42 protein-coding genes, 1 tRNA gene and 1 pseudogene are annotated in these 50,836 nt (G+C 70.8%); 29 read left to right on the plus strand and 15 right to left on the minus strand.

Annotated elements, in window-relative coordinates; genetic code table 11:
* The first annotated feature begins 59 nt into the window (after positions 1-59).
* From ACWC9T_RS11755 to ACWC9T_RS11820, 14 genes are all read left to right on the plus strand, one after another.
* Positions 60-1,025 carry a Rossmann-like and DUF2520 domain-containing protein gene (locus ACWC9T_RS11755; protein ID WP_449820875.1) on the plus strand — a complete coding sequence of 322 codons (966 nt, stop codon included), beginning with the start codon at positions 60-62 and terminating at the stop codon, positions 1,023-1,025.
* Between the two features lie 131 nt (positions 1,026-1,156).
* Positions 1,157-2,062 carry a pantoate--beta-alanine ligase gene (gene panC / locus ACWC9T_RS11760; protein ID WP_449820876.1) on the plus strand — a complete coding sequence of 302 codons (906 nt, stop codon included), beginning with the start codon at positions 1,157-1,159 and terminating at the stop codon, positions 2,060-2,062.
* Positions 2,063-2,147: 85 nt separating this feature from the next.
* Positions 2,148-2,594 (plus strand): aspartate 1-decarboxylase, encoded by a 447-nt coding sequence (panD, locus tag ACWC9T_RS11765; RefSeq protein ID WP_355672093.1) that lies wholly within the window; start codon positions 2,148-2,150, stop codon positions 2,592-2,594.
* Between the two features lie 15 nt (positions 2,595-2,609).
* A complete protein-coding gene (locus ACWC9T_RS11770) occupies positions 2,610-4,283 on the plus strand; it encodes an L-aspartate oxidase (RefSeq protein ID WP_449820877.1) in 1,674 nt (557 codons plus the stop codon).
* A 4-nt stretch (positions 4,284-4,287) separates the two neighbouring features.
* Entirely contained in the window at positions 4,288-5,259 is a 972-nt protein-coding gene (gene nadC / locus ACWC9T_RS11775) for a carboxylating nicotinate-nucleotide diphosphorylase (RefSeq protein WP_449820878.1), read from the plus strand.
* A 46-nt stretch (positions 5,260-5,305) separates the two neighbouring features.
* Complete coding sequence (locus ACWC9T_RS11780) at positions 5,306-6,091, plus strand: type III pantothenate kinase (protein ID WP_355672096.1); 786 nt, start codon at positions 5,306-5,308, stop codon at positions 6,089-6,091.
* 80 nt (positions 6,092-6,171) lie between these two features.
* On the plus strand, positions 6,172-6,921 hold the full coding sequence (locus ACWC9T_RS11785; RefSeq protein WP_449820879.1) for a hypothetical protein: 750 nt from the start codon (positions 6,172-6,174) through the stop codon (positions 6,919-6,921).
* Between the two features lie 131 nt (positions 6,922-7,052).
* A complete protein-coding gene (gene lysX, locus ACWC9T_RS11790; RefSeq protein WP_449820880.1) occupies positions 7,053-8,609 on the plus strand; it encodes a bifunctional lysylphosphatidylglycerol synthetase/lysine--tRNA ligase LysX in 1,557 nt (518 codons plus the stop codon).
* A 322-nt stretch (positions 8,610-8,931) separates the two neighbouring features.
* On the plus strand, positions 8,932-9,384 hold the full coding sequence (locus tag ACWC9T_RS11795; protein WP_449820881.1) for a BlaI/MecI/CopY family transcriptional regulator: 453 nt from the start codon (positions 8,932-8,934) through the stop codon (positions 9,382-9,384).
* Between the two features lie 9 nt (positions 9,385-9,393).
* Positions 9,394-9,930 (plus strand): amino-acid N-acetyltransferase, encoded by a 537-nt coding sequence (locus ACWC9T_RS11800; protein WP_387618514.1) that lies wholly within the window; start codon positions 9,394-9,396, stop codon positions 9,928-9,930.
* 91 nt (positions 9,931-10,021) lie between these two features.
* Entirely contained in the window at positions 10,022-10,372 is a 351-nt protein-coding gene (locus ACWC9T_RS11805) for an Lsr2 family protein (protein WP_396248355.1), read from the plus strand.
* Positions 10,373-11,025: 653 nt separating this feature from the next.
* The gene (locus tag ACWC9T_RS11810; RefSeq protein ID WP_449820882.1) at positions 11,026-13,545 is read left to right on the plus strand and encodes an ATP-dependent Clp protease ATP-binding subunit; all 2,520 of its coding nucleotides are present in this window, start codon (positions 11,026-11,028) and stop codon (positions 13,543-13,545) included.
* Between the two features lie 342 nt (positions 13,546-13,887).
* Positions 13,888-16,242: an immune inhibitor A domain-containing protein gene (locus tag ACWC9T_RS11815; RefSeq protein WP_449820883.1), complete on the plus strand. Its 2,355-nt coding sequence runs from the start codon at positions 13,888-13,890 to the stop codon at positions 16,240-16,242.
* 410 nt (positions 16,243-16,652) lie between these two features.
* Positions 16,653-17,588: a M23 family metallopeptidase gene (locus tag ACWC9T_RS11820; RefSeq protein ID WP_449820884.1), complete on the plus strand. Its 936-nt coding sequence runs from the start codon at positions 16,653-16,655 to the stop codon at positions 17,586-17,588.
* Positions 17,589-17,595: 7 nt separating this feature from the next.
* Here ACWC9T_RS11820 and ACWC9T_RS11825 read toward each other — a convergent pair whose 3' ends face one another.
* Positions 17,596-18,228, minus strand: coding sequence for a TetR/AcrR family transcriptional regulator (locus ACWC9T_RS11825; protein ID WP_449820885.1), 633 nt, complete (start codon positions 18,226-18,228; stop codon positions 17,596-17,598).
* Positions 18,229-18,450: 222 nt separating this feature from the next.
* Here ACWC9T_RS11825 and ACWC9T_RS11830 point away from each other — a divergent pair, with 222 nt between their 5' ends.
* On the plus strand, positions 18,451-20,046 hold the full coding sequence (locus ACWC9T_RS11830; protein WP_449820886.1) for an MDR family MFS transporter: 1,596 nt from the start codon (positions 18,451-18,453) through the stop codon (positions 20,044-20,046).
* 99 nt (positions 20,047-20,145) lie between these two features.
* Here ACWC9T_RS11830 and ACWC9T_RS11835 read toward each other — a convergent pair whose 3' ends face one another.
* Positions 20,146-21,021: an HhH-GPD family protein gene (locus tag ACWC9T_RS11835; RefSeq protein ID WP_355672223.1), complete on the minus strand. Its 876-nt coding sequence runs from the start codon at positions 21,019-21,021 to the stop codon at positions 20,146-20,148.
* Positions 21,022-21,272: 251 nt separating this feature from the next.
* Here ACWC9T_RS11835 and ACWC9T_RS11840 point away from each other — a divergent pair, with 251 nt between their 5' ends.
* Positions 21,273-22,157: a hypothetical protein gene (locus ACWC9T_RS11840; protein ID WP_449820887.1), complete on the plus strand. Its 885-nt coding sequence runs from the start codon at positions 21,273-21,275 to the stop codon at positions 22,155-22,157.
* 127 nt (positions 22,158-22,284) lie between these two features.
* Here the strand turns inward: ACWC9T_RS11840 and disA are convergent, their stop codons facing one another.
* Together disA and radA are read right to left on the minus strand one after the other, a co-directional pair.
* Entirely contained in the window at positions 22,285-23,343 is a 1,059-nt protein-coding gene (gene disA / locus ACWC9T_RS11845) for a DNA integrity scanning diadenylate cyclase DisA (RefSeq protein WP_270151163.1), read from the minus strand.
* Positions 23,344-23,545: 202 nt separating this feature from the next.
* A complete protein-coding gene (gene radA / locus ACWC9T_RS11850; protein WP_449820888.1) occupies positions 23,546-25,057 on the minus strand; it encodes a DNA repair protein RadA in 1,512 nt (503 codons plus the stop codon).
* Between the two features lie 141 nt (positions 25,058-25,198).
* Between radA and ACWC9T_RS11855 the strand changes: the two genes are divergently transcribed.
* On the plus strand, positions 25,199-27,061 hold the full coding sequence (locus ACWC9T_RS11855; RefSeq protein ID WP_449820889.1) for a BACON domain-containing protein: 1,863 nt from the start codon (positions 25,199-25,201) through the stop codon (positions 27,059-27,061).
* A gap of 85 nt (positions 27,062-27,146) precedes the next feature.
* On the opposite strand, the gene ACWC9T_RS11860 is transcribed toward ACWC9T_RS11855, so the two are convergent.
* Both ACWC9T_RS11860 and ACWC9T_RS11865 read right to left on the minus strand, forming a co-directional pair.
* Positions 27,147-28,481, minus strand: coding sequence for a DUF1254 domain-containing protein (locus ACWC9T_RS11860; RefSeq protein WP_449820890.1), 1,335 nt, complete (start codon positions 28,479-28,481; stop codon positions 27,147-27,149).
* A 75-nt stretch (positions 28,482-28,556) separates the two neighbouring features.
* Positions 28,557-29,894 (minus strand): DUF1254 domain-containing protein, encoded by a 1,338-nt coding sequence (locus ACWC9T_RS11865; protein ID WP_449820891.1) that lies wholly within the window; start codon positions 29,892-29,894, stop codon positions 28,557-28,559.
* Between the two features lie 223 nt (positions 29,895-30,117).
* On the opposite strand from ACWC9T_RS11865, the gene ACWC9T_RS11870 reads away from it, so the two are divergent.
* Positions 30,118-31,158, plus strand: coding sequence for an NAD-dependent epimerase/dehydratase family protein (locus ACWC9T_RS11870; RefSeq protein WP_449820892.1), 1,041 nt, complete (start codon positions 30,118-30,120; stop codon positions 31,156-31,158).
* A 49-nt stretch (positions 31,159-31,207) separates the two neighbouring features.
* Here the strand turns inward: ACWC9T_RS11870 and ACWC9T_RS11875 are convergent, their stop codons facing one another.
* The 5 genes from ACWC9T_RS11875 to ACWC9T_RS11895 form a co-directional block, all read right to left on the minus strand.
* Positions 31,208-32,257 carry a family 2 encapsulin nanocompartment cargo protein polyprenyl transferase gene (locus ACWC9T_RS11875; RefSeq protein WP_449820893.1) on the minus strand — a complete coding sequence of 350 codons (1,050 nt, stop codon included), beginning with the start codon at positions 32,255-32,257 and terminating at the stop codon, positions 31,208-31,210.
* Between the two features lie 185 nt (positions 32,258-32,442).
* Positions 32,443-33,864, minus strand: coding sequence for a family 2B encapsulin nanocompartment shell protein (locus tag ACWC9T_RS11880; RefSeq protein ID WP_449820894.1), 1,422 nt, complete (start codon positions 33,862-33,864; stop codon positions 32,443-32,445).
* 360 nt (positions 33,865-34,224) lie between these two features.
* Positions 34,225-34,770, minus strand: coding sequence for a methylated-DNA--[protein]-cysteine S-methyltransferase (locus ACWC9T_RS11885; RefSeq protein ID WP_449820895.1), 546 nt, complete (start codon positions 34,768-34,770; stop codon positions 34,225-34,227).
* Between the two features lie 128 nt (positions 34,771-34,898).
* A complete protein-coding gene (locus tag ACWC9T_RS11890) occupies positions 34,899-35,132 on the minus strand; it encodes a hypothetical protein (protein WP_449820896.1) in 234 nt (77 codons plus the stop codon).
* Between the two features lie 181 nt (positions 35,133-35,313).
* Positions 35,314-36,603, minus strand: coding sequence for an MFS transporter (locus ACWC9T_RS11895; protein ID WP_449820897.1), 1,290 nt, complete (start codon positions 36,601-36,603; stop codon positions 35,314-35,316).
* A gap of 202 nt (positions 36,604-36,805) precedes the next feature.
* Between ACWC9T_RS11895 and ACWC9T_RS11900 the strand changes: the two genes are divergently transcribed.
* Positions 36,806-37,630, plus strand: coding sequence for a hypothetical protein (locus tag ACWC9T_RS11900; protein WP_449820898.1), 825 nt, complete (start codon positions 36,806-36,808; stop codon positions 37,628-37,630).
* 56 nt (positions 37,631-37,686) lie between these two features.
* Here the strand turns inward: ACWC9T_RS11900 and ACWC9T_RS11905 are convergent, their stop codons facing one another.
* Positions 37,687-38,373, minus strand: coding sequence for a ScbR family autoregulator-binding transcription factor (locus ACWC9T_RS11905; RefSeq protein WP_449820899.1), 687 nt, complete (start codon positions 38,371-38,373; stop codon positions 37,687-37,689).
* A gap of 414 nt (positions 38,374-38,787) precedes the next feature.
* Between ACWC9T_RS11905 and ACWC9T_RS11910 the strand changes: the two genes are divergently transcribed.
* The 3 genes and pseudogenes from ACWC9T_RS11910 to ACWC9T_RS11920 all read left to right on the plus strand — a co-directional run.
* The gene (locus ACWC9T_RS11910; protein WP_449820900.1) at positions 38,788-39,132 is read left to right on the plus strand and encodes a hypothetical protein; all 345 of its coding nucleotides are present in this window, start codon (positions 38,788-38,790) and stop codon (positions 39,130-39,132) included.
* A 100-nt stretch (positions 39,133-39,232) separates the two neighbouring features.
* Positions 39,233-40,225, plus strand: a complete 993-nt coding sequence (locus tag ACWC9T_RS11915) for an aldo/keto reductase (RefSeq protein ID WP_449820901.1) — start codon at positions 39,233-39,235, stop codon at positions 40,223-40,225.
* 174 nt (positions 40,226-40,399) lie between these two features.
* Positions 40,400-40,654 (plus strand): annotated as a pseudogene (locus ACWC9T_RS11920) (biotin carboxylase N-terminal domain-containing protein); the annotation flags it as partial.
* Positions 40,655-40,741: 87 nt separating this feature from the next.
* Here ACWC9T_RS11920 and ACWC9T_RS11925 read toward each other — a convergent pair.
* Positions 40,742-40,828, minus strand: a tRNA-Thr gene (locus ACWC9T_RS11925).
* A gap of 242 nt (positions 40,829-41,070) precedes the next feature.
* Between ACWC9T_RS11925 and ACWC9T_RS11930 the strand changes: the two genes are divergently transcribed.
* Positions 41,071-43,392 (plus strand): RNA-binding domain-containing protein, encoded by a 2,322-nt coding sequence (locus ACWC9T_RS11930; protein WP_449820902.1) that lies wholly within the window; start codon positions 41,071-41,073, stop codon positions 43,390-43,392.
* Positions 43,393-43,547: 155 nt separating this feature from the next.
* Here ACWC9T_RS11930 and ACWC9T_RS11935 read toward each other — a convergent pair whose 3' ends face one another.
* Together ACWC9T_RS11935 and ACWC9T_RS11940 are read right to left on the minus strand one after the other, a co-directional pair.
* Complete coding sequence (locus tag ACWC9T_RS11935; protein WP_449820903.1) at positions 43,548-44,366, minus strand: class I SAM-dependent methyltransferase; 819 nt, start codon at positions 44,364-44,366, stop codon at positions 43,548-43,550.
* The gene (locus ACWC9T_RS11940; RefSeq protein ID WP_449820904.1) at positions 44,363-45,676 is read right to left on the minus strand and encodes a helix-turn-helix transcriptional regulator; all 1,314 of its coding nucleotides are present in this window, start codon (positions 45,674-45,676) and stop codon (positions 44,363-44,365) included. The genes ACWC9T_RS11935 and ACWC9T_RS11940 overlap by 4 nt, the downstream gene beginning before the upstream one ends.
* 203 nt (positions 45,677-45,879) lie before the next feature.
* On the opposite strand from ACWC9T_RS11940, the gene ACWC9T_RS11945 reads away from it, so the two are divergent.
* The 6 genes from ACWC9T_RS11945 to ACWC9T_RS11970 all read left to right on the plus strand — a co-directional run bounded on the left by ACWC9T_RS11945 (position 45,880) and on the right by ACWC9T_RS11970 (position 50,376).
* A complete protein-coding gene (locus ACWC9T_RS11945) occupies positions 45,880-46,374 on the plus strand; it encodes an ATP-binding protein (RefSeq protein WP_449820905.1) in 495 nt (164 codons plus the stop codon).
* 181 nt (positions 46,375-46,555) lie between these two features.
* Positions 46,556-46,696 carry a hypothetical protein gene (locus ACWC9T_RS11950; protein WP_280696480.1) on the plus strand — a complete coding sequence of 47 codons (141 nt, stop codon included), beginning with the start codon at positions 46,556-46,558 and terminating at the stop codon, positions 46,694-46,696.
* 13 nt (positions 46,697-46,709) lie between these two features.
* Positions 46,710-47,897, plus strand: a complete 1,188-nt coding sequence (locus tag ACWC9T_RS11955; RefSeq protein WP_449820906.1) for a cupin domain-containing protein — start codon at positions 46,710-46,712, stop codon at positions 47,895-47,897.
* Positions 47,894-48,790: an aldo/keto reductase gene (locus tag ACWC9T_RS11960; protein ID WP_449820907.1), complete on the plus strand. Its 897-nt coding sequence runs from the start codon at positions 47,894-47,896 to the stop codon at positions 48,788-48,790. The genes ACWC9T_RS11955 and ACWC9T_RS11960 overlap by 4 nt, the downstream gene beginning before the upstream one ends.
* Positions 48,774-49,640: a hypothetical protein gene (locus tag ACWC9T_RS11965; protein ID WP_449820908.1), complete on the plus strand. Its 867-nt coding sequence runs from the start codon at positions 48,774-48,776 to the stop codon at positions 49,638-49,640. The genes ACWC9T_RS11960 and ACWC9T_RS11965 overlap by 17 nt, the downstream gene beginning before the upstream one ends.
* Positions 49,641-49,800: 160 nt before the next feature.
* Positions 49,801-50,376, plus strand: coding sequence for a hypothetical protein (locus tag ACWC9T_RS11970; protein WP_449820909.1), 576 nt, complete (start codon positions 49,801-49,803; stop codon positions 50,374-50,376).
* The last annotated feature ends 460 nt before the right edge of the window (positions 50,377-50,836 follow it).

Consider the following 50,836-nt stretch of genomic DNA (forward strand, 5'->3'; position numbering starts at 1 on the left):
CGAACGATCAAAAGGGGCGTCCGGGCGAATGCCCCTGCCGAGCGCGGCGAGGCGGGCGCATGAGTCCTTCTGACTTCGGCGAGTTCGCCCCGCTCGCAGACGGATTCGGCGACCCGAGCGACCCGGGCAACCGGCCGGCCAGGCTGGCCGTCGGCGTGGTCGGCACCGGCCGGGTCGGCCCCGCGCTGGGCGCCGCGCTGCAGCTCGCCGGGCACACCGTGATCGCCGCCTCCGGGGTCTCCGCCGCCTCCCGCCGCCGCGCCGAGTCGCTGCTGCCGGGCGTGCGGATCGTCACCCCGCCGCAGGTCATGGCCGCCGCCGACCTGGTCCTGCTGACCGTGCCGGACGACGCGCTGGCCGACCTGGTGACCGGCCTCGCCGCCACCGGCGCCGTCCGCCCCGGGCAACTGCTGGTGCACACCTCCGGCGCGCACGGCGTCGGCATCCTGGAGCCCGCCACCCGGGCCGGGGCGCTGCCGCTGGCCCTGCACCCGGCGATGACCTTCACCGGCACCTCCGTCGACCTGGCCCGGCTGGCCGGCTGCCCGTTCGGCGTGACCGCCCCCGAGGAGCTGCGGCCGGTCGCCGAGGCGCTGGTGGTGGAGATGGGCGGCGAGCCCGAATGGGTGCCCGAGGAGGTCCGCCCGCTCTACCACACCGCCCTCGCGCACGGCGCGAACCACCTGGTCACCCTCGTCGCCCAGGCGATGGACCTGCTGCGCACGGCCGGCGTCGCCGAGCCCGGCCGGATGCTCGGCCCACTGCTCGGCGCGGCCCTGGACAACAGCCTGCGCTCCGGCGACGCGGCCCTCACCGGCCCGGTCGCCCGGGGCGACGCGGGCACCGTACAGCGCCACCTGGTGCAGCTCAGTACGGTGTCCCCGGACATCCCGGCGGCGTATCGTGCAATGGCCCGCGCCACCGCCCAGAGGGCGGTGGCCAACGGGACTCTCTCGACCGACACTGCGGCCGCGCTTCTCGACATTCTGAACGAGGAGAAGCCTGGTGACTCCTCCCCGGCCTGAGCCGGGGCTTCTCACTCGGCCGCCGAAGCGGCCTCATGACGGACAAGCCCTGCCCGATGCGTTACCGCACGGGACGGAGCGCAACAAGACGGCGGCAGAGCGCGCAGCCGAATGAACGAAGGAGCGCAGGAATGGCGGGCAAGGCCCAGCGAAGCAAGCCCCAGCGGACGCCGAAGGTCCACCGGGCCGTCGTCACCCGCACCGTGGACGACTTCGAGGCCGCGTTCTGGCCGGACGAGCGGCCGGTGGACAACGCCGTCGTGATGACCATGGGCGCGCTGCACGAGGGCCACGCCGCGCTGATCCGGGCCGCCCGCAAGCAGGTCGGCCGGGAGGGCCGGGTCGCGGTGACGGTCTTCGTCAACCCGCTGCAGTTCGGCCCGTCCGAGGACCTGGAACGCTACCCGCGCACCCTCGACGACGACGTGCGGCTGGCCGAGGAGAATGGCGCCGACGTGGTCTTCGCGCCCTCCGTCGAGGAGGTCTACCCGAACGGCGAGCCGCAGGTGCGCCTGGCGGCCGGCCCGATGGGCGAGCGCTTCGAGGGCGCCACCCGCCCCGGCCACTTCGACGGCGTGCTGACCGTGGTCGCCAAGCTGCTGCACATCACCGACCCGGACTTCGCCTTCTTCGGCGAGAAGGACGCCCAGCAGCTGGCGGTCATCCAGCGGATGGTCGCCGACCTGGACTTCGACGTCGAGATCGTCGGCGTGCCGACCGTCCGTGAGGAGGACGGCCTGGCGCTGTCCTCGCGCAACCGCTACCTCTCCGAGGAGGAGCGCACCCGCGCCCTCGTCCTGTCCAAGGCCCTGTTCGCCGGCCGGGACGTCGCCGCGCAGGGCCCGAAGGCCGTGCGCGAGGCAGCCTCGGCTGTCCTGGACGGCGCCGAGGGTGTCACCCTTGACTACCTCGCCCTGATCGACCCGCACGACTTCTCGGAGGCGGCGGACGACTTCCAGGGCGCGGCGGTGCTGGCCGTCGCCGCGAAGGTGGGCTCGACCCGCCTGATCGACAACGTCCACGTCATCTGCCGCTAGGCGGATGACCGTCAAGCACAGAACCGTTCGCTGAACCGGTAGCACGAACCCCTTCTAGGCATGCACTCACTGGAGGCGTGACCCCATGCTCCGCACCATGCTCAAGTCCAAGATCCACCGGGCCACCGTGACCCAGGCCGACCTGCACTACGTCGGCTCCGTCACGGTGGACGAGGACCTGCTCGACGCCGCCGACCTGCTCCCCGGTGAGCTGGTCCACATCGTCGACATCAACAACGGCGCCCGGCTGGAGACCTACACCATCGCCGGCCCGCGCGGCACCGGCGTGATCGGCATCAACGGCGCCGCCGCCCGTCTGGTCCACCCCGGCGACCTGGTCATACTCATCGCCTACGGGCAGATGGACACGGCCGAGGCCAAGGGCTACGAGCCGAAGATCGTCTTCGTGGACGAGCACAACCGGATCACCGGCCTGGGCGGCGACCCCGCCGAGGCCCAGGAGGGCACCGGACTGCTCCGCGGTGACCAGGCGTACGGTGGCGACGGCGCGGCCGCCGCGGCCACGCGCTGAAGGAGCCACTGAGCCATGTCCGTTACGCATCGCCTCACCGCCCCGGCCCCCGGCTGGACCGCCACCGCCGACGTGGTCGTGGTCGGCTCCGGGGTCGCCGGTCTCACCGTCGCCCTCAACGTCCGCAAGGCCGGCCTGCGGGCCATGGTGGTCACCAAGGCGGTGCTGGACGAGGGTTCGACCCGTTGGGCCCAGGGCGGCATCGCGGCCGCCCTGGGCGAGGGGGACACCCCCGAGCAGCACCTGGACGACACCCTGGTGGCCGGTGCCGGGCTCTGTGACGGGGACGCCGTACGCACCCTGGTCACCGAGGGCCCGGGCGCCGTCCGCCGGCTGATCGGGGTCGGCGCCCTGTTCGACCGCGACGAGGCCGGCGAGATCCTGCTGACCCGCGAGGGCGGCCACCACCGCCGCCGGATCGCGCACGCGGGTGGAGACGCGACCGGCGCCGAGATATCGCGCGCCCTGGTCGCCGCCGTCCGCACCGACCCGGGCATCGAGCTGATCGAGCACGCGCTCGTCCTCGACCTGCTGACCGACGCCGAGGGCCACGCCGCCGGACTCACCCTGCACGTGATGGGCGAGGGCCAGCGCGACGGCGTCGGCGCCGTCCGGGCCCGCGCGGTGGTGCTCGCCACCGGCGGCATGGGCCAGGTCTTCTCCGCCACCACCAACCCGGCGGTCTCCACCGGCGACGGCGTGGCGCTCGCGCTGCGGGCCGGCGCCGCGGTCACCGACCTGGAGTTCGTCCAGTTCCACCCGACCGTGCTGTGGCTCGGCCCGGACGCCGAGGGCCAGCAGCCGCTGGTCTCCGAGGCCGTCCGCGGCGAGGGCGCCCACCTGGTGGACGCGGACGGCGTCCGCTTCATGGTCGGGCAGCACGAGCTGGCCGAGCTGGCTCCGCGCGACATCGTCGCCAAGGCAATCACCCGGCGCATGCAGGAGCAGGGCGCCGAGCACATGTTCCTGGACGGGCGGCACTTCGGTGCCGAGATGTGGGAGCACCGCTTCCCGACCATCCTGGCCTCCTGCCGCGCGCACGGCATCGACCCGGTCACCGCGCCGGTCCCGGTCGCCCCGGCCGCGCACTACGCCTCCGGCGGCGTGCGGACCGACCGGCACGGCCGCACCAGCGTCCCGGGCCTGTACGCCTGCGGCGAGGTCGCCTGCACCGGGGTGCACGGCGCCAACCGGCTGGCCTCCAACTCGCTGCTGGAGGGCCTGGTCTTCGCCGAGCGGATCGCTGCCGACCTGACCGAGCGGCACCGCGCCGGCGACCTGCCCGAGCGCACGGTGGACGTCGCCGCCGCCAGGGCCGCGCAGCCGGTGCCGCTGCCGCCCTCCGAGGCACGGGCCGAGATCCAGCGGCTGATGTCGCGCGGCGCGGGCCTGCTGCGCTCGGCCGCCTCGATGGCCGACACCGCGACCGGGCTGGCCCTGATCGCCGAGCAGGCCTACGCGCACGTGGCCGAGGAGAAGCCGGCCGACCCCCGGGTGGAGACCTGGGAGGCCGCCAACCTGCTGCTGGTCGCCACCGCGCTGGTCGCGGCCGCCGCGCAGCGCGAGGAGACCCGCGGCTGCCACTGGCGCGAGGACTTCCCCGAGCGCGACGACGCCCACTGGCGGCGCCACCTGATCACCACCCTGACCGCCTCCGGCGATCCCGTCAGCACCCCTGAGGAGCAGTAGAACCATGACCCACTCCCACGAGGAACTCCCCCTGGCCGACCAGGCCGGCGGCTGCGGCGACGGCTGCGCCTGCGGGGACGGCGAGGGTTACGAGACCGGCCTGGACCCGCAGCTGGCCGAGCTGCTGGAGCAGGCCGGGCTGGACCCGGTCGAGGTCGAGGACGTCGCCACCCTGGCGCTGGCCGAGGACCTGGCCGGCGGCGAGGACGTCACCTCGGTGGCCACCGTGCCCGCCGACGCCGTCGCGACCGCCGACTTCACCGCCCGCGAGGCCGGTGTGGTGGCCGGTCTGCGGGTCGCCGAGGCGGTCGTCTCGCTGATCTGCGAGGAGGAGTTCGAGGTCGAGCGGCACGTCCAGGACGGCGACCGGGTCGAGGCCGGCCAGGTGCTGCTGTCGGTCCGCTCCCGCACCCGCGACCTGCTGACCGCCGAGCGCAGCGCGCTCAACCTGCTCTGCCACCTGTCCGGCATCGCCACCGCGACCCGGGCCTGGGCGGACGCCCTGGAGGGCACCGGCGCGGTGGTCCGGGACACCCGCAAGACCACCCCCGGCCTGCGCGCGCTGGAGAAGTTCGCGGTGCGCTGCGGCGGCGGCGCCAACCACCGGATGGCGCTCTCGGACGCCGCCCTGGTGAAGGACAACCACGTGGTGGCGGCCGGCGGCGTGGCCGAGGCCTTCCGGGCCGTCCGGGCCGCGTACCCGGAGCTGCCGGTCGAGGTCGAGGTGGACGACCTGGAGCAGATCCCGCCGGTGCTGGAGGCCGGTGCGGACCTGATCCTGCTGGACAACTTCACCGTCGAGCAGCTGAAGGAGGCCGTCGCGCTGGTGGCCGGCCGGGCGAAGCTGGAGGCCTCCGGCGGACTGACCCTGGTCAGCGCGCGCGAGGTCGCCCAGACTGGTGTCGACTACCTGGCCGTGGGCGCGCTGACCCACTCCTCGCCGATCCTGGACATCGGCCTGGACCTGCGCGCCTGACCGTCAGGTCGAGAGCAGACCTGTCCCGACTCGCAGAAAGCGCCCCATGCTCCTCACCATCGACGTCGGCAACACCCAGACCACGCTCGGCCTGTTCGACGGCGAGGACGTGGTGGAACACTGGCGGATCTCCACCGATCCGCGCCGCACCGCCGATGAACTGGCGGTGCTGCTGCAGGGGTTGATGGGCAACCACACCGCGGTCCGGGAGGCCTCGGTGGAGGGCCTGGCGATCTGCTCCTCCGTTCCCGCCGTGCTCCACGAGCTCCGCGAGGTGACCCGCCGTTACTACGGCGACGTCCCCGCGGTGATCGTGGAGCCCGGCGTGAAGACCGGGGTGCACGTCCTGATGGACAACCCCAAGGAGGTCGGCGCGGACCGGATCGTCAACGCGCTGGCCGCCAACCACCTGTACGGCGGCCCGTGCATCGTGGTCGACTTCGGCACCGCGACCACCTTCGACGCCGTCAACGCCCGCGGCGACTACGTCGGCGGGGCGATCGCCCCCGGCATCGAGATCTCGGTCGAGGCGCTCGGCGTCCGGGGCGCCCAGCTGCGCAAGATCGAGCTGGCCCGGCCGCGCAACGTGATCGGCAAGAACACCGTCGAGGGCATGCAGTCCGGCATCCTCTACGGATTCGCCGGGCAGGTCGACGGCCTGGTCGAGCGGATGGCCCGGGAGCTGGCCAAGGACCCGGACGACGTTCAGGTGATCGCCACCGGCGGCCTCGCGCCGCTGGTCCTCGGCGAGGCAACCACCATCGACGTGCACGAGCCCTGGCTGACGCTGGTCGGCCTGCGCCTGGTGTACGAGCGCAACCGGCCGAGCTGACCCTCCGCCGAGGCCCCAATGGAGGGGAATTCCGCGCGACGTTACCGACAAATCGGATATTCCTCACGTAGTGTCAACCCATGCCTACGCCACACGGATCGCGCGGCGGCATGGCCTTCAGCGCCGACGAAGTCCGCGTGCTGCGCCGAGCCCTCGCCCAAGCCCTGCACCCCGCCGTCCCCGTCCACTTCCAGGAGCCCGACCGGACGGCGTTCGCCGGGCCGGGCGCCGAGCTGTGGGCGGAGGACGTCCAGGACGCCCTGCGCCTGACCGAGGCGATCGACGAGGCCGTCCAGGAGGGCGGCCGACTGCGCGCCTTCCTACTCGCCGACCTCGGCCGCTACCGCTCCGCCCTGCCCGGCAGCGCCCCCGGCTACCTGGAGCGCCTGGAGGAGGCCGTGGCCGGCGGCTACCTGCCCGGCCCCGAGGACCTCACCGCACTGCGCGGGCTGACCCGTCAGCCCTGCGGCCACGGCGAGCGGGCCCGCCGCTCCCGGCTGGCCGGGCGCTGCCACGCGCTGGCCGAGGCCGCCGTCCGCGAACGGCTCGCCCTCACCACCGGGCAGCCGCGCCACCTGGTGGCCGTACCGAACCCCGCCGCACCACCGAGCAGTCACCCCACCCCTGTAGGAGGACGGACCACGATGAGCAGCACCGACTCCCGCGACTCCCGCCCGGAGCAGCCCGCCGCCGCGCAGACCCCGACCCGCCCGCACCGGATGCCCACCCCGGCCGAGATCTTCGGCCGGCGCCCCAAACCCCCGGCCCGCCCCACCACGCCGACCGACGAGACCCCGGAGGAGACCGAACTCCGCACCGGCACCGGCTGAGCCGACCGCGCCCCCGAGGGGAGACCGTCGCCACGGTCTCCCCCGTCCATGTGTCGACCGTCTCGTCGGCGGTCTCCCCTCGCCGGTAATCCGGTCGCGGAGCACGGTGTACGGCTGGCTACCCTTGTGGGGTGAGCGATCAGAGCCTTTTTCCCGCGACCGACGACCTTCCCGAGCAGATGCGCGTCCGGCGCGAGAAGCTGGACCGGCTCCGGGCGGCCGGTGTCGACCCGTACCCGGTCGGATTCCCCCGCACCACCACCATCGCGGACCTGCGTGCCAAGCACCCGGACCTCGAACCCGACACCGCGACCGGTGAGCGGGCCGGCATCACCGGCCGGGTGATCCTCTCCCGCACCGGCGGCAAGCTCTGCTTCGCCACCCTGCGCGACGGCACCGGCGACCTCCAGGTGATGTTCTCCCTGGACAAGCTGGGCGCCGAGCGGCTGGCCGCCTGGAAGTCCGACATCGACCTCGGCGACCAGGTCGGCGTCGAGGGCGAGGTGATCACCTCCAAGCGCGGCGAGCTGTCGGTGATGGTGGACCGCTGGGAGCTCACCGCCAAGTGCCTGCGCCCGCTGCCGGACAAGCACAAGGGGCTGACCGACCCGGAGGCCCGGGTCCGCCAGCGCTACGTCGACCTGATCGTGAACCCCGAGGCCCGGGAGATCCTGCACCTGCGCAGCAAGGTCGTCCGCTCGATCCGCCGCACCTACGAGGACCGCGGCTTCATCGAGGTCGAGACCCCGATGCTGCAGCCGGTGCACGGCGGCGCCAACGCCCGTCCGTTCAAGACGCACATCAACGCGTACGACATCGACCTCTACATGCGCATCGCCCCCGAGCTGTACCTCAAGCGGCTGGTGGTCGGCGGCGCCGAGAAGGTCTTCGAGATCAACCGCAACTTCCGCAACGAGGGCGCGGACGCCACCCACAACCCGGAGTTCACCTCGCTGGAGTCGTACGAGGCCTACGGCGACTACAACACCCAGGCCGAGCTGATCCGCGAGACGATCATCAACGCCGCCCGGGACGCCCTGGGCACCACGGTGATCAAGGGCGTGGACGCACACGGCGTGGAGCACGAGATCGACCTGGCCGAGCCGTGGGAGGAGGTCAGCGTCTACCCGGGCATCTCCGCCCACCTGGGCGTCGAGGTCACCCCGGAGACCGGCGTCGAGGAACTGCGCAAGCTCGCCACCGACCACGACATCCCGTTCGAGAAGAACTGGGGCCACGGCCAGATCGTGCTGGAGATGGTCGAGCGCCTGCTGGAGGAGAACGCCGTCCGGCCGACCTTCATCAAGGACTACCCGACCGAGGTCTCCCCGCTGACCCGCCAGCACCGCTCGGTCGCCGGCGTGGCCGAGAAGTGGGACCTGGTGATCTTCGGCACCGAGATCGGCACCGCCTACTCCGAGCTGATCGACCCGGTCGAGCAGCGCACCCGCTTCACCGCGCAGTCCCTGCTGGCGGCCGGCGGTGACGTCGAGGCGATGCAGTTGGACGAGGACTTCCTGCGCGCGCTGGAGTACGCGATGCCCCCGACCGGTGGCCTCGGCCTCGGCGTGGACCGCCTGATCATGCTGCTGACCGGCAAGAACATCCGGGAGACCGTGCTCTTCCCGCTGGTGAAGCCGGAGTCGAAGGCTTCCGCCGCGACGGCGGAGAAGACCGAGGAGGAGTGACCTGATGGACTACGTCAGCGCGATCGTGCCGCCGCTGGTCATGGCGATCGGCTTCGGATTCCTGGTGCGGGCCATCTTCCGCAGCCAGGGCGGGGCCCAGAGGGCCAAGGAAGACATCGACTGATCCCCCAGGGCGCCCGGGGCCTCCCCGGGCCTCGGGGGACCTTCCCGGGGCCTTCCCGCGAACGGACCCGCGACTGACGCCGTCAGCCGCCGCAGAACGACCCGCGCGCCGCCATTCCCGATTCCCCGGGGGTGGCGGCGCGCCGGTTTGGCGCACTTCACAAGATTTGCCCCATTCACTCCCTATCCTGGCCGCACTATGGTCCGGCAACTCGGCGAACTTGAGAACGCCATCATGACCCGGGTGTGGCGGTGGAACCGACCGGTGACGGTTCGCGAGGTTCTCCTGGATCTGCAGTCGGAACGCGAAATCGCGTACACCACGGTGATGACCGTCCTGGACAAGCTGCACAGAAAGGGCTGGCTGCGCCGTGAGCGGGTCGGCCGGGCCTATCGATATGAACCGGTCTCCTCGCGCGAGGCGTACACGGCAGCCCTGATGAACGACGCATGGGCCACCAGTGACAATCCGGCGGCGGCCCTGGTGCACTTCTTCGGCCTGATGTCGCCGGAGCAACGCGAGGCACTCCGGGACGCCTTGCGGGTGGCCGCTCTGTTCCCGTCCGATCCGCCCGCCGCGGATTCCGCGGACGGCCCTCCGGATAGTGCCGGACCGGATACCGGGGAGACCGGACCGGGGACGACGCGATAACGTCCCGCCATGGAGGTCACCATCCGCCGCGCGCGGACCACGGACGTGCGGGCCGTACGCGGGCTCATCGACGCCTACTCGCGCGACGGCATTCTGCTCGACAAGCCCACTGTCACACTGTTCGAATCCGTCCAGGAGTTCTGGGTCGCGGAACGCGACGACAACGGCGCGGTAGTGGCCTGCGGTGCCCTGCACGTGATGTGGGAGGACCTCGCCGAGGTCCGTACGCTCGCGGTCGATCCGTCCTGCCGGGGCTTCGGGATCGGGCATCTGCTGTTGGAGAAGCTGGTGCAGACGGCACGCTGGCTGGGCGTCCGTCGGATTTTCTGCCTGACGTTCGAGGTTCCGTTCTTCGCGAAACACGGTTTCGTCGAGATCGGCGAGCTTCAGGAAACCGATGATGGTACGACAGACCCGGCGGCGATCGCTACGGACGTCTATGAAGAACTCCTCCGCTCGTACGATGAAGGTGTCGCGGAGTTCCTTGACCTGGAGCGGGTGAAGCCCAACACACTGGGCAACTCGCGCATGCTGCTGCACCTCTGAGCGGCTCCGTGCCGGTCAAGGGTTTGTGTTTTCCGGAGAAAGGCGCTTTCCTTTCCTTAGGCAATGGGTCGTTTAGTGGAAAGGGAAGCCCGTGGCACAGAGGGTGCAGGTCATTCTTGAAGACGATCTCGAAGGCGGTTCGGCGGACGAGACGGTGACGTTCGCGCTGGACGGCGTTGCCTACGAGATCGACCTGAAGAGCGCCAACGCGGACAAGCTGCGCGGTCTGCTGGCGCCCTACGTGGAGAAGGGCCGCAAGCAGAGCGGCCGACTCGCCGGCTCCCGGCGTCCGGGCCGCGGCGCCGCGGCGCGCCCGTCCGGCAGCGCTCCCGACACCGCGAAGATCCGCGCGTGGGCCAAGGAGCAGGGCATGGAGGTCAACGACCGCGGCCGGGTGCCGAGCAACGTCCGCCAGGCCTACGAAGAGGCCAACGCGTCCTGACCCCCACGCCGCCGGCCCGCCGGAGCGGGGGCGGGGCCCCGGCGACCGCGTACGGCGCCGACGACACACGCGCGGGGCGCGGAGGAGGCTCCTCCGCGCCCCGCGGCGCGTTCCCGGACGGCCGCCGCGCCACCGGCACCGGGGTCGTCCGGGGCGGCGGGCTCGGGCGGCGGAACAATCGCGAGCTGTGCAACGCTGGTAGGAGCGAAGCGGTAACGCGGACACCACCGGGATGGCGTACCGGCTCTCCCGGCCACCGTTGAACCACCGTCACCGCGGCCCGACTTCTCGCCAGGCGAACACCGTCACCGCGGAAACTGCGCGAGAACCGCCTCGATACCGGGTATGAATGCAGGTGGACGGGTTCTTGGACCCGTCCAGGGGCAGTACGGCTGACCGGCCGGAGAGGGTCCGGCTCCGCCCCGGCGGCTCTTGTTCGCCGATGGCGTAGCGGTTTCCGGTGCATCCGGCCCACCAGTGGGAACACCGATTCCCAGCATCAGGTTGGGATTGGTGTCGGCTGGTCGCGCAGCATCTCGCTCCTCTACCGGGGAGTGAATCCGTGGGCCGCGCCGCTGAGCGGGACTAGCATGCGGAAGGACAGGGCGGGGACGGACCCCGAACTGCCCGACCGCTCTGAGGAGCGATAAACGATGTTCGAGAGGTTCACCGACCGCGCGCGGCGGGTTGTCGTCCTGGCTCAGGAAGAAGCCCGGATGCTCAACCACAACTACATCGGCACCGAGCACATCCTCCTGGGTCTGATCCACGAGGGCGAGGGCGTCGCCGCCAAGGCCCTGGAGAGCCTCGGGATTTCCCTTGAGGCCGTACGCCAGCAGGTCGAGGAGATCATCGGCCAGGGCCAGCAGGCCCCGTCCGGCCACATTCCCTTCACCCCCAGGGCGAAGAAGGTCCTGGAGCTGTCGCTCCGGGAGGCCCTGCAGCTCGGCCACAACTACATCGGCACCGAGCACATCCTGCTCGGCCTGATCCGCGAGGGCGAGGGCGTCGCCGCCCAGGTCCTGGTGAAGCTGGGCGCCGACCTCAACCGGGTGCGCCAGCAGGTCATCCAGCTGCTGTCCGGTTACCAGACCGGCGGCGGCAAGGAGTCGGCCACGGCCGGCGGGCCCGCCGAGGGCACCCCGTCGACCTCGCTGGTCCTGGACCAGTTCGGCCGCAACCTCACCCAGGCCGCCCGCGAGGCCAAGCTCGACCCGGTCATCGGGCGCGAGAAGGAGATCGAGCGGGTCATGCAGGTGCTGTCCCGCCGCACCAAGAACAACCCGGTCCTGATCGGTGAGCCCGGCGTCGGCAAGACCGCCGTGGTCGAGGGCCTGGCGCAGGCGATCGTCAAGGGCGAGGTCCCGGAGACGCTCAAGGACAAGCAGCTCTACACGCTGGACCTGGGCGCCCTGGTGGCCGGCTCGCGCTACCGCGGTGACTTCGAGGAGCGCCTGAAGAAGGTGCTCAAGGAGATCCGCACCCGCGGCGACATCATCCTGTTCATCGACGAGCTGCACACCCTGGTCGGCGCGGGCGCCGCCGAGGGCGCCATCGACGCCGCCAGCATCCTCAAGCCGATGCTGGCCCGCGGCGAGCTGCAGACCATCGGTGCCACCACCCTGGACGAGTACCGCAAGCACCTGGAGAAGGACGCCGCGCTGGAGCGCCGCTTCCAGCCGATCCAGGTCGCGGAGCCCTCGCTCCCGCACACCATCGAGATCCTCAAGGGTCTGCGCGACCGCTACGAGGCCCACCACCGGGTCTCCATCACGGACGCCGCCCTGGTCGCCGCCGCCACCCTGGCCGACCGGTACATCTCGGACCGCTTCCTGCCGGACAAGGCGATCGACCTGATCGACGAGGCCGGCTCCCGGATGCGCATCCGCCGGATGACCGCGCCGCCGGACCTGCGCGAGTTCGACGAGAAGATCGCCGACGTGCGCCGCGAGAAGGAGAGCGCGATCGACGCGCAGGACTTCGAGAAGGCCGCGTCCCTGCGCGACGACGAGAAGCAGCTCCTGCAGGCCAAGGCCAAGCGTGAGAAGGAGTGGAAGGCCGGCGACATGGACGTCGTCGCGGAGGTCAACGAGGAGCTCATCGCCGAGGTCCTGGCCACCGCCACCGGCATCCCGGTCTTCAAGCTGACCGAGGAGGAGACGTCCCGTCTGCTCCGCATGGAGGACGAGCTGCACAAGCGCGTCATCGGCCAGAAGGACGCCATCAAGGCGCTCTCCCAGGCCATCCGGCGCACCCGTGCGGGCCTCAAGGACCCGAAGCGCCCCGGCGGTTCGTTCATCTTCGCCGGCCCGTCCGGCGTCGGTAAGACCGAACTGTCCAAGACGCTGGCCGAGTTCCTCTTCGGCGACGAGGACGCGCTGATCGCGCTCGACATGTCCGAGTTCTCCGAGAAGCACACCGTCTCCCGGCTGTTCGGCTCCCCGCCCGGATACGTGGGCTACGAGGAGGGCGGCCAGCTGACCGAGAAGGTCCGCCGCAAGCCGTTCTCGGTCGTCCTCTTCGACGAGGTCGAGAAGGCCCACCCGGACATCTTCAACTCGCTGCTGCAGATCCTGGAGGACGGTCGCCTGACCGACTCCCAGGGCCGCGTGGTCGACTTCAAGAACACCGTCATCATCATGACGACCAACCTCGGCACCCGGGACATCTCCAAGGGCTTCAACCTGGGCTTCGCGGCCACGGGTGACACCCAGACCGGGTACGAGCGGATGAAGGCGAAGGTCGGCGAGGAGCTCAAGCAGCACTTCCGCCCCGAGTTCCTGAACCGTGTCGACGACATCGTGGTGTTCCACCAGCTGTCCGAGGACGACATCATCCAGATCGTCGACCTGATGATCGCCAAGGTGGACGAGCGGCTCAAGGACAAGGACATGGGCCTGGAGCTCAGCGTCGAGGCCAAGAAGCTGCTGGCCAAGCGCGGCTACGACCCGATCCTGGGCGCCCGTCCGCTGCGCCGCACCATCCAGCGCGAGATCGAGGACCACCTCTCCGAGAAGATCCTCTTCGGTGAGCTGCGGGCCGGCCACATCGTCGTCGTCGACGTCGATGGCGAGGGCAAGGACGCCAAGTTCACCTTCCGCGGCGAGGAGAAGTCGGCCGTCGCGGACACCCCGGCCGCGGTTGCCTCGTCCGGTCCGGACCTGACGAAGTAAGGCAACATTTAACAGACAACTTCACAGCCACCGAGCCCCCGGCGTTCACGCCGGGGGCTCGGTGCGTTCGGGGGCGGACGACCCCGCCGTCGACCGGGTCGGGGAGGAGCGGCCTCCCGACCGGCTGGTGCGGGTGCGTCCCGTTTCTCAGCAAGCTTTAATCGGCGCACGGTTGACACACCGTCGGCTGATGTGAAGTCGGGAGGATAGCGCCGTGACCATGTCATGGTCAAGGTCTATCTTTTGCAGCCGCACTTCGGTCAAATGACGTCCACCTGTCTTTCATATTGGTTTACCGGGCCTTGGCCAAGAGTCGGCTCGGTCGGGGAGGACGTCACACCGTTGAAGACCACCAGGAGAACCGCTGCGATCACCACCGCCGCAGCGGTCATAGTCACGCTCGGCGCGGGCCTGTTCCCGAGCAGCGCCGTCGCCGCCGGCTCCGCGCCGGTGCCGAAGGATCCCGCTGACGCCGTTCAGTCCGTCAACACCGAGCACAACATCCCGGGTCCGCTGACCGCCAAGGTGGAGGCCGAGCAGAAGGCCGCCACCGAGCAGCTGCTCAACGGCACCGCCCAGGTCGAGCAGCACAACGGCAGCACCAGCGTGAAGCTCGGCAAGGACAAGTACGTCGAGCTCGCCCGCGAGCGCACGGACAAGATCTTCACCATCCTCGTCGACTTCGGCGACCAGGTGGACAACACCACCAAGACGCCCGACGGCAAGATCAAGTTCGGCGGCGAGCCCGGCCCCAAGCACAACGAGATCGAGAAGCCGGACCGCGCCACCAACAACTCGACCGCCTGGCAGGCCGACTACAACCAGCAGCACTACCAGGACCTGTACTTCGCCAAGGACAAGCCCTCGCTGAAGACCTTCTACGAGAAGCAGTCCTCGGGCCGCTACTCGGTCGACGGCGTGGTCTCGGACTGGGTCCGGGTGCCGTGGAACGAGGCCCGGTACGGCTCGGACTACTGCGGCTCCAACGTCTGCAGCAGCGCCCAGGACCTGATCCGCGACGCCGTCGACATCTGGTACAAGGACCAGCTGGCGAAGGGTCAGTCCACGGAGCAGATCAAGGCGACGCTGGCCTCGTACGACAAGTGGGACCGCTACGGCTCGCACCACGACGGGAACTTCAACCAGCCCGACGGGTACATCGACCACTTCCAGATCGTGCACGCCGGTGAGGACAAGTCGGCCGGTGGCGGCAAGCAGGGCAACAAGGCCCTGTGGGCGCACCGTTCGTACGTCTACGGCAACCTGAACGGCCAGGCCGGCCCCGACGGCAACAAGCTCGGCGGCGTGCAGGTCGGTGACTCCGGCTTCTGGATCGGCGACTACACGATGCAGCCGGAGAACGGCGGCCTCGGCGTCTTCGCCCACGAGTACGGCCACGACCTCGGTCTGCCGGACCTCTACGACACCGCGGGCAAGGGCATCGACAACTCGGTCGGCTTCTGGTCGCTGATGTCCTCCGGCTCCTGGCTCGGCGAGGGCAAGGACAGCATCGGCGACATGCCGAACGACCTCGACGCCTGGAGCAAGTACAAGCTCGGCTGGCTGAAGGCGGACCGCGCCAAGGCCGGCACCGAGTCGACCCACCACATCGGTCCGGTCGAGTACAACAGCAAGCTCCCGCAGGCGCTGATCGTCGACCTGCCCAAGAAGAGCATCACCACCGACATCAACAAGCCGTTCAGCGGCAACACCGAGTGGTGGAGCGGCAGCGCCGACAACCTCAACGTCACGCTGACCCGGGACATCGACCTCACCGGCAAGACCAAGGCCAGCATCAACGCCAAGGCCTGGTACGAGCTGGAGCCGGACTTCGACTACGCCTTCGGCGAGGTCTCCGCCGACGGTGGCAAGACCTGGACCGTGGTAAACGGCACCTGGAACGGCGCCGCGCTGCCCAAGGAGAACGGCCGTCCGGCCCTCAGCGGCCTGACCGCCGCCTGGGGCGACCTGTCCTTCCCGCTGGACGCCTACGCCGGCAAGCAGATCAAGTTCCGGTACCACAACACCACCGACGGCGGCCTGCACTACCGCGGTCTGGCGGTGGACGACATCTCGGTGACCGCCGACGGCGCCACCGTGTTCAGCGACGACGTCGAGAAGGGTGACAACGGCTGGGCGGCCGACGGCTTCACCCGCTTCGGCGGCTCGTACACCAAGGACTACGCGCAGTACTACATCGCGGAGAACCGGCAGTACGTGTCGTTCGACGAGACCCTGAAGACCGGCCCGTACAACTTCGGCTTCGGCACCGCCAAGCCGAACTGGGTCGAGCACTACTCGTACCAGCCCGGTCTGCTGATCTGGTACTGGGACGAGTCGCAGACCGACAACAACGTCAGCGCCCACCCGGGCCAGGGTCTGATCCTCCCGGTCGACTCGCACCCGACCCCCCTGAAGTGGGCCGACGGCACCCTGATGCGTCCGCGCATGCAGGGCTTCGACTCCGCCTTCGGCTCGCGTCGCGTCCCGGCGCTGACGCTGCACAAGAACGGCGTCGAGACGGTCATCCCGAAGTCCAAGGGCGTCGACGAGTTCTCGGACCTGAAGGAGTACTGGTCCAAGGACAACCCGTACAGCAGCGTGATCGTTCCGAAGACCGGCACCAGCATCGAGGTCGAGAACGAGTCCGCGAACTACCTGGAGACCTGGATCCGGGTCCGCCCGGTGGACAACTGATCGTCCTGACGGTCAGGCCGTGATCGCACGGCTCTGAAGTCTCCACGTCCGGCCCGTCCCCGCGAACGCGCGGGGACGGGCCGGACGCTTTTGTGCGGCTTCGAGGACGCTTTGGATGCCGGTTCGAACCCCGCGGTCGGGTGGTGCTGGTCACAGCGGTTCGGCGCGGTACGACCGGGCCCAGTAGCCGGACGGGCCGTCCGGGCGGATCAAACCGGTCGTGGACGATCCGATCTCGTGATCGCTGCTCCGTCGGACTGAATCTCCGGCACCACGCTGACTACACGCCGTAGCACCTCGCCCCATTCGGGACTCCGCTCGGTGACGGTTACATCTGAGTGTTCCCCGCTCAGCACGTGCCCGACGGGCACTTCGTGCTGTCCCCACACGCCCGTGAGGTACGTCAGGCGATGTCCACCGTCCCGCCCGCGGGGCCGGCCCTGCACCGGCTCGCCGCCCGTACGGCGGCCCAGGCGGCCGCCTGGCGGCCCCGGATCGGCCATGCCGTCCGCGCCCATGCCGCGCCGCCGCTGCGCGCGCTCGTCACGCCCCGGCGCGCCACCCTGCCGGGCAGCCGGCAGCGCGCCGAGCGTGACCACGCGGTGGTCTCCGCCGGGGTGGCCGCGGTGCTGCTGGCGGGCGTGATGCTGGCGGCCGCGCCGGGCAGCGCCGTGGCGCAGACCGTGCTGCCGACCACGCCGGGCAGTTCGGCCTTCACCGCTCCGCAGGCGGCGGTGCCCGACCCCGGCCTGGTCCAGGTGGCCGGACCCAGCCCGTACAAGCTGCCCGACGACGGCGCCTCGGCGCAGGCGTTCGTGGCGGTGGCGCCCAACCTGCTGCCGGCCGAGCCGCCGGCCGCAGCCCCGGCCCCCGCGCCCGCCCCCGCCCCGGAGCGGGAGCCGGACCGGGAGCCGGAGCCCGCCCCGGCCCCCGCGCCCGACTGGTCGCCGCCGGTGGCGGACGCGCCGACCAGCAATCCGTACGGGGTGGCCAACTCCGAGTACGCCGCCGGGTACCACACCGGGGTGGACTTCGCCGTCGCCCCGGGCACCCCGGTGCTGGCGGTCGGCGATGCGACCGTGGTCTCGGCCGCCCGGGACGGCGCGTACGGCAAGGAGGTCGTGCTGCGGCTCGCCGACGGGCACTTCGCGCAGTACGCCCACCTGTCCGCGCTCTCGGTGTCGGCGGGCGACCACGTGTCGGCGGGCGAGCGGGTCGGTCTGTCCGGGAACACCGGCCACTCGACCGGGCCGCACCTGCACTTCGAGATCCGCACCAGCAACCGCTACGGCGCGGTGGTCAACCCGATCGCCTACCTCTCCGGCCACGGCGTCACGGCGTTCTGACCGGCGGTCAGCCGCCGGTCCGGGCGGGGTGGCTGATCCGGGAGCCGATCTCCAGCGAGACCTCCCGGGCCGCGCCGATCGCCTCGTCCAGGTCGGCCGCGGGCAGTTTCTCGCCCCAGACGTTCTCGGCGTGGCCGCAGTCCGAGGTGTCCTGCTTGAGCAGGAACAGCGCCGAGTGGACGGTGAACAGCGCCATCGCCGCCCGCAGTCGGTCGTGGAAGTCCGCGTCCGGCCCGTGCACCAGCTGCATCATGGTGATCATGCGGTCCCGGAAGGCGAGCCCGGCCGGGGACTCGCGCAGCGCGGGCTGGTTCTCGTGGAAGAAGCGCAGCAGCGGGGCCCGCTCGGCCATCCCGTCCGCGAAGCGGCGGATCAGCTCGTCGCGCGTCTCCGGGCTCCAGGTCTGCTTCCGGCCCCACTCGATGGTCTCGTCGATCGGCGCGGCCATCCGCTCGACGATGCCCAGGACGATGTCGTCCTTGGTCTTGAAGTGGTAGTAGAGCGCGGCCTTGGTGACGCCCAGCCGGTCGGCGATCTCGCGCAGCGAAGTCTGCTCGTAGCCCTGCTCGGAGAAGAGCTCCAACGACACCTCGATGATGCGAGCCCGGGTGTCGCTGCGGGGGCTGTGCGGAGTGCCCATGGCCTGCCTCATGACTGCGTCGGTGACTGCTGCGGACCCCAGGGTGGCGTCCGCCCCGGGCCCATTCTCCCTGCCCAGGCGGTCGGTCGGAAAACTGGCTTGACGACCGGCTAGGAAACAACTTACCGTGCCGACGATTGATAAACTAGCCGGGCGACAAGTAAGTGACCCGCCGCACGGCGTGACGCTCGTCCGAACCACCCCTCCGGGAGACCCCACCCCATGTCACAGTCCAAGACCGCCGGCCCGGTACCGGAGGACAAGACGGCCGAGGAGGAACAGTCGCGGTCACCCCGCGAGATCCGCCTCGTGATGGTCGGCTTGGTCGTCACGATGCTGCTGGCCATGCTCGACAACCTGATCGTCGGCACCGCGATGCCGACCATCGTCGGTGACCTCGGCGGTGCCGATCACCTGTCCTGGGTGGTCACCGCGTACACCCTGGCCACCGCCGCCTCCACCCCGATCTGGGGCAAGCTCGGCGACCTCTACGGCCGCAAGGGCTCCTTCCTCACCTCGATCGTGATCTTCCTGGTGGGCTCGGCGCTGTCCGGCCTGTCCCAGAACATGAACGAGCTGATCGGCTTCCGCGCCCTGCAGGGCCTGGGCGCCGGCGGCCTGATGGTCGGCGTCATGTCGATCATGGGCGCGCTCGTCCCGCCTCGCGACCGCGGCAAGTACCAGGGCATGTTCGCCGCGGTGATGGCCCTGGCCACCATCGGCGGCCCGCTGGTCGGCGGCTTCATCACCGACCACCTGAGCTGGCACTGGACCTTCTACATCAACCTGCCGCTCGGTGTGATCGCGCTCGCCGTGGTCGTCGTCACCCTGAAGCTGCCGAAGGTCCGCAACAACGCCCGGATCGACTACCTGGGCGCGATCCTGCTCACCGCCGGCATCACCTCGCTCGTGCTGATCACCACCTGGGGCGGCCAGCAGTACGCCTGGGGCTCCAAGGAGATCCTCGGCCTGGCCGCGCTCGCCGCCGCCTCGCTGATCGCCTTCTGCTACGTGGAGCAGCGGGTCGACGAGCCGATGCTGCCGCTGGCCCTGTTCAAGAACCTCAACTTCACCCTGGTCTCGGTCATCGGCTTCATCGTCGGCTTCGTGATGTTCGGCTCGACCGTCTTCCTGCCGCTCTACCAGCAGATCGTCCAGGGCGCCTCGGCGACCAACTCCGGCCTGCTGCTGATGCCGATGATGTTCGGCATGCTGGTCGTCTCGCTGGTGGTCGGCCAGGCCGTCACCAAGACCGGCAAGTACCGGATCTTCCCGATCATCGGCACCGTCGTGATGACCGGCGGCCTGATCCTGCTCTCCACCATGGGCGTCGGGACCAGCAGCTTCACCTCGGCCTGCTGGATGATCGTGCTCGGCGCCGGCATGGGCTTCCTGATGCAGATCACCATGCTGGTCGCGCAGAACAGCGTCGAGCTCAAGGACATGGGCGTGGCCAGCTCCACCGCCACCCTGTTCCGCACCATCGGCGGTTCCTTCGGTGTCGCGCTGTTCGGCGCGCTGTTCAACAACCGGGTGAAGGACACCATGGGCGAGCTGCTGGCCGGGAAGCCGACTCCCCCGGGCGGCATGAAGGACCCGGGTCAGACCAGCCCGGCCGAGCTGCGCAAGCTGCCCGACTACATCCAGGACGCCTACCACCACGCGGTGTCCAACGGCATGCACACCGTCTTCCTGTGGGGCGCCGGGGTGGCCGTGATCGCCATCGCCGCCTCGCTGTTCCTGCGCGAGGTGCCGCTGCGCGGCGCCGGCAAGGGCGAGAAGCCCGCCGAGTCCTCGCTGGAGGCGGCGGCCGTCTGACGGTCCTCGCAGCGTCCGCTCCGTACGGTCCCGCTTCGCACGGCGCCCCCGGGAGGTTCTCCTTCCGGGGGCGCCGTCTTCGTCCGTTGCGGGGTGCGCCTACCGGGGCAGTCGGTAGACGCCCTGCTCGACCGGCTCGACCAGGCCGTCGGCGACCAGGCCGTCCAGGGCGCGGGCCCGCTGCACGGCGTCCGGCCAGACGGCGTCCAGGCGGGCCTGCGGGACCGAGCCGTGCGCCTCGCGCAGCACCGCGAGCAGCTTGCCGCGCACCTGGCGGTCCGTCCCCTCGTAGGACTGACCGCGCCGGGCCGGCCCCTCGTACGCCGGGCGGCCGGCCCGCTGCCAGGCGCAGCCGGTGAACAGCGGGCAGTCCCCGCACTCCGGGCCGCGGGCGGTGCAGACCAGTGCGCCCAGCTCCATCACGCCGACCGCCCAGGTGGCGGCGGTCTCGGCGTCGTCGGGCAGCAGCGCGGTCGCGGTACGGCGCTCGGCGGCGGTGGTGGCCTGGGCCGGGTACTCGACGCCGGTCACCGCGCGGGCGAAGACCCGGCGGACGTTGGTGTCCAGCACCACGTGCCGCTGGCGGAAGGCGAAGGAGGCGACCGCCGCGGCGGTGTACTCCCCCACCCCGGGCAGCGAGAGCAGCGTGGCGTGGTCGTCCGGGACCTCGCCGCCGTGCTCCTCGGTGATCGCCACGGCGGCCGCGTGCAGCCTCAGCGCGCGGCGCGGGTAGCCCAGCCGACCCCACATCCGGACCGCCTCGCCGGACGCCTCGGCGGCGAGGTCGGCCGGGGTGGGCCAGCGGGTCATCCAGGCCTGCCAGGCGGGCAGCACCCGCTTCACCGGGGTCTGCTGGAGCATGAACTCGCTCACCATGACCGCCCAGGGCGTCGCGTCGGGGGTCCGCCAGGGCAGGTCGCGCTTGCTGGCCTCGTACCAGTCGAGGACGGTCGAGTGCAGCAGCGGCAGGGGCATCGGCAGTCGGGGCGCGGTGGCGGTTCCGGCGGTCGTTTCGGTGGCGGTGATGGCAGTCATGGCCCTTCGATCCTCCCATGGCTGGGGACGCCGCCGAAGTGGAGGCACTGATTCCAGATGTCCGGAAACCGCTTGGAAATCCCGGTTCGACCGCTCCCTCGAACGGATCAAATGACGGATCATGTGAAAGAAGGGGCGACTGTGCGGTGTTGGTGAGTCAATCGCCACACGCAGTCTCGTAGAGTTTGATCGTGCCCTCTCTGCGTCAACCCGTGGGACCGCTGCCGGCCTCGATCTACTGGCGTCGGCGCGTCATCGTGCTCGCCGCCGTCGCGGCGGTCATCGCCCTGATCGCCTGGCTGATGACCGATCAGGGCGGGGGCGGCGGCGACGGCTCACAGAGCAAGGCCGCGCAGGCCGTACCGCCCCAGTCCCAGTCCCAGACCCCCGCTCAGGCGATCACGCCCGGCGCCTCCCCGAGCGGCCCCGCGGCGCGCCCCGGCGGCGGCAGCGCCGGGGGCACCGGCGGCCCGGTGAGCGGCGGCGGCAGCGAGGTCGGTCTCAGCGGCGGCACCGGCGCCGGCGCCAACCCCGCGCCGGCGGGCGGGTCCGGCGGCTCGGGTGGTTCCGGCGGGACCGGCGGCGGCAACGGCGGTGGGGCGCCCGGCGGGTCCGGCGGCTCGGGCGGCGGCGCTCCGGCGGTGAACACCCCCGAGGTGATGGCACTCCCGGTCTGCGCCTCCTCGCAGGTGGCCCTGGAGCTGAACCCCAGCCAGAACCCGTACCAGCCGAAGGACAAGCCGAAGCTGGCCCTGACGGTCAAGAACTCCTCCGGCACCAACTGCCGGGTGGACCTGGGCCGCACCACCTCCGTGATCACGGTCAGCGGCAACAACAACGACCGGGTCTGGTCCTCCGGCGACTGCCCGCCCGACAAGGGCGACATCTGGGTGCAGATCCCGGCGAACGGCAGCCAGACCGAGACCTTCACCTGGGACCGCAGCCGCAGCAAGCCGCAGTGCGCGACCGCCGACCAGACGGCGCCGGCGAGCGGGACCTACGTGGTGCTCGCGGAACTCACCGGGCTCTCCGCAGACAAGGTGTCGGCCCGGACCTCGATCCGGCTGGACGGCTGAGGAACGGTCAACTTCATTCGGAGCCCCCGGCCGCGCGGTCGGGGGCTCCGGCGTTCCCGGGTCCGGAAACGCGGAACGGCCCCCGGGGAAGCGTTCCTCCGGGGGCCGTCCGTCGATTGCGCGTCGGTCAGACGTAGCGCTCCAGGATGGACGATTCGGCAAGGCGGGACAGGCCCTCGCGGACCGAGCGGGCCCGGGTCTCGCCGACGCCCTCGACCGTCTGCAGATCGTCGATGCTGGCGGCGAGCAGCTTCTGCAGGCCGCCGAAGTGCTCGACCAGCCGCTCTATCACCGTATTGGGCAGGCGCGGGATCTTCGCCAGCAGGCGGTAGCCGCGCGGGGAGACCGCGGCGTCCAGGGACTCCGGCGAGCCGGAGTAGCCGAGCGCCTTGGCGACCGTCTGCAGGTCCAGCAGCTCGGCATGGGTGAGCGCCTCCAGGTCGGCCAGCACTTCGGTGACCGTCCGGCCCTTCTTGGCGGCCCGCTCCGGGAAGTAGTCCCGGGCGACCAGTTCGCGCTCCGGCTCCACGCCCGCGATCAGCTCGTCCAGCTGGAGCGAGAGCAGGCGGCCGTCGATGCCGAGCTCCAGCACGTAGCCGGCGATCTCGGTGGCGATCAGCCGGACCATCTCCAGGCGCTGGGCCACGGCCGTGACGTCCCGGACCGTCACCAGGTCCTCGATCTCCAGCGCGGAGAGCGTACCGGCCACCTCGTCCAGGCGGAGCTTGTAGCGCTCCAGGGTGGCCAGCGCCTGGTTGGCGCGGGACAGGACGGTGGTGGAGTCCTCCAGCACCCGACGGGTGCCGTTGACGTACATGGCGATCAGCCGCATCGAGTGCGAGACCGCGACCACGGGGTAGCCGGTCTGCCGGTTGACCCGCTCCGCGGTGCGGTGGCGGGTGCCGGTCTCGTCGGTGGGGATGGTCGAGTCCGGCATCAGGTGGACGCCGGCCCGGACGATCTTGGTGATGTCCTTGTCGAGCACCACCGCGCCGTCGAGCTTGCACAGCTCGCGCAGGCGGGTCGCGCTGAACTCGACGTCCAGGACGAAGCCGCCGGTGCAAAGGGACTCGACGGTCTTGTCGAAACCCAGCACGATCAGGCCACCGGTGTTGGCCCGCAGGACCCGTTCCAGGCCGTCACGAAGCGCGGTACCGGGCGCGATGGCGGTGAGGGAGGCCCGCAGCAGGGCCTCCTCACGGGAGGCCTTGTCCGCCCCCCGGTCGCTGGCTGCCACGTGACTCCTCCGGTCGACCCCGTGCCGCGCGCCTCGCGCCGTGCGCCGGTCCGCGGTCTGTTGCTCTGTCGCTCAGTACCGCTTCGGTACTGCCTTCTAGCCAATGAGACTGGAGAAAGTCTAACTGCGTGCGGCTTCGGCAGGGCTTGGGTCAGCGCAGTTCGTCGGAGTCGAGCGGCTCCCAGCCGTCCATCAGCTCCTCCGGGAAGGCCGGGACCCGCGCCGCACGGGGGGCCGGCGGGGCCGACGGGGCTTCACCACGCCCCTCGCCGCGCGGCTTCGCCGAGGCCCGGCGGCGGCCCGGGACGGCCCGCAGCGCCTCGCCGATGTCGGCCACCTCGACCACCTTCATACCCGGCGGCACCTTGCCCGGGTCCGGCGGGACCAGGGCGTGGGTGAAGCCCAGCCGGTGCGCCTCGGCGAGCCGGCGCTGCACACCCGTCACCCGCCGCACCTCGCCCGCCAGGCCGACCTCGCCGATCGCCACCAGGTTGCTGGGCAGCGGGGTGTCGGTGGAGGAGCTGGCCACCGCGAGCGCGACCGCGAGGTCGGCCGACGGCTCGGTCAGCTTCACCCCGCCGACCGTCGCGGTGTAGATGTCCTGCTTGCCGAGCTTCACCCCGCCGTGCCGCTCCACCACCGCCAGGATCATCGCGATCCGGGGTGACTCCAGGCCCGAGGTGGTCCGGCGCGGGGAGGGGATCTGCGAATCCACCATCAGCGCCTGCACCTCGGCCACCAGCGGACGCTTGCCCTCCAGGGTGACGGTGAGGCAGGTGCCCGGGACGGGCTTGTCACGCCTGGTCAGGAAGAGGCCGGAGGGGTCGGCCAGGCCGACGATGCCCTCGTCGTGCAGCTCGAAGCAGCCCACCTCGTCGGTGGCGCCGTAGCGGTTCTTGATCCCCCGGATCAGCCGCAGCCGGGCGTGCCGGTCGCCCTCGAAGCTCAGCACCACGTCCACCAGGTGCTCCAGCAGGCGCGGACCGGCGATCTGGCCGTCCTTGGTGACGTGGCCGACCAGCAGGGTGGCCATGCCGCGCTCCTTGGACGCCCGGATCAGCGCGTTCGCCACCTCGCGGACCTGGGCCGGGCCGCCGGGGGCGCCGTCCAGCTCGGCGGAGGCGATGGTCTGCACCGAGTCCAGGATCAGCAGGCCCGGGTTGACCGCCTCGATGTGCCCGAGCACCGCGCCGAGGTCGGACTCGGCGGCGAGGTAGAGGTGCTCGGAGAGCGCGTTGATCCGGTCGGCGCGCAGCCGCACCTGGCCGGCCGACTCCTCGCCGGTGACGTAGAGCGTGCGGTGCTGGGCGGTGGCCGCCTTGGCGGCGACGTCCAGCAGCAGGGTCGACTTGCCGACGCCGGGCTCGCCGGCCAGCAGGACCACCGCTCCGGGCACCAGGCCGCCGCCGAGCACCCGGTCCAGCTCCGGAACGCCCGTCGAGCGGGCCGTCGCGACCTGGCCGTCCACCTGGGCGATCGGGCGGGCGGGCGCACTGACGGGCCCGGCGGCGGTGGTGCGGATCGGCACCGCGCCGTACTCCTCGACCGTGCCCCAGGCGTTGCACTCCGGGCAGCGGCCGACCCACTTGGGCAGCTGGTTGCCGCACTCGGTGCAGCGGTAGGCCGGGCGCGGCTTGGCGGTGGTCCTGGAACGCGGAGGCATGCGGCCCACCGTAGCGCCTGGGTACGACAGCTCCGGTCCCCGCTGCGGGACCCACACAGATGGGCGATGCCGTTACCCGAAAGAAGTACATGCACGGCGAATGGCGGGGCCGGGCGGCCCGGTGTCCCTACCGTCGGACGGGTGACAACGCGAACTGTTGGGGCCGGGCCCGGGTCGCCGGCCGCCGCCGTGCCGGCGGCGTACGACCGGCAGGTGGACGGCCTGTTCACCTACTGCCTCTCGGTGCTGTGCGAGCACGACGCGGCCGCCGACGCCCTGCGCGAGGTCGGCGAGCTGGCGCGGCGGCACGGCGCCCGACTGGCCGAGCCCGGGCTGGTGCGGGCCTGGCTGTTCTCGCTGGCCCGGTACTGCTGCCTGCGACGGCTGGCCGACGGGGCCGTCCGGGAGCCCCGGGCGGAGCCCGACGAGGCCGAGGCCGCCCGGCGGCGGCGCGAGCTGGCCTCGCTCGCCTGGCCGGAGGCGGCCGGTACCGACCCCGAGCAGCGCGAGGCGCTGGAACTGTCCGTGCGGCACCGGCTGACCCCGCTGGAGGTGGCGGCGGTGCTGGGCCTGCCCTTCGAGCGGACCCGGGAACTGCTCGCCGCCGCCGAGGCCGAGGTGGCCAGGACCAGGGCGGCGCTGCTGGTGCTCGGGGTGGGCAGCTGCCCGGAACTGGACCGGCTCGGCGGGGCCGGGGCGGAGTCCTGGCGGGACTGGGTGCTCGGGCCGGCGCTGCGGCGGGAACTGGTGCAGCACGTGGTGGACTGCCCGACCTGCCGGGGGACGGCGGAGCGGGTGGCCGCCGGGGAGGCGGCGGAGGGTGCGGCGGGACTGTCGGGGCTGCCGTTGCTGACCGCGCCTGCTCCGGTCTCCCCGCTGGACGGGGTGGCGTACCTGCCGTCGGCGGGAGCTGTCGCGGCCGGGCGGTGGGGCTCGGTGGCCGCCGAGCCGGGGCTGCGGTTCGACCACGGCGGCTTCCCCCGGCACCGGGCGCCGGACGCGGGCCGTGGCCTGGCGGTCCGGCGGCGGGTGGTGACCACCGGGGTGCTCGCGGCGGTGCTGGCGGCACCGGTGGTCGCGCTCTGGGCCGGACACCGGGGCGGCGGCGGGTCGGGGTCGGCGGCCTCGGTCTCGGCGGTGCGGGTGGACGAGTCCGGGCAGGAGGCCGGGCAGCGGCCGCCGCAGCCGTGGTCGGGTGCTCCGGCGGACGCGGCCGGGATGCCGGGGTTGGAACTGGCGGGCGCCGGGGTGGGTCCCGGAGGTCCGGCCGGTTCAGGTTCGGGCGGTGCAGAAACGTTGCTGCCGGGTTTTCCGCGGCTCACCTTCCAGGGCCCGCTGGTCCCGGTCCCGGGCCCGGGCGCGACCCCGCTCAACAGCCCGACCCTGGTCGCCGCGCCGGCCCCCGCGGTCGAACGGGTCTCCGTCCCGGGCCCGGCCGACCCGTCCCCAGCCGGACTGCTCACCGTCGAGGCCGCCGAGTACGGCAGCCGGACGGTGCTCACCCTCACCAACTCCGGCACCACGGAGATCCGTTGGCGCGCCGCGACGGACGTCGGCTGGCTCCGGCTCAGCCGCGACGCGGGGACACTGGCGCCGGGACAGCGGATCACCGTGATCGTCACCGTGGACGAGAACCTCGCGCCCACCACCCACTGGACCGCCCGCATCGCGCTGCCGCCCTCGCAGGCGGTGGTCGCCCTGGAGGGCGGACCGCAGAACCGGGGCGGGTCGGCGTCCTCGTCGGCGGAGCCTTCGGCGACGCCGGGCGGCAGCGCTCCGCCCACGACGGGGGCGACGGCCACCTCTACCGGGTCGCCGTCCTCGTCGCCGTCGCCGAGCCGGACGGGGGCGCCGTCGCCGTCCGGCTCCGGCTCCGGCTCGCCGACGCCGGAGCCCTCGCACTCCGGAACGCCGAGCGGCACGCCCACGCCCTCGGCGACCCCGACGGGCACCGCGTCCCCGCACCCGACCGGGACGGCGACGGCGTCGCCGTCGGGGCACTAGGGATCCGACTGCCCTCGGCTGCCGGAAGGGTGGAGTGGGCAGGCAGCCGAGCGGCTCGCGGGCAGGGGCGGGGCGGGCGCCCCCGTCAGGTGCGGTGGATCGGGGGGACCTGGTAGGTGCCGTCGAGGACCGTTGGCTTCGGTTGGTAGAGGCGGATGATCGGGCGGAACTCGCCGAGGGGGGTGGGGAGCCAGTTGGCGGCGGCCACCGGGTCCTCGGGTGGTTCGTGTTGGAGGGTGAGGGTGAGGGAGCCGTCCTCGCCGTAGGCCAGGCCGGGGGTGCGGTCGCCGATGGAGTAGCGGTCGATGGGGTTCTCGACCAGGTCGTAGTCGGGGACGGAGTACATCGTGACGGACCAGAACGCCTCGACGGGCGGGGGTTGGTCGAAGTGGAGGGTGTAGCTGTTGGCGCCGGTGAGCGGGCGGCCGTCGGAGTCGTCGTAGGTCATCGCGAAGGAGGCCTCGTAGGCGTGGTTGCCCCAGAGACCGGCGCGGGCGGCGGCGGCGCGGCTGAGGTAGGCGGCGCGGCGGTCGGGGATGCGCCATTCGGGGTCGTCGAGGGTGCCGGGGCCCAGGTGGTCGAGGTTGTAGTCGAAGAGGTGGAGTGTGGAGCGCCATTCGCCGGGCGGGTGGTCCTCGGGTGGGCGGATGGCGTCCTCGACCCGTTCGCGGCCGGCGGCCAGGCCCTTGGCGAGGGCGAGGGTCCACTCCGGGGCGGCCGCGCGGTACGGCGAGGCGCCGTCGTCCAGCAGGCCGAGCGGGGCGAAGCGGCGCTGGTACTCGATGTCGGGAGTGGCGGGTGGGAAGGCCTGCATCCACACCCGCAGGCGCTCGAAGAAGGCCAGCCGTTCGGGGACGTCCTGGTCGGGCTCGGGCAGTCCGGCGACCAGGCCGCCGGGCTCCAGCGGCTCCAGGACGAGTTCGGCCTGGAGGGCCTTGACCCGGGGCAGGTCGCCGGGGCCGGCGCAGGCGAAGCGGCCGACGACGGTGCCGACGGCGGTCGGTAGTTCGATCACCCGGTTGGGGTCCGGCGGGGTGCCGTGCCAGTCGGGCGGGACGATCAGCCAGGTCTGCGCGTCGGTGCCGGTGGCGCGGCTGCCGAGGTAGGCGACGTTGTCGGTCCAGGCGCCGATGAACTGCAGCACGTAGTAGGCGCCGGCGGTGTCCGGGACGTGCAGCACCTGCGGGCCCTCGGAGAGGTCGAGGTGGGCGATCGAGTAGGTCGTGTCGTTGTTGACCGAGACGAAGTGGTCGCCCGGCCCGGCCAGCCGGGTGGCGTGGCTGAAGTGGTTGAACGGCGCCGCCGGGAGGGTGCCCAGGCCGCCCATGGTGAAGCGCTCGACCATGGTGAGGCCGGCGACGAGCGGGTAGCCGTAGACGTAGGCGTCGGCGGCCAGGGCCTCCAGCTCGAGCTGGTTCATCGGGGGTCCTTCGTACGGTCGGTCGGGGTCGGTCGGTCGGGGTCGGTCCGTCGGGTGGGGCGGCGGGTGGGGCGGTCAGCGCGGGTCGAGCGGCGGGAGCTGCCAGCGGCCGTCCAGGACGGACGGGTCCGGCCCGTAGAGCCGGATGACCACGGTGAACGGGCCGTCGGGGGCGGGCAGCCAGTTGGCGGAGTGCTGGGCGTCGGCGGGCCGCTTGTGCTGGACGTAGAGGGTGAGTCCGCCGTCCGGGTCGCGGACCAGGTCCGGGGTGCGGTCGCCGATGGAGTAGCGTTCCAGGGTGTTCTCGACCAGTCGGCGCCCGGGCAGGGCGTACATGGTGGCGGACCAGAAGAAGCGGGCCGGCGGCAGGTCGTGCGGGCCGAAGCGGATGACGTGGTCGCGGTCGCTGGCGTTGGGCGGCTGGTGGCCGGCGCTGTCCGCGGTCCAGCCGCCGTACCAGGCCTCCTCGACGGGCAGCCCGTACAGGCCGAGTTTCGCCCCGAGCGCCTGGTGCGGGAAGTCGGCGCCGACCCGTTCGCGGGTGCCGAACAGGGCGGTGGCGTCGCGGAGTCCACCGGCGGCGCGCTCCAGCCGGGCCCGGCCGTCGGCGATGCCGCGCTCGATCTCGGCGCGGACGTCCAGCGGGAGGGCGGCGGGCTCGAACTCGCCGCGGCCGTCGATGCCGAGGTCGGCGAGGCGGCCGCGCAGCTCGGCCTCGGCGGACGGGAGTTCGTCGGTCAGCGGGAAGAAGCCGAGCAGGAAGTCGAGGAAGCAGAGGAACTCGACGGTGTCCATCACCTCGTCGCGCCAGACCGGCCAGACCAGCTCCGGGGCGGGGGCGGGCGCGGGGGTGCCGGCGTAGCGGTGCAGCGGGCGCAGCCGGTACTGCTGCTGGACGGCTTTGAGTTCGGCGATCTCGGCGGGGGCGGGGCCGGCGAGGTAGGTGCGGCCGACGATGCCGACCAGCCGGGTGGCGGTGCGGATGACGCCCTTGATGCCGGGCGGGGTCTCGCCCTGCCAGTCGGGGCCGGCCACCAGGTAGTCGCCGGCCTCCCGGCCGGTGGTCCGGGCGCCGACGAACCCGGCGTAGACGGTGTCGAGTTCGTGCACCGGGAGGACGTAGTAGCGCTCCTCGGCCGGGACGGAGACCACCCAGGGCTCGGCGCGCAGGTCGAGCCAGGCCCAGGAGCGCAGGGTGTCGTTGTCGGGGGTGACGACATCGGTGTTGGCGGGGGTGAAGGGCTGCGGGTAGTGGCGGAAGACGCCGAAGCCGCCGACGTACCTCGGGTCCGCCTCGTCCAGGGCCTGGGCGTAGAGGGTGCGGTAGTTCTGCAGGATCGGGTAGCCGCGGATCCAGGCCTCGGCGGCGGTGGCGCGGATGGTGGCCGGGTCCACGAGTGCCGGGTTGACCATGCTGCGCTCTCCCAGTGCCGAATCCAGTGCCGAATCAGGACAGATCGGTACACATGGGATGCTAAGCGGGGCGGAGTGGGGCGGCACGTCGGTTGCTCCGCACCCCACCGGGGCCCGGCTTCTCCCGCGCCTCGGTCCACGGCTCCGCCCGCCCCTCCGCACGTTCCTCTGCCCAGCGCGAACCCGGGCGTACGGCCGGGGCGGCCGGGAGAGGCTGTGCGGCATGAAGATCCTTCTGCTCGGGGGCTCGTCCTTCCTCGGACGGGCCTATGCCGTCGAGGCCCTCGCCCGCGGCCACCAGGTCACCACCTTCAACCGTGGCCGCAGCGCCGCCGACCTGCCCGGGGTCGAGGCCGTCCGGGGTGACCGCGACAGCGCCGAGGACGTCACCCGACTGGTCGACGGCCGCAGCTGGGACGCCGTCGTCGACACCTCCGGCCGACAGCCCGCCCAGGCCGCGCTCACCGCGCGGCTGCTGCGCGAGCGGGCCGACCACTACACCTTCGTCTCCTCGGTGCACGCCTACGCCGACTGGGCCGCCCAGGTGATCGACGAGGACTCCACGCTCCTCCCCTGCCCCGCCGACACTCCACCCGACCAGCCCTTCGGCCGCGAGCTGAAGGCCGGCGCCGAGCGGGCGGTGCTGGAGGGCTTCGGCGCCGAGCGCTCGCTGATCCTCAACAGCGGGCTCCTGATCGGGCCGCACGAGTTCGGCGGCCGGCTGCCCTGGTGGCTGGAGCGGATGGCGCGCGGCGGGCGGGTGCTCGCCCCCGGCGATCCCGGGCGGACCATGCAGGTGATCGACGTCCGGGACTTCGCCGCCTTCGGGCTCGACCGGCTGGAGGCCGGCACGGCGGGCCGCTTCCTCACCACGGCGCCGCCCGGGCGCCTCACCTTCGGCGAGTGGCTGGAGACCTGCCGGGAGGTCGCGGGCGCGGCGGACACCGAGCTGGCCTGGGTCGAGGACGACCGGTTGCTGGCCGAGGGGCCGGACAAGGTCGAGCCCTGGCTCGAACTCCCCTTCTGGGCACCGGATCTGCCGGAGTGGAAGTACATCTGGCTGGTCGACACCGACCGCGCCCGGGCGGCCGGGCTGCGCTGCCGCCCGTTCGCGGAGACCGTGCGGGACACCTGGGAGTGGCTGCGCGGGCGCGGGCCGGCGGACGACACGGACGCCGAGGGGCGCAAGTGGGTGCCGGGTTCGACGTTCCGGCAGGGCATCGAACCGGCCAAGGAGCAGCGGCTGTTGCCCGCCTTCGGATGACGTACCGGAGTGGGAAATCGGACCAGCCGACTTCCCACTCCGGAAGGAATCAGTGGGTGCGGCGGGTCACCAGCTCGGCGAGCGCCAGCAGTTCGTCGGCCGCGGGCGGCTCCGGTACGGCCACGGCCAGCTGGGCCATCGCCGCCGCCATCCGCTCGCAGGACTCGCCCTGCGCCCAGCCGCGCCCGCCGGCGCCCTCGACGGCGGCCGCACACTGCGCCAACTCCTCAGGGGTCAGCGGGCGTTCGAGCGTGTACAGCTCGGCGAGCCGGTCGCCCTCGGGGGTCCCGGAGCCCAGCGCCTTGACCACCGGCAGCGACTTCTTCCGGGCGACCAGGTCCGCGCCGACCGGCTTGCCGGTGACGGCCGGGTCGCCCCAGATGCCGATCAGGTCGTCGATCAGCTGGAAGGCCAGGCCGATCTCCCGGCCGAAACCGTCCATCGCCTGGGCGGCCTCCTCGGATCCGCCGCCGTACAGCGCGCCCATCGCGCAGGCGGCGCCGAGCAGGGCACCGGTCTTGGCCTCGGCCATCGCCAGGCACTCGTCGAGCGAGACGTCGTTGCGCTGCTCGAAGGCGCAGTCGATCTGCTGGCCCTCGCAGAGCTCGACCACGCAGTCGGCGAGCCGGCGGATCGAGCCGCGGGCGGCCGGGTGGGCGTCCTCGGCGACCAGGCGCAGCGCGAGGGAGTGCATGGCGTCGCCGGCCAGGATGGCCTCCGTGGTGCCGAACACCCGCCAGGCGGTGGGCCGGTGGCGGCGGGTGTCGTCCCGGTCGATGACATCGTCGTGGAGCAGGGTGAAGTTGTGCACCAGCTCCACTGCGGCGGCCGCGGCGACGGCGGTTCCGGGGGTGCCGCCGAGGGCCTGGGTGGCGGCGAGGACCAGGGCCGGACGGATCGCCTTGCCGGAGGAGGCCTCGGCGGGCGTGCCGTCCGCCTCCCACCAGCCGAAGTGGTAGCCGGCGACCTTGCGCATCGTGCCGGGCAGTGAGTCGACGGCGGCCCGCAGGACCGGGTCGACCAGCCCGCGGGCACGGGCGAGGATGTCCACCGCCTCGTGGCCCTCTTTGCGGTCCCGCTCCAGCGTGGAACTCGTCATGGGTTTCTCCCCCCGTAGGGCGCCTGTCGTGGGATGGCCTGCCGCGTCGGGCGGCCGGGTTGCACCGAAGCGGCGGGCCGGTGGCCGTACGCGTCGCGGCGCGCCGCCCGGCGAGGGTGGGTTCCCCGGCCGGGCGGCGCGGATGGTGCGGATATCGGGCTCGGTTATCGGGTGGGTGCCGGTCGTCAGCGCTGGGCGACGTCCACGTTCTCCAGCACGCCGATCGCGTCCGGCACCAGGATCGCAGCCGAGTAATAGGCACTCACCAGGTAGGAAATGATGGCCTTCTCGTCGATTCCCATGAACCGCACCGAAAGGCTCGGCTGGTATTCGTCCGGAAGCCCGGTCTGGTGCAAACCGATGACACCCTGGTTGTCCTCGCCGACACGCATCGCGATGATCGAGCTGGTGTGCCCGCCGACGACCGGGATCTTGTTGCACGGGAAGATCGGCACCCCGCGCCAGGCGTTGACGTGCTTGCCCTCGACCTCGACGGTGCCCGGGTTGAGGCCGCGCTTGTTGCACTCCCGGCCGAAGGCGGCGATGGCCTTGGGGTGGGCCAGGAACATCTTGGTGCTGCGGCGGCGGCTGAGCAGCTCGTCCATGTCGTCCGGGGTGGGCGGGCCGGAGTGGGTCTGGATCCGCTGGTCGTACTCGGCGCTCTCCAGCAGGCCGAACTCGGGGTTGTTGATGAGTTCGTGCTCCTGGCGCTCGCGCAGGGCCTCGATGGTCAGCCGGAGCTGGTGCTCGGTCTGGTTCATCGGCTGGTTGTAGAGGTCGGCGACGCGGCTGTGCACCTTGAGGATGGTCTGCGCGACGCTGAGCTCGTACTCGCGCGGCCTGAGCTCGTAGTCCACGAAGGCGCCGGGCAGGTCGTACTCGCCCTGGTGGCCGGCGGAGAGGTCGATCGCGGCCTCACCGTGCTTGTTCTGCGCCTGCTGGAAGCCGTTCAGGTACTCCATGATCTGCAGCTGGAGCGACTCGGAGCGGTCGTGCAGCTCCTGGAAGGACGGCCAGGCGAGCACCATGACCGTGCCGGAGGTCGCGGCGCGGACGGTGTAGGGCCAGGTGCCGTCCTCCTCCTGGAGCGCCTCGTCGCCCAGGTGGTCGCCGTCGGCGAGGGTGCCGACCACCGCCTCCTCGCCGTACTTGCCGATGCCGAGCCGGTCCAGCTTGCCGTGCGCGATCAGGAAGACCTCGCTGATCGGCGAACCGGCGGTGACCAGCACGTCGCCCGCGGCGAACTGCCGCTGGGTGAAGCGCCCGGCCAGCTCCTCCAGCACGGCCTCGTCCTGGTAACCGCGCAGCACCGGCACCTCGACCAGGGTCTGCGGGATGATCCGCACCTCGGAACCGGTCTTGGCGAAGCCCACCCGACCGCGACCGACCTTGTGGCGCAGGCGGCGGTTGACCCGGTAGGTACCGCCGGACACCTGAACCCAGGGCAGCGTCCTGAGCAGCCAGCGCGGGCTGATGCCCTGCATCTGCGGCGCGGACTTGGTGGTCGTGGCCAGGTTCCGCGCGCCCGCCGTGCTCAGTGACTGCTGCTGCCGGATCTCCGGCTGCGCACCCGGCGCAGGAATTCCGGCATTGGTTTCGGTCGGCATATGGGGAACCCTTCGCAAACCCGATGAAGTGTCGCCTTGCACATCCATGTTGCAACTTCATGGTGGGCCCGTTCGGGGTAGACCGCAATCACTCATTCGAGTGGTTCGAAATAACCGAACAAATAGTACGGCTAGATCGCCAGATCGATATTTGTTCGACTATTTATTCGAACTCATCGGCGTGCTGCGCCCCGTCCTCCTCCATCGACCGCCCGGCCCGCGCCACGAATCGACACCTCCCGTACGCGGCGACCCTGCCGTTCGACGCCGTCGAACGGCCCGCCGGGGTTCCCGCCCCTCGTCACCCCGGACCCTGGGAGGGCTGTACGAACCCACCCGCACGCGCCGGCCGCGGGCGCGCTACAGCGGGCCGTTCCAGTCCAGCGTCGGCTCCAGGACCCCCTCCAGGGTGAGCAGCCAGCGCTTCACCTCGATCCCGACCCGGCCGCCGCCGAAGCCGCCGATCCCGTCCGCCGCCACCACCCGGTGGCAGGGCACCAGCAGGGCGACGGGGTTGGCGGCCATCATCTGCCCGACCGTCCGGGCGGCCAGGCCCGGTTCGGTGACGTCCTCGAACACCCCGCTGCGCGCCGCCAGTTCGCCGTAGGTGACGGTCGTGCCGTACGGCACCTCGCGCCAGAGCGTCTGCAGGACCGTACGGTGCGGCCCGGAGCTGAGGCTCCAGTCGATCGGCAGGCCCAACTCGCGGGTGCGGCCGGCCAGGTAGGCGCCGATCCGCTCGGTGACAGCGGCGGCCTTCGCCCGGTCGGTGCACGGCGGCGTCCCGTCCTCCCGGCCGCCGTAACCGGCCGCCGCGACGCCCAGCGGCGTCACCGCGATGTGCATCGGACCGCTGGGCAGCGGCGTCGGCACGGTCAGCCAGGACAACGACCAGGACTGCGACACGCTCGGGCCCCCACCCTCCGCCGGACCGGCCGCCGGCCAGCCCGGCACCCGGGAGCCGGACCGGACCCGCCCGCCCCGCGCGCCATCGTACGGCGGGGCGGCGGGGCCTCCGGCGGGGACCTCCTCGATCAGAGCCGACCCTTCAGCTCGGTGGCCAGCCCCCGCGACCAGCGCGACAGTTCGGCGCGGTCCGGGGTACGGCCCTCGCACAGCACGGTGAGCTGCGCCTCGTTGATCCGGTTCGGCCCCGGGATCTCCAGCAGGTACGCCAGCTCGGCCAGTACCGTGGCCAGCCGTGCCGCGTCCGTGTGGTCCAGGACGACGGCGGCCTCGTGGTGGCTGATGGTGAGCGAACCGGGCATGGTCAACCTCCTCACGTCCACCCCCGCACCCTCCACGGTACGACCGGCCCGGCCACCCCGCCCGCCACGGAGGCACACCGCGTGGGCGGAGCGACCGGCTGCGCTCCGGGGCCGGCCGGGTACGGTGCGCGGTGGGCCGCACCGGGTGGCCGGGGGTGCGCCCCGGAGCCGTCCGAGGGCGTCAGTTGTCCGGGCCCTCCTCCCAGCGACGATTCCGTACGGCCGGTACGCCCAACACTACGACCCCGGCCGCAACTTGCCAGACCGACCCGAGCAGCAGCACCCCGCCGGTGCCGAGCCGGGCCGCCAGCGGGCCGGCCGCCGCCAGGCCGAGCGGACCGAGGACGAAGGAGCCGAGCGATCCGAAGGAGGTCAGCCGGCCCAGCAGCTCGGCCGGGACCCAGCGCTGCACGGTGGTGGAGAACAGCGTTCCGCAGACCGCCGAACCCACCCCGGCCACCAGCGCTCCGGCGCCCACCCAGATCAGCGGGGCCCCGGCCGCGAGCGCGGCGGAGGGCAGCGCCCAGCCCAGTCCGGCCACGGTGGCCACCGCGAGCGGGCGTCCGGGGCGGCGGCCGAGCATCAGCAGACCGCCCAGCACCGCGCCGGCGCCGTACACGCCCATCACCAGGCCCCAGGCCCGGGCGCCGCCGAGCTCCCGCTGCGCGGTGAGCGGGCCGAGCACCAGGAACGGCGCCCAGACCAGCAGGTTGAACAGGCCCATCTGCGCGGTGGTGATCCACAGCCACGGACGGGCGGTGAACTCCGACCAGCCGGCCCGCAGTTCCCGCAGCATCGAGTTCCCGCCGTCCGCCTCCGGGCGGTCCGGCAACCGCAGCCCCGCCAGCGCGAGGGCGCCGACGCCGTACGTCACCGCGTCGATCAGCAGCACCGCCGCCGGGCCCCGGGCGGCGGTGACCAGGCCGGCCAGCGCGGGGCCGGCCACCGCGGACACCGAACGGGACAGCCCCAGCAGGGTGTTGCCGTCCGCCATTAAGCCCCGGCGGCGCACCAGGTCGGGCACGATCGCCCCGAAGGCGGGCAGGAACAGCCCCTCGCCGATCCCCCACACCGCCACCAGGGCGACCATCACCCAGACCGGCGCGTGCCCGGCCGCCAGCAGTCCGGCGAACAGCGCCTGGACGACGCCGCGCAGGACGTCCGAGCCCAGCATCAGACGACGGCTGCCGAACCGGTCGGCGATCACCCCGCCGGCCAGTAGCACCAGCACCACCGGGAGGATCCGGGCGGCCATCACCCAGCCGAGGTCGGTGCCGGTTCCGCCGCCGCCCCCGCCGCCGCCCCCGCCGTCGAGGACCGCGAAGGCCACCGCGACCGGCGCCATCGAGGAGCCGAGGAGGGAGGTCGTGTAGCCGATGAAGAACCGGCGGAAATCGCGCTCGCCCAGCACGGCGAGACGGTCTCCCAGGCGCCGGGGGCGGGCCGGGATCCGTTCTGTGTCCACTGCCATGGGCAGCAGTCTGCGAGCGGCCGGGAACGCGGATCAAGGGTTTGCGGAGAAAAACTTGAGCCTTTCGGCATCAATTTTGATGGCGCACCCTAATCCCGCAGTAAATATGCCGGAAAACATACCACCATCTGCTGTTTACTGCGCTTTCCGGATATCCTGGGCGCCCAGGCGATTCGGTGATTTACTGCGGAAGAAGGCGGTCGTGACAGAGCTTCCCCCGGTCGAGTACGGCCTCGCCGTCGAGCGCTACCTGGCCGCCTCCGGGCTCGCCGAGCGCTCCCGGCGGATCTACCGGATCGCACTGAACACCTGGGCCTGGGCGCTCGCCGACCGGTCCGCCCCCACCGGCCCCGAACGGCGGCGCGCCCGGCCGCCCGTGCTCCCGCTCGCCCTGCTCGACCACCCGGACGCCGCCGAGCGGCTGCGCGCCGCCGTGGTGCTGCGCGGCACCGGCACCGACCCGCGCACGCTCAACCGCGAACTCTCCACCCTGCGCGCGGCGGTGGCCTGGTGGCGGGCCCAGGGCTGGATCGACGGCGACCCGACCGTCGAGCTGCGCCCCGTCCCGCTGCCCGCACCGGCCGAGGTCGCCGCCCCGCTAGCCGAGGAGCAGCTGCGCGCCCTGTTCGCCCTGCGCGCGCCGCTGCGCGAACAGACGCTGTGGCACCTGCTGCACGAGTCCGGCGCCGCCATCGAGACCGTCCTCGCGCTGAACACCCACGAACTCGACCTGCCCCGCCGCCGCAGCCACCCCCGGCCAGACCACCCCTCCGTCCGGTGGCAGGCCGGAACCGCCCGGCTGCTCCCGCTGCTGATCGCCGGCCGCACCGGGGGTCCGCTCTTCCTCACCGACCGCCGCGCCCCGGCCGGCACCCCGAACGCCGACCGCTGCCCGCACACCGGCCGCGCCCGCCTCTCCTACCGGCGCGCCGCCGAGCTCTTCACCGTGCACACCCGGACGCTCGGCCCCGGCTGGACGCTCCGCCGGCTGCGTTCAGCCGCGCCGCGCCCCTCGCGGAACTCTTAGTGATCATGAAGTGACAGAACGCCCCGGCCGACGACCGGGCCCGGAACCCGAGGGTGCTACGACGTGGTGGTGCCGGCGTCGGCCCGGGCCTGCTCCGCGGCAGCCTCGGCCCGGGCCTGGTCCGCGGCGACGAGGTCGGCGGGCGGCGGGACGATACGCAGGTTGCCGATCAGGCCGGGGGCGACCATGCCCGGCAGGAGGAAGCGCCACATCGCGCTGACGCGCTCCGGCAGGTCCTCGCGGTTCGTGTAGACCTGCGACATCACCTGCAGGCCGGTGAACGCACCGATGATGACGGTGGTGGCCTCGTCCAGGTCCAGGCCGGGCAGGATCTCGCCCTGCGACTGCGCCTCGCCGAGGAGGTCCCGGACGGCCGCGGCCGACTGCTCGTACGGAGTGTGGGCCGGGAGCGGGAACGAGGTCTTCTCCACTGCCAGGCGCACGCTGGCCCGCAGTACCGGATCGCGCTGGAGCTGGACGGCGAACCCGAAGGTCAGGTCGATGACCGACTGGACCCTGGTGGACCGCTCGGGGGCGACGAGGGCCCCGCTGTGCGCGTCGAGCAGGGCCGTGGCGATCGATTCCTTGGAGGGGAAGTGGTGGTACAGGGCGCCACGGGTCAGGCCGCTGCGGGCGAGGATCTCGTTGGTGCTCGCGGCGTCGTATCCGTGAAGGTCGAACACCTCGGCGGCGGCCTCCAGGATCGCCTGCCGCGATCGCGTTCCGCGTTCCTGCTTCGCCATACCCGGATCCTTGCCACTAGCCAACGAACGATACAGACAAGTCTGCATTGTACTTGGAAACGAAGGACTCACAGGGACGCGCGAAGCGAAGCCGGACACACGCGCGGTTCCGCAGTGCGCCCCCTCACGGGCTGCCCAGGCGGAAACCGTTGCTTCCCCGACCGGGCCGGTCGCCGCCGCACAGCGGTCAATAAGCAGGCAAATCCGCCTTTTCGTCGACCCCGTTGCATGATGCACTCACCGCACCGGGGCGCCGGGCCCACCGAGCCGTCCTTCCGCTCCCCGACACACCCGGTCCCAATTTTTTACTTGATTTACCAGACGGACCTGTCTGTATTTTATTGACCGCGGGATGGGGGCTGTTGCCACACTCAGCAGCTCCGCCCTGCCCGAAAACAGACAGGAGCGCCAGCCATGACCGCAATGCTCGTGACGGTCGGCCTCGTCCCGCGCGAACGGCTGTCAGTGTCCGTCCACCCCGCGGCGCATCCCGATGCGGTCACGGCATCCGCGCTGCTGCACGCGGTGGCCGACTGCATGTCGCCCAACCCGGCGCGGCGGAACATCGACCGCGCACACGCCCGGGTCCTGGCGGCGGGGCAAAGAGCCGCCGCGCACGCGTTGGACATGCCGGCCACCGACCACTGGTTCGACAACGCACCGCTCTGGGCCGACCTGGGCCGGGCAGCGGGCCCGGGATGGGACGCGGACGCCGCGCGCATGCAGCAGTGGTACCCGGACCAGGCGGCAGCGGCCTGATCCCGCTCCCCGCCGGGCGGGCCCGCCGGCATCCACAGCCCCAACCGTCCAGCCGCGGCGAGCGGTTGGAGATTCAGCACTATCTGAAGGACTGGCACACGTGGAATACACGAACCTCGGCCGCAGCGGACTGTCCGTGTCCCGGCTCGTACTCGGCACGATGAACTTCGGGACGCAGACCTCCGAAGCGGACAGCCACACGATCATGGACCGGGCGCACGACCGCGGCATCAACTTCTTCGACACGGCCAACGTGTACGGCACGCGCCCGGGCGAGCAGCCGACCGAGCCGATCATCGGCCGGTGGTTCGCCGGCGGCAACGGGCGGCGCGAGAAGACCGTGCTGGCCACCAAGGCCTACCTCCCGACGGGCGACTGGCCCAACGAGTCCGGCCTGTCGGCGCTGAACATCCGGCGCGCCTGCGAGGCGTCGCTCAAGCGCCTGGGGACCGACTACATCGACGTGTACCAGATGCACCACGTCGACCGGAGCACTCCGTGGGAGGAGATCTGGGAGGCGTTCAGCGTCCTCCGCCAGCAGGGCAAGGTGCTCTACTTCGGCTCCTCCAACTTCGCCGGTTGGCACATAGCCCAGGCCCAGGAGGCCGCCCGGTCGCGGCACTTCCTCGGCCTGGTCAGCGAGCAGTCGCGGTACAACCTGATGACCCGCTGGGCCGAGCTGGAGGTGCTGCCCGCGGCCCGGCACTACGGCCTCGGCCTGATCCCCTGGGGGCCGCTGAACGGCGGAGTGCTCGGCGGAGTCCTGCGCAAGCTGAAGGAGGGCGGCGCGGCCCGCGGCACCACCGGGCACTCCGCCGGCCTACTCGCCCAGCACCGCGACACCGTCGAGGCGTACGAGAAGCTGTGCGCGGGGATCGGCGAGGACCCCGCGCACGTCGGACTGGCCTGGCTGCTCGCCCAGGACGGCGTGACCGGCCCCGTCATCGGGCCGCGAACGGCCGAGCAGCTCGACGGCTCGCTGCGCGCCCTGACGATCAGGCTCGACGCCGCCACCCTGGCGAAGCTGGACCAGCTGTTCCCGCCGCCCGGCCCGAACGGCGCCAAGCCGGCGCCCGAGGCGTACGCCTGGTGAGCGCACTCGTGTGCTGAACGCCGCCGTGGCGGCACGCACCTGTGTGGTGGTGCGTGCCCCCGCGACGGCGCCGACCCGCAGGACCGACCGGGAGCCACGCCAGCAGGGCAGGACGGGCCGGAAGGATTCGCACTCCCCGCAGTAGTTCGTACTCTCGGCAAAGGGAGGCGTCGTGTGCAAGGTGCTCACCGCCACCGTGGCGAAATCACTATCCGGGCGGCCCGTGCTTGCCGGGATGCCGGGATCTCCAGCGTGGCCGTGTACGCGGATCCGGACCGGGACGCGTTGCACGTCCGGGCCCCGGACGAGGCGTTCGCGCTCGGTGGCGACACCCCGGCCACCAGCTATCTGGGCATCGACGAGGTGCTGCCGGCCGCCAAGGATTCGGGTGCGGACGCGATCCACCCGGGCTACGGCTTCCTCTCTGATGTCACCCGTAGATGCCAGAACGCCCCGGGCCGTGATCGGCCCGGGGCGTTCTGCGTTCTTCGGCCCTCTGACCTGGGCCGGAAGCGGAGCCCCCTGTCGGGTTCGAACCGACGACCCCCGCTTTACAAGACGAACCCGGATCATGACGGGGCGTGATGCCTGATGCCGCGTGGCGCTGAACCTGCAGGTCAGCGCCACGCGGCAGGTTTCAGGATCCAGCCACGGATAGCTCCTGCCGCCACGTCCGCTCACGCATCGCTCACGCACGCGCATGGCCGGTGGGACGTCACTTCTTCTCCGCTGACTGTCTATCAACGATTTGGCCCCCCAGCAGCCTTGGGCCGACTAGAATGCCGGAACCCACGCCGATCCTTTGGCATCTCCTAATGCGAGCCAGGCTAGAAAGCGGGTTGCGAATGAACCTCGCCACCATCGAGCGAATGGTACGAGAGGGCGATCTGAGCATCGAAGCCCTGAAGTATCTCATCGACTGTCGCGGCGAGTGCGAGTGGCTCGATTTCAAGCAGGAACTCCGACTCGAAAACGACCATGGCGCAGCATCGTTCGCCAAGGATGCCCTAGCGATGAAGAATACCGGCGGCGGATACATTGTGGTCGGCGTTCAAGACAAGACATGGGTCCCCGTGGGCCTTCCCGGCGAAATTCCCTACGATGCAAAACTTCTTCGCGACAAGGTGCGCCGGGCGACGGGAGTTGAAATCGCCGTCGACATTGTGCAGCACGAGCTGCGCTACACCGGCGAACCTCGCTGGTTCGCCATAATCTTCATTCGCGCCACTGCAAAACGGCGTAAGCGGCGCACGCCAACCCTTGTGAAGAATGATTTCTGCATCAAAGAATCCTTTGGGCTTCGACGAGGTGAGATTTATTTCCGGCGCGGCGACTCCACTGTTCGACTTGACAGTGGCGAGGAGCTTGAAGAGTTGCTGGATGACCTCGAGGAGCGAGCCGATCAGGACAGTCTCGATAAAGAGACAAAGAGTCCATTTGCCGTAGATTCAGGGACCTATCGACTTCTCGAGAAGGACTATCAGTTCTTCGTTGGGCGCAACAGGCTCCGAGAGCAGCTCATTACTGCGGTAACAAAGGATCCACGCATCTGGATCATCAATGTCCACGGGCCGGGAGGAGTTGGAAAATCGGCTCTTGCCACGTGGGCGGCGTACCATTTTTACCAAGAGCGCTCCTTTGACGCCATCCTGCAACTGACTGCCAAGGAAACCATCCTTACTGCAGGCGGGATCACTCGATCCGCGAGCCGGACTCTATATTCTCTTGAAGGGCTGCTCGATCAGATCCTTCACCTCTTCGGCGAGGAGTCTCCCGAATCTCTTGAGGCGAAGAAGTGCACAGTCGTCGAGTGGCTCTCCGCATTGCCCACTCTCATTGTTCTCGACAACCTGGAAACGGTAGATGACGGGAGAATCATTTCCTTCGTTCAGGATCTACCGCCCGCATCCCTGGCGAAGGTAATCATCACCAGTCGTCGCAAGACTGGCGGATGGGAATATCCCGTAACCGTGCCAGAGTTGGACAATGACGAGACTCGCGAATTTGTGACAGTCAAGGCACAGGAGCTCCAAATTGGCCTACAGCTCACAGATCGCCGAGTCGAGCAGATCAGGAAGTCTTGCGGAGGGCTCCCCCTTGCTATTCAATGGGCTCTCGGGCGCTATAAACTGCGCGGCGACCTGGACAGTGCCCTGAAGGACGTCAGCGGCGACGATTCACCAGTACTGGAGTTTAGCTTCCGTAACATCTGGGATGTTCTCTCGCAAGATGCGAAACGCGTATTGGCAGTGATGTATATCTTTGACACTCCTCCGGGGAGCCAGCTGCTTGGCCTTGCGGCAGAGATGTCACACGATCGACTGGACAAGGCACTCCGCGAGCTGGAGGAAGCCACGCTTGTCAGTCGCCAGCTTCATCCGGCTGACGGTCAAGCTGTATTCGTGAGTCTGCCCATCACGCTGGCCTTCGCTGGTCGCCAGCTCTCGCGGTTCGGCACTCTGGAAACCGACGCGCGCCGCAGGGTGCAGCAATATACCCAGCAAATGGAGCTTAGATCGTGGGAAGTCGAGCGCTTCGTAAGCGTTTTTGAGCGCTTCGGAATCCAGACCGATAATGAGAAGCGCGGCGCAATTCTCTGCCGACGCGGCGAATCCGAAACATTCTCGGGAAACCTTGATGCCGCAGACGACCTGTTTAAACAAGCTCGGCAGATCGCCCCAACTAGCGCTTACGTCTTCGCCATGAGCGCCAGCTATGAATTGACCAGGCAGCGACTTGGCCAGGCAATGCGCTTTGCCGAGGTCGCGTGCAGTCGAGCAAATAAGCTCACCGGGGCCTTCGCGTACGGCGTGAAAGCAAGGGTATGTGACGCTCAGCGCGACAAGTACGGTCGGGTAAATGCCCTTCGTCGAGCAGTAGAATACTCCCCTAGTGATCTCGTGTTGCGCCATCAACTCGGCGTTGCACTCAGTCGCGCTGGCGAGCCCGTGGCGGCTGTCATGGAGTTCACAAAGATCATTAATGAGGAATCTGCGCGGGAAGTTCCCAGCGAAACGCTCCTGATGGCTATCAAGACCCGGGTCATCAATTACCGGCGCCTTGGGCGGCAAGATGACGCGCGTGACGATCTTACGCTCGCCAAGTCCCTGCTTTCCCAGCATCCACACCTGAGCGCGCAGGCTCACCATATTGCCGAGCTGGAATAACGGGTCCATGATGCGACAGTGTCCGCTCTCCAAATTGAGCGGACACTATCCCACTTTGTGATCGCCATGCGGGAATCCAGGGAAGGCGCTGGGGCGTGGATAGAGTCACATTGGCGTGGGCTCGGAAGCTGGCCAAGAACGACCTCTCATGTGATCTATAGCCGGCACACCAGGAATCCACCGAGGCATTTAATTTTGAACACCCCTTCGGTCGCGATCGTGGCGGAAGCTATCTCTGCTGCCCGGCTGACGGTCTCGTGGAATGGGACGCCGCACTGGTCGGCCCACGCCTCATAGGAGGCTAGGTGGGCAACGATTGGCGCGGGGTCGGTGAGCTCGATGGTGCCGGGCAGTGGCCGGAGTCGGATGTCCTTGAAAGCCGTCCCGAGGTAGCTGCGGGCCTTCTCCAGGGAGAAGCGGGAGCTGAGGGAGACCCGTGCTGGCCCCTCGGGAATCCCGAGGACGTCTCCTGCGGCCCGAGCCCAGAGCTGGTCCAGTTCCTGCTTGTCGGTGTCGCTGTTGGTCGAGGCGATGAGCACGCCGCCAGGCCGGAGGACGCGGGCCAGTTCCTTGATCGTGGCCTCGATGTCGCTGACGTGGTACAGCATGTGCAAGGCCAACACGGCGTCGGCGCAGTCGTCGGCGAAGGGCAGGGCCTGGGCGTCGGTCACCAGGACCGGCTTCTCGACGCCGGCGAGGATGCCCGCCGAAATGTCCATCCCGACGACCTGGAGGTCCGGGCGGCCCCTGTGCAGGCGGTTGACGAACTTGCCGTTGCCGCAGCCGACGTCGAGGACGGTCCCGCTCGTGCCGGCCAGCTCTTCGAGGACGATCCCGGGCAGGTCGTACTGCGGCTGCTGCCACCGATAGATCGACTGGCGGGCGGCCAGGTGGCGTCCGTCGGCGTAGGCGCTGTTCGCGAGGATGGACTTGTCGGCGACAGCGGCGTCCTGCTGTGCGGTGTTGCTCGTCACTGTGGCAGCTCCGGAGGGTTCGTGAGTGCGGGTCGAGAGCAGGCTTCTCTGACATTCTCACGGAGACTCAGGACGATCGGGGAGCCTGCGTAGGCGGGTTCGGCGAGACGAGTGCTCAGCGCCCGAAGGCGGCTGGAGATGCTCGCTGTTCGCCGGTCCGGTGCAGCGTCCAGCACCACCGAGAGCTTCTCCTGCACGCCGTCGAGGTCACCGTGGGCGAGGTGGGCGTTGGCGAGGTCAAGGCGGGCCGCCAGCAGGTCACCGGAGGACTGTTCCTGCTGCGGAGCGGACTCGTACAGGGCGATGGCCCTGGAGGACGCCTCGATGGCGCGGTTCACGTGACGCTGGCTGCCCAGGGCGAGGAGGGCGGTGCCGGCGTAGGTCCACTGCTTGGCCTCGGGAAACGTGAATACGCCGGGAAGATCCACGGCGGCTACTGTGCTCCGCGCCGCCTCGGCAGCTTCCACGGCTCGTAGCGCACTCGCGGTGTCGCCGAGCGCGGCGGTGGCCCGCGCTTCGAGGCTGAGCAGACGAGCTGCAATCGTCCCGCTGTCCGCGTACGGCAGTCCGGCTCTGGCCAGCTCGGCGGCCTGGTGGTGGTCCTGCTGCCAGTAGGCGATCAGGGACTGGACGGATCGGATCCAGGCCCGGAGACCGTTGTGGCCAGCTGACTCCGCGCAGCGCCAGGCCGTTCGCGAGTGCGTAGCCGCAGCTGCGTACTGGCCGAGGTCGAGGGCGACATGGGTGGCCAGGCCACAGAGGCGTCCGGCCTGCAGGTAGAGATGGCTTGTCTGGTAGGGGTGTTGGCGGCCTCGGAGTAAGTCGAACACTCCTCGCCGGAGGGCTCCGATGTCGTTGAAGAGCTCGGATACCGGCTTGCTCACGTAGTCCCCTGCCAGCCTCGCGATGTCCGCGTCGATCTGTTCGAGCAGCGTGTCATCCACGTTGGACGCGCTCGCGAAGCGAAGGAAGAGTGCGGACTCTGCCGAGTCGGCTGCCACGGCCACTACGAGATCGTTGTCGTGGTCCGTGCGTTGGGCAGGCACAGGAGGCGAAGCCTCGCCGCCGCTGCTGGGCGGTGGAACTGCTTCGGCGGCTGCCGGGGGTGCTGTCAGCAGGTCGGCCAACTGGTCGACCGAGAGTTTCAGGACGTGGGCGAGCTTCGGCCGCATCCAGGGCTGTGGGGCACCCCTGCCGCTCTCCCATCGCCCCACGGTCGTACGGTCCACATCGAGGGCTTCAGCCAGGGATTCCTGGGTGTGGCCAACCGCCTCCCTGCGCTGGATCAGCCGGGACCTCCTGGATGCCATCCCGCGTCCTCCAGAGGTACGTCAGTTCGTCTGCAGTCGTAACAGGCCAGGTCATGCCCGGGTTTGCAGCACGGATGCCTCGTTGCCGCCTCAATTCTGCTCTGGTTCACCGGCGTTGGAGGCGGTTCTGTAGATACCTGCCGGGTGAATCCCGGCGCGAATCGGCCCGCTGCCGACCTCGTCCCGGTGAAAGGTCCGCGCTCATGTCCGTCGCCACCCGGCAGGCCATTGCCCCCGCCCCGTTCGGCTTTCGCGTGCTGCCCAGTGTCAAGGCCGTGCCGGACGCCCGGCGGCGGGTGCTACGGACCGTGCGCGGTTGGGGCCTGCCGCTGGCGGAGGACGCACTCCGCGATGTCGAGTTGCTGTCCAGCGAGCTGATCACCAACGCCGTGTCCCACACCCACGCCCCGTGCGTCGTATGCGTCTCCTGGGACGGTGAACGGCTGCGCGTCGAGGTGACGGACGTCGGCCACGAACTCCCGGCTGCCGGCGGGATCGATCTCGACGCCACCGACGGGCGAGGGCTGTTCCTGGTGGCCGCGCTCGCGACGGACTGGGGCGCCGAGCCGGACCCCGCCGGAAAGCGGATCTGGTTCGAGGTCGGCACCACCGCCGCCGTCTCGGGCGACGAGCGGCTCACCGCGCTGGTGAGGGCCGCTGCCCCGAAGGCACGGGACGTCGTGCCGACCACCGTCTGACAAGACTTCCTCCCGCCCCGACGCGGGCTTGGGGGGATACAGGTGCCCGCGATGGTCAACAGCCACGCGGCACAAGCACCTGAGGTTCCTTGCCAGCGCCTTGCCCTGGCAACGGGTCCACCGCCGCACCCACGACGGGGCTGGGCAGTCGCCCCGCCCCATGAAACCGAAGGAGTACTTCATGCCCGAGAACCTGACGACCAGCACCGAGCTGGAAGGCGACGGCTTGCTTGTCGCCCGTGCCAAGGTCGCCGCGGCCCGCTCGCGGGGCGAGCAGCCGTCGGACGGCGGCTCCACCGGCCGCACCGACACCAACGACTGACGGCTGCATCACGATGACCGCCGAGCACTTCTCGGTGGTTGAGCGTCTGGGCGGGGATGACTTTCTCGCCCGGACGCTCGGCCGCAGCTTCAAGGTCGCACGCGGCGAAGCCGCGTCGCTCGCCAGGCTGATGAGCTGGGATGACCTCAACACCATCCTGACCCACCACCGGTTCGAACCCCCTCGCTTCCGCCTCGCCGCCAACGGGGAACAGGTGTCCGCGCACACCTACTCGCGGCCGATCACCACCCGGCGAAGCACCGTCTGGCACCAGCTCCAGCCCTCCGAGCTGCACAAGCGGCTCGCCGAAGGGGCCACGCTCGTCCTGGACGCCGTCGACGAGCTCCATCCCGGCATCGGCTCCGTGGCCTCCCAGCTGGAGCGCTGGCTGCGAACCGGCGTGCAGGTCAACCTATACGCCTCGTGGACCAGCACCGAGGGCTTCGGCGTCCACTGGGATGACCACGATGTGGTGGTCGTCCAGCTCGACGGCGCGAAGCGCTGGCGCATCTACGGACCGACCCGCACCGTCCCCCTGCACCGCGACGTCGAGATGCCCGAGCCGCCGCCGGACGAACCCATTGCCGACCTGGTGCTCAACGCTGGTGACATGCTCTACCTGCCCCGGGGCTGGTGGCACGCCGTCGCTGCTTCCGAGGGCCAGCACTCGCTGCACGTCACGTGCGGGCTGCAGAGCACGACGGGCGCTGACCTGATCACCTGGTTGTCGGAGGTCCTGCGCGCCCACGAGGCCATCCGGGCAGACATTCCGCGCTTCGGAACTGCCGAGGAGCAGCGCGTCTACCTCGAAACGATCGGCAAGCTCGTCGCGGCCGAGTTGGAGAGTGCCGATCTGATCACTCGCTTCTCCGTCGCTCGCGATGCCACCGAGCGGGCCAGGTTGGTCCCGTCGCTGCCGTACATCACGACGGCTCCGCCGAACGCGGATCTGCGGGTACGTCTCGTCACCACGCGGCCCGCGCTCGCCGCCGGGCCGGAGGGCACGGTGCGGCTGACCACAGGCGGCGAGGAGTGGACGTTCGCGGCCCAGGCCCAGCCGATGCTCACGCTCCTCGCCGATGGGGAGAGTCACCGACTGGCCGATCTCGCACAGGCCGCCGGCATCACGCTCGCGCAGGCGGCCGGTGTCGTGACGGAGCTGGTCGACGGCCAGGTCGCCGCCATCGGGGGCGAGCGATGACCGCACGGCTGGGCCTGGGCACCTATCGCTGTCTCGATGTGGCCGAGGCCGCCTTGATGGCCGTCTCCCGTGGTGCCGACTGGGTGGACACCGCGCCCAACTACGAGAACGGCCAGGCGGAGACATCGCTGGCCCTGGCCCTGGCTGCTTACCCTGACCTGCGGGTCTCCACGAAGGTGGGCTTCCTCTCGCCGAGCGCCAGGCGCCTCGGCGTGCGTGCGGGCGCGCTGTCCGCCGAGGACGCCGAGCACGGGCACTGCCTCGCGCCCGACTACATCGCCTGGCAGGTCGCCCGCAGCAAACGCATGCTCGGCCGAGTCCCCGACCTGGTGTTCCTGCACAACCCCGAACACGGCTGCCAGGAAGGCAAGATCGCCGACCGGCTGTACGCCGCCTTCCTCGCCCTGGAGGAGGCGTGCAGCCAACACGCGATCGGCGCCTACGGGGTCGCAACCTGGTGTGGCTTCAGCAGCGGACTCTTCGACGTGCCCACCCTGCTCGAACTCGCGACCAAGGCCGGCGGCCTGAACCACAACCTACGGGCCATCCAACTCCCGGTCTCCCTCGTTCATCTCGCGCCCGTCGCTCAGGCCCTCGACGGGCAAGGCCCGTTGGCCGATGCCCTGGATGCGGATCTGGAGGTGTTCGCCTCCGCCCCGCTCCACGGCGGTGAGATCCCTGGCCTGGTGACCCCGGAACTGTCCGCGCTGATCACCCCTGGCAAGACCCCTGCCGAGACCGCCCTCGCCGTCGTCGCTTCCGCCCCGGGGGTGAAGCGCGTGCTCCTGTCGACGGGAAACCCGGAACACTGGATGGGGGCCGCCGAAGCCGTCGGCCAACCGCCGTTGTCTCCGGACGTACTCCGAAGGGTCGTTGATGTACTCGGAACCTGAGCCGGACACCGCCAAGCGGATGCGCGGGATGCACGCCACAGCAGCAGCGGCGCTCGACGCGACGCCGATCGGCTCCCGCGAAGCGTGGGGCTGGCGCGGTCGTACCCTCAGCCGCCCGGTTGCCACGGCGTCCGGCGAGGGATGGCTCCGCCTGGTGTCGGCCCCGGCCGACAAGGTCGGCGGGAAGCTCTGGGAGGGACCGCAGGAGGCGGAACGGCTCATGCCTCCTGCGGTACCGAGGCCGCGCCTGCGGGAGTGGCGCACCTGGAGCGAGGGCGAGCACGGCTACCTAGCGGAGCTGTACGACAAGATCACCGCCCCCACCATCACCACCCACGAGCCAATCCTCCGGAAAGCGCCCGACCTGGACGACGCCTGGTGGGACGGACTCAGCACCGCCCTCGATGGCATCGCCGCCGTCCCCAGCAGCCGAGCTGCGGTCCGGCAGGAGTACCTGGACCGTGCCATGCCCCAGTACCTGGGCATCCCGATCGACACCAAGGCGCCCGCCTGGACGACCGCTCACGGCGACCTGCACTGGGCCAACCTCACAGGCCCAACCCTCACGGTCCTCGACTGGGAAGGCTGGGGCATCGCACCCGCCGGCTACGACGCCGCGCTGCTGTACTCCTACAGCCTCCTGGTCCCCGACACCGCTGCCGAAATCCGGCGGCGGCTCGGGCACATCCTCGACACGCCCGCAGGACGGTTCGCCGAACTTGTGGTCATCACCGAGCTCCTGCAGACCACCACCCGGGGCGACAACCTCGACCTGGAGGAGCCCCTGCGGGGGCGGCTCTCCGAGCTCACCAACACCCGGCCCTCTGGTCGGGGGAACCGCGCCGAGTAACCCTTGGGGTATCCAACGCGACAGCTTGCTCCGCCCGGGGCACAGCAACGGCCACGTTCGTCGTACGCCAGGCTCGGCCGACGGCTCGACGCGTCCACCCAGGTCGGACGCCGTGAAAACTCCTGGCAGTCTGCCCGTCCGGCCTGGAGAATCCGGTCGTATGGGAGCCGACATACATGGGTTCGTCGAGTGCCGGGCCACTTACGGAACGCTCGACGAAGACAAGGCGCGCTGGCATGCGGCGATAGACCTGGACCTGCTGTACGGCGGTCGAAGCTACGACGCCTTCGGCTGCCTGTTCGGCGTCCGGAACCATGCCGGCTTCCGCCCGCTGGCCGGAGATCGAGGCATTCCCGCCGACGTGTCGTCCCGGACCCGACAGGCGTATCAGGAATGGGACCCCGATGGGCACAGCCCGTCCTGGATCAGCTGGGCCGAACTGGCCACGGTGGACTGGGACGAACCCGCCGAGGCCGTAGACGAGCGCGTACAGGAGTACAAACGCACGCCTGAGCAGGGTTGGGTACGGGCAGGCAAGTCGTTCCGTGGCCGCCAAGGCAGGTCAGAAGGGGCTGAGTGGATCGAAGACGGGATCCTGCTCCGCGTCGTGCGAATGGTGCGCCGGGACGCCGTGCCGGAAGACGGCGAGTGGGCACCAGTGTGGAAAACCATGAGCGCCCTCGCGGATGTCCATGGCGGAGAAAATGTCCGACTCGTCGTTTGGTTCGACAACTGACAGCCTCTCTGGACCTTGGGCAATGGCACCATCAGCACATCGTCACCCGCCCGTAGCTTCGTCGAGCGGAGGTTCGACCGTGAGCCACTCACTCAGTCAACGAGCAGTCCCATGGGGCTCTCGGCGGAGGGCTCGCCTGGTAGCTGTGCGCCCTCGCGCGGCCACCAGCCGAGCTGGGCAGTAGCGCGGAGGCCGTAGGACCGTCGAGCGCGACGACTTGCTCCGCCCTCGGGGGCGCGGGCCGGGGTAAGGACTCCTTACCCCACAACTTGCTCCGGCTGGCCGGGGCTCGCGGTAAGCAGCGCTTACCGCACAACTTGCTCCGCGTTCCTCCGCGTTCGGCCCCTCCGTCTTCCCCGGTGTGGGGCTAGGAGCGTGTCTCAGTAACAGGCAACCCACCTGCGTCTCGTGATCATTCGTGCGGGATGATCCCGGTGTGCATGGCGAGGATGGGCTGTTC

It is taken from the genome of Kitasatospora sp. NPDC001159, from assembly GCF_053598235.1.

Excerpts from the sequence above, each read along its gene's own strand:
- ACWC9T_RS11755 (WP_449820875.1), top strand. The coding sequence starts at position 60 with ATGAGTCCTTCTGACTTCGGCGAGTTCGCCCCGCTCGCAGACGGATTC.
- panC (WP_449820876.1), top strand. The coding sequence starts at position 1,157 with ATGGCGGGCAAGGCCCAGCGAAGCAAGCCCCAGCGGACGCCGAAGGTC.
- panD (WP_355672093.1), top strand. The coding sequence starts at position 2,148 with ATGCTCCGCACCATGCTCAAGTCCAAGATCCACCGGGCCACCGTGACC.
- ACWC9T_RS11770 (WP_449820877.1), top strand. The coding sequence starts at position 2,610 with ATGTCCGTTACGCATCGCCTCACCGCCCCGGCCCCCGGCTGGACCGCC.
- nadC (WP_449820878.1), top strand. The coding sequence starts at position 4,288 with ATGACCCACTCCCACGAGGAACTCCCCCTGGCCGACCAGGCCGGCGGC.
- ACWC9T_RS11780 (WP_355672096.1), top strand. The coding sequence starts at position 5,306 with ATGCTCCTCACCATCGACGTCGGCAACACCCAGACCACGCTCGGCCTG.
- ACWC9T_RS11785 (WP_449820879.1), top strand. The coding sequence starts at position 6,172 with ATGCCTACGCCACACGGATCGCGCGGCGGCATGGCCTTCAGCGCCGAC.
- ACWC9T_RS11795 (WP_449820881.1), top strand. The coding sequence starts at position 8,932 with ATGGTCCGGCAACTCGGCGAACTTGAGAACGCCATCATGACCCGGGTG.
- ACWC9T_RS11800 (WP_387618514.1), top strand. The coding sequence starts at position 9,394 with ATGGAGGTCACCATCCGCCGCGCGCGGACCACGGACGTGCGGGCCGTA.
- ACWC9T_RS11810 (WP_449820882.1), top strand. The coding sequence starts at position 11,026 with ATGTTCGAGAGGTTCACCGACCGCGCGCGGCGGGTTGTCGTCCTGGCT.
- ACWC9T_RS11820 (WP_449820884.1), top strand. The coding sequence starts at position 16,653 with ATGTCCACCGTCCCGCCCGCGGGGCCGGCCCTGCACCGGCTCGCCGCC.
- ACWC9T_RS11825 (WP_449820885.1), bottom strand. The coding sequence starts at position 18,228 with ATGGGCACTCCGCACAGCCCCCGCAGCGACACCCGGGCTCGCATCATC.
- ACWC9T_RS11830 (WP_449820886.1), top strand. The coding sequence starts at position 18,451 with ATGTCACAGTCCAAGACCGCCGGCCCGGTACCGGAGGACAAGACGGCC.
- ACWC9T_RS11835 (WP_355672223.1), bottom strand. The coding sequence starts at position 21,021 with ATGCCCCTGCCGCTGCTGCACTCGACCGTCCTCGACTGGTACGAGGCC.
- radA (WP_449820888.1), bottom strand. The coding sequence starts at position 25,057 with ATGCCTCCGCGTTCCAGGACCACCGCCAAGCCGCGCCCGGCCTACCGC.
- ACWC9T_RS11860 (WP_449820890.1), bottom strand. The coding sequence starts at position 28,481 with ATGAACCAGCTCGAGCTGGAGGCCCTGGCCGCCGACGCCTACGTCTAC.
- ACWC9T_RS11865 (WP_449820891.1), bottom strand. The coding sequence starts at position 29,894 with ATGGTCAACCCGGCACTCGTGGACCCGGCCACCATCCGCGCCACCGCC.
- ACWC9T_RS11870 (WP_449820892.1), top strand. The coding sequence starts at position 30,118 with ATGAAGATCCTTCTGCTCGGGGGCTCGTCCTTCCTCGGACGGGCCTAT.
- ACWC9T_RS11875 (WP_449820893.1), bottom strand. The coding sequence starts at position 32,257 with ATGACGAGTTCCACGCTGGAGCGGGACCGCAAAGAGGGCCACGAGGCG.
- ACWC9T_RS11880 (WP_449820894.1), bottom strand. The coding sequence starts at position 33,864 with ATGCCGACCGAAACCAATGCCGGAATTCCTGCGCCGGGTGCGCAGCCG.
- ACWC9T_RS11890 (WP_449820896.1), bottom strand. The coding sequence starts at position 35,132 with ATGCCCGGTTCGCTCACCATCAGCCACCACGAGGCCGCCGTCGTCCTG.
- ACWC9T_RS11895 (WP_449820897.1), bottom strand. The coding sequence starts at position 36,603 with ATGGCAGTGGACACAGAACGGATCCCGGCCCGCCCCCGGCGCCTGGGA.
- ACWC9T_RS11905 (WP_449820899.1), bottom strand. The coding sequence starts at position 38,373 with ATGGCGAAGCAGGAACGCGGAACGCGATCGCGGCAGGCGATCCTGGAG.
- ACWC9T_RS11910 (WP_449820900.1), top strand. The coding sequence starts at position 38,788 with ATGACCGCAATGCTCGTGACGGTCGGCCTCGTCCCGCGCGAACGGCTG.
- ACWC9T_RS11930 (WP_449820902.1), top strand. The coding sequence starts at position 41,071 with ATGAACCTCGCCACCATCGAGCGAATGGTACGAGAGGGCGATCTGAGC.
- ACWC9T_RS11940 (WP_449820904.1), bottom strand. The coding sequence starts at position 45,676 with ATGGCATCCAGGAGGTCCCGGCTGATCCAGCGCAGGGAGGCGGTTGGC.
- ACWC9T_RS11945 (WP_449820905.1), top strand. The coding sequence starts at position 45,880 with ATGTCCGTCGCCACCCGGCAGGCCATTGCCCCCGCCCCGTTCGGCTTT.
- ACWC9T_RS11950 (WP_280696480.1), top strand. The coding sequence starts at position 46,556 with ATGCCCGAGAACCTGACGACCAGCACCGAGCTGGAAGGCGACGGCTTG.
- ACWC9T_RS11955 (WP_449820906.1), top strand. The coding sequence starts at position 46,710 with ATGACCGCCGAGCACTTCTCGGTGGTTGAGCGTCTGGGCGGGGATGAC.
- ACWC9T_RS11960 (WP_449820907.1), top strand. The coding sequence starts at position 47,894 with ATGACCGCACGGCTGGGCCTGGGCACCTATCGCTGTCTCGATGTGGCC.
- ACWC9T_RS11965 (WP_449820908.1), top strand. The coding sequence starts at position 48,774 with ATGTACTCGGAACCTGAGCCGGACACCGCCAAGCGGATGCGCGGGATG.
- ACWC9T_RS11970 (WP_449820909.1), top strand. The coding sequence starts at position 49,801 with ATGGGAGCCGACATACATGGGTTCGTCGAGTGCCGGGCCACTTACGGA.